This is a genomic window from Bartonella sp. HY328 (assembly GCF_025449335.1).
GTDB lineage: Bacteria > Pseudomonadota > Alphaproteobacteria > Rhizobiales > Rhizobiaceae > HY038.
In genome coordinates, this window is sequence record NZ_CP104884.1 from 115,343 (window position 1) to 173,013 (window position 57,671).

Consider the following 57,671-nt stretch of genomic DNA (forward strand, 5'->3'; position numbering starts at 1 on the left):
AAACAGCGACTTGTTCACCGCGGCCATTTTCCACATGGCGATCAACCGCATTATAACAAGCATTGGTTTTACCACCCGTAAACCAACGGCCATAAACGCCTTGATCCTTGTCAAAGACTTTGTCAAATGGCCTCGACCAATCAATAAGTTTAGAAACCTCTCCCCAAAATTGCTCAGGCTGTTGCTGCCATTCATTATAAATTTTGTCAAATGCTGACGTCATGGAATCCTCCCAGATTACAATCTCTCCAAATAAGAGTGTTGATGAATCTGTCCCAGCTGTCAAGCGACATATTGTCCCAAATTGCTGGTAATGCGACGAATAAAATCAACTATTACGTGATCGGGACACCATAATAAAAAAGGTAAATTTTTAAATCGTTTTAAATTCAGCCTATAACGAGAATTGTTTAAAATAGGCGGAATTTACCTTATTGATAAAGCAGATTATGATATTAAACTACAAAGCTACTATCTCAATATATAGCCTATTGACCTTTTTACTTTGTTTAAACAAAATGAATTGGTCAAAAGGGTAAGATGATGAAAAAACACATTTCAAAGCTCGTTTATATAGCAATTTTAAGTCTTGTAACAATAAGCCATAGCTATGGCCAAAATAGGCTTAATCGCGACAGTAGTTTTGAAGAATTTTATAAAGCGGCACAACAAGGTGAAGTCCGCGCGCAACTGGTGGTTGGCACCATGTATTCTGTTGGTAAAGGTGTCGCGCAAGATGTTGAACTTGCGGTTAGGTGGTATTGTTTGGCGGCTAGTCAAGGATATAAAGAAGCGCAATATAGCCTTGGTGTATCCTATTATGAAGGCTATGGAATAAAACAAGATAAGGCTGAAGCATTTAGATGGCTGAAATTAGCTGCTGAACAAGGTTTATCGCTCGCCCAATTTCATATTGCCATGATAAATTTTGACGGTGATGGCGTTGAAAAAACGTAACTGAGGCGGCCAATTGGTTTAAAGAGGCGGCGCTTCAAGGTGATGAGAGAGGCCAACTAAACCTTGGCATTTTGTATAATGACGGTATTTGCGTTGAAAGAAATCCAAAAGAAGCGATGAAATGGATAAAAATGGCGGCAGACCAAGGTAATGCAACCGCAAAAGACATAATAAAACGCTACAGCGCCAAACCTGCTCATTAACCAGCTCATTAAAAGTTATTTTACAATCAGATGCCCTTGCAGTGATTAGACTGCAAGGGAGCGGCTAATTTAGCTCTAAAAACGTGGAGGATGCCAATTTTTACCCGGAATGGAAGCTAATAATTGTTTGGTATAATCAGATTTTGGATTGCTATAAAGAGTGGCTGTTTCACCTTGCTCGGTAATTTGCCCCTTTTGCATAACAATAACGCGGTCGCATAATTGAGCAGCAACACGCAAATCATGGGTAACAAACACAATTGATAGCGACAATTCTTGACGCAAATGGATTAACAGCTTTAAAACCTGTTCTTGCACCGACACATCAAGGGCAGAAACTGGTTCATCAGCCACAATGATTTTTGGCTTTAATGCTAAAGCGCGCGCAATGCCAATGCGTTGGCGTTGGCCGCCTGAAAATTCATGCGGGAAACGCTCAAGGCTGCTTTGCGGCAATTCTACCAATTCAACAAGGCGGCGTGCTTCCTCATGGGCTTTTTGTTTTGCCACGCCATGAATAATTGGCCCTTGGGCAATAAGGTCAATCACCCTTTTGCGTGGATTAAGCGATGCCATTGGGTCTTGAAAAACCATCTGTATATCTTTGCGCAAGCGCCGTAATTGGCTGGCACTGGCGGTTAAAATATCTTGGCCATCAAAATGCACTTCGCCGCTATCGCTTGCTAATAGCCGCGTTATCAAGCGCGATACGGTGGATTTACCTGAACCACTTTCGCCAACAATGCCAAGGGTTTCACCATGATGCAATTGAAATGATAGATCCTTTACCGCATGGACTGCTTTACGCCCCTTTGAAAAAAAGCCCGCTTTTGCCTTATAGATTTTATTAAGCCCTATGGCATTTAACAAAACTGGCCTATCCATTGAGTTTTGCCGCTCTTCAGGGGGAACAAGCGATGGCACGGCATTAATGAGCTGTTTAACATAAGGATGTTGCGGGCGGTTTAGCACCTCATCAGCGCTGCCATGCTCGACCAATTCACCCAATTTTAAAACGGCAACAGTGTCGGCAATTTCTGCCACCACACCGAAATCATGGGTAATGAACAAAATGCCGGTTTTATGCTTGGTTTGCAATTCCTTAATAAGGTGCAAAATTTGCGCTTGTGTGGTGACATCAAGGGCGGTTGTCGGTTCATCGGCAATGATAAATTCTGGCTCTAAAATGAGCGCCATGGCAATCATCACCCTTTGCCTTTGCCCACCTGAAATTTGATGCGGATAGGCATAGTACACCGATTTTGGATCGGGGATATGCACCTCGGTTAAAATATCTATGACCTTTTGAAAGCGGTCTTTTTTGTTTAATTTGGTGTGCAAACGCAACACTTCATCAATTTGCCAGCCAACGCTTTTTTGCGGATTAAGCGCCGTCATCGGTTCTTGAAAAATCATCGCCATTTTATTACCGCTCAAGGCTTGCAGCGATTTTTCTGGCATTTTTAATAAATCTTCACCGTGATAAAGGATTTCGCCATTGCTCACTTTTACCGTGCGCGAAGGCAATAGCCCCATAATGGCGCTTGCAGTCAAGGATTTGCCTGAGCCGCTTTCGCCAACAAGGCAAGTGATTTCACCGGCATGGATTTTAAGCGATAAATCGGCCAAAGCAAAAACCCGCTCCTGCCCCTTTGGCAAGGTAATTTGCAAATGGTTAATTTCAATAATCGGTTGCTTGGTCATTTTTTCTGCCTAGGATTTAGAGCGTCATTAAGGCCTTCACCCAAAAGGGAAAATGAAAGAACCGTCATAAAAATTGCAATACCGGGAATAACCGCGCAATACCATTGGCTTTGCAGCACCGCCCTGCCCTGCCCGATCATATTGCCCCAGCTCGCATAATTTGCGTCACTTAAACCAAGAAAGGCAAGCGCCGCTTCCATCAACACCGAACTTGCCATGATAACCGACGCAAAGACGATAACGGGTGGCAAAGCACTTGGCAGGATTTCTTTAAAAATAATGGATAAATTGCTGCAACCAAGATTGCGCGCGGCTTCAACAAATTCGCGCTGCCTTAGCGACATATATTCAGCCCGCACCATGCGTGCAGGGGCAGTCCAAGAAACAATGCCAATGCAAAAAATAATATTTTCAATTGTCGAGCCAAAAATGGCCACCAAAGCCAACAGCAAAATAAAGCTTGGAATGGTTTGGAAGGCTTCAGTAATGCGCATTAAAACATCATCAATTAGGCCGCCAAAATAGCCAGCAATAGCACCAATAATAACGCCAATAATAATTGAAATTAAAGTGGCAACCACACCAATTAACAGCGATATACGTGCGCCATGAACAATGCCGGCTAAAATATCGCGGCCAAGCTGGTCGGTGCCAAGCGGGTTTGCGCTATTCATAAATGGAAAAACAAGTGCGTCACCAGCACGTCGCAGCGGGTCACCGGGCGCAATAAAACCAGCAAATAGCGCCATGCCAACAAGGATAATAAACAAAATAAGCCCAAGCACTGCCGCGCGGTTGCGGGCAAAGCGGCGCCAAAAGGCGTTAAGGCGTGATGGTTGTTTGATGTGCGGCAAAATGGTTTCAGCACTCATGATAGTTCAATCCTTGCGTCAAGGCGGGCATAAATAAGATCGGTGATAAAATTAACAATCACCACCAAAATTGAGCATAGCAATATAATGCCCATCAAAGAATTCATGTCGCGTTTGATAACCGATGTATAAGCAAGTTGCCCCAGCCCTGGAATGGAAAACATTTGCTCAATTACTACCGAGCCACCTAAAATGGTGGAAAATTGTAGGCCCAGCAAAGTGATAACCGGCAATAAAGCATTACGCATAATGTGGTGAAACATTAATCTTGCGCCGCTTGCGCCCTTGGCTTTTGCAGTGCGGATATAATCAAGATCCATAACTTCGAGCATTGAGGTACGCATTAAGCGCATATAAAAAGCAAGGTAAATTAAGGCAAGCGATGTTGCCGGCAAGATAAGATGAATAGCAATATCAAGCGCATTGCGCCAACCCGTATGAAAAGCAATAATATCCTTATAGCCGCCCGATGGTAGCCAGCCTAGTTTTAACGAAAAGACAATAATCATCAAAATCGCAAGGAAAAAGCTTGGCAATGCGTAAAAAACCAATCCAAGCGTTGAGATAACCGTATCGGTTGCCGAATAGGCTTTACGCGCGGCCAATGCACCAAGAGCAATGCCAAAAATAAAAGCGGCAAAAAGCGATGACACCATTAATAATAAGGTCGGCACCAAGCGATCCAGCAATACTTGCAAAACGGGCTGCTCATAAACATAAGACCAGCCAAAATCAAATTGCGCCAATTTAACCAAATAAAGCCATAGCTGCACATAGACGGGTTGGTCTAACCCATATTCAATACGCAAATTTTCAACAAATTTTGGATCTGCACCGCCCATATCACCGACAAGCGCATCAACCATATCGCCGGGGGCGAGATGCATAAGCAAGAAACTACCCACCATGATGAGAAGTATAACGGGAACCGCTTGTAAAATGCGGCGCAGCGCAAAGGTTAAAATGGCAGGCATGAAAACACCAAAATATTGTACATTGAACGAAAAGGCAGGGCAAAAGCCACTGCCTTTATGCTGATAAGAATAGTCGTTTAAAAAGAGTAGAAAACTGATCTATTGATCTAACCATAAATCATAATTGCTAGATGAATCCCAACGCGGTGTATTATGGTGGTTTTTCATCACCTTGCTGGTGGTTGCCACAAATGGATGCTCTATCGCGAAAATCACCGGCAAATCTTCCATTTCTAATTTTTGCATTTGATGATAAAGATCAGCGCGTTTTTTGGGGTCTATCTCAACTGCCGCTTGTTCAATAAGACTGTCCATTTTTTCCGATTTATAGCCATATTGATTGCTCCAAGGCGTGCCAGCTGGAATACCCGATTGCAGCCAAACAGTGGTGGAAACAGCTGGATCATTGCGGAATAAATGCCAGCCGCTTGCCGTGTCAAAGTCATGGTCACGATAAACGCCATTTAAAAAGCCGGGTGCATCATTGGCAACAAGTTCCACCTCAATGCCCACCTCTTTTAACGCTTGTGCATAATATTCTGCCCAAAGCTGGGTATATTCACCCCAAGGTGCTGGGCGATGACGCAATTTAAAGCGAATGCCATTGGCATCGGCTTTGTACCCAGCCTCGTCAAGCAATTGCTTGGCTTTTTCAACATCATAGGCATAGCTTGGCACATCATCGGTATAATTTGCGCCACCCGTGCTTGGAATTGGCCCATGCCCCGGCTTACCATAGCCACGCATAATATTTTTAATCGCAAAATCAATATCTAACGCATGATAAATTGCTTGGCGCACTTTTAAATTGGCAAGGATTGGATTGCGCAAATTAAATTCAACCGTGGTGTGGGCGATGTTATTTTCAAAACCTTTGGGGCCAATGTCAAATTTGCCGCTCGCGCCAAGGCGTTCCATATCCGACATAGAAATGCTGTTAAAGCCGCTTTCCATCAACTCACCTGATTGAAGTGCGGCAGCAGCTGCAGCCTTATCGGTGATAAAACGCCAAACCACACGGTCAAGATAGGGATAATTTTTGCCGCGCCAATAATCATCATTGCGTTCAGCTATAATATATTGACCGCGCTCATATTTAGAAAATTTAAATGGACCGGTACCAATTGGCGCAGCATTATATTTATTTCTTAAAATATCAGTGCCTTCATAAAGATGCTTGGGCACTGGGTGGCCAAGATCCGGCATAGCAGCTACCAACAGCTCAAGCGGCATTGGCTTTGCATAATTGAAAACTGCTTTATGCGGAGTTGGACAGTCAACCGACACCAAATTTTCTTGTAAGGTGGAGGAATAATTGAGCAAAGGTTTCCAAAGGTTCATGGCACTATAGGCAACATCATCACAGGTAAAATCAACCCCATCATGCCAGCGAACATTTTCGCGCAAATCAAAGGTAATGGTTTTACCATCTTCTGATGACGACCATTTGGTTGCTAAAACCGGCACATAACCTTCATAGGAGCGATCAATCAATGGTTCCATGATCTTGCCAGAAATCATATAAACACCAGTAGACGCCCGCAAGGCTGGATTTAAAACCCCTTGCTCTTGATTAAGGTGGAAAATGGCAGTGCCGCCCTTTTTAATTTTTTGTTCGCTTTGCGCCTCTTGAGCCATAGCAAAGCTACCGCTGCCCAAGGCCAATATAATACCAAGTCCCACTTTGAATAAATTCATAAAAATTTTCCCGTTTTATGCAACACGCCAGTTATTGGTTTTATATGTGCTACAAAACAATCTCATATCTAAATTTAAGTAAAAATAGAATTATTTTCTAAAACTATGAAGCGTTATAATTTTTAAAATCTGACCTTTATTAGAAAACTAATACTAAATTAACTATAATTTTTAGCATAAAATTCTTAAATGGAGAAATTTAAGCCACAAACCAGCCAAAGGCATCGCAAATTTTCAATTCATAGCCCACTCATTTTATAGGCTTAATTATCCATTATTTAGGCTTAATTATATTGCCACTTTGTTTTTAAACATATCTCAAAAGGTGCCTGCCAAATATTTTTATCACCTTCATAAATATTGGTTACTTCTGGATTGGGTGCCAAGTCGCTCAAATCAATTAGCTTTCCCTCAGCCCCAAATATTAAATCAAACTCATTTTTAAAAAATATCTTCTGAAAATCATCATCGTTTAATGGATATATTTTAATTTTTTCTGCATCTTTTTTTAAAATACTAATTTTTAATAAGCTTTCGTCCACATAGGGTAGGCTATATAGTGGTAAAAAATACTTCCAATTTTCTCTATCCATATATTTAAAAAAAATACCAAAACTATATAAATATTCCTGCCATTGAATATCCTTATCAATAGCCGTAAAACTTAATCGTATTGATGGTAGAACCTGCCGTTTTTCCTCATTATTAAATTCGCTTTCAACTAATTTATTGGTATTTTTCTCAACAATAATGGGCGCCGTCAGCGATAATTCGACTTTCATGCCATCAATAATCACTGAACTTTGACACAAATCCTTGCTAAGTGCTTCCGCCCCAAAAGACGGGCTTGCAAATGAAATAGCTGCTATGAATATAATAATTGAAAAAGCATTACTGACTTTAACCATTCATTCGCCTCACTAATTGCCGCCTCTGTGCTTATCATTGAGCTAATATTTTATAAATATATATTATGGGAGGCGGGTCCTTTTTAACGTTAAATATCTACGTCTTATCAAGCTGATAATAAAATAAAATATTGCTATGATTGTAATGCATAAAAATAGAACAAAATTGCCGCCAGCCACAGAAAAGTTATTTGGTAAAAATAAAAACCTCTTTATAGTGATTTCTTGATTATATTGGGAGGTATCATCATGGCGGAGACTTTTAATTATATTATTATTGGTGCAGGTACTGCTGGTTGCTTATTGGCCAATCGCTTATCAGAGAATCCAAATAATCGGGTTTTACTGTTGGAAGCAGGCAATCGCGATAATTATATATGGATTCATATTCCCGTCGGCTATCTTTATTGCATTAACAATCCGCGCACCGATTGGTGTTTTACAACCGAGCCGCAAAAAGGCTTGAATGGCCGCGCCCTAGCCTATCCTCGCGGTAAGGTGCTTGGTGGCTGCTCATCCATTAATGGTATGATTTATATGCGCGGCCAAGCGCAAGATTATGATCATTGGCGCCAATTAGGTAGCATTGGTTGGGCGTGGGATGATGTCTTGCCATTTTTTAAAAAATCTGAAGATTACTTTGGCAATGATAACGATTTTCACGGCAAAGGTGGCGAGTGGCGGGTTGAAAAACAGCGTTTGCATTGGGATATTCTTGATGCGTTTCGTGATGCTGCTCATGCCTATGGTATTCCTATTATCAATGATTTCAACCGTGGAGATAATGAAGGCATTTCTTATTTTAATGTCAACCAGAACCATGGTGTACGGCTTAATACCGCCAAAGCCTTTTTAAAGCCTGCCGCCCATCGCCCTAATTTGGTCGTGCGCACAAAGGCGCAAGTTAAGCGGCTAGAATTTTCAAAAACCAGTGAAGATGCAGGCTTGCGAGCAAGCGGCGTGGTTATTAATGGCCCAGAAGGTGATGAGACGATTTTTGCAGACCGCGAAATTATTCTTTGTGCGGGTGCCGTTGGGTCGCCGCAAATATTAGAGCTTTCCGGTATTGGTCGCGGTGATGTTTTAAAGGCCGCTAATATTGATCTTATCCGCGAGCGCAAGGAGGTTGGTGAAAACTTGCAAGACCATTTGCAATTGCGCTGCGCTTTCAAGGTGGAAAATATTGCTACTTTAAATGAAAAAGCATCAAGCCTTTGGGGTAAGATGATGATAGGCCTTGAATATTTGCTAAAACGCTCTGGCCCAATGGCAATGGCTCCAAGCCAGCTTGGTATTTTTACGCGCTCTCATGACAGTTTTACCACGCCCAATTTGCAATATCATGTACAGCCGTTAAGCCTTGGCAAATTTGGTGAGCCGGTACATAAATTTCCAGCCTTTACCGCAAGTGTTTGTAATTTACGCCCTGATAGCCGTGGCACTATTCATATTAAAAATAATGATTATAAAGAAGCGCCTGCTATTTCGCCCAATTATTTAAGCGCCGCCAGCGACCAAGCTGTTGCGGCGGATTCGATACGTATTACCCGCAAAATTGTCAAACAAGCACCTTTGCAAAAATATAATCCAGTGGAGTTTATGCCGGGCGGCAATTTTTTAAGTGAAGATGATTTAATCAAAGCTGCTGGCGACATTGGTACAACAATTTTTCATCCTGTTGGCACGTGCCGCATGGGCAGCGATGAAAACAGCATTGTTGATCCGCAGTTGAGGGTACGCGGCATACATGGTTTACGCATAGCCGATGCTTCTATCATGCCAAGAATAACGTCAGGCAATACCAATTCACCAACCTTGATGATTGCTGAAAAGGCGGCGGCTTTTATTTTAGCTGATGGTTGAATTTATCCTATAGGACACCAAATGGGCTAGCCCCGTGCCCTATTTTGCTCTCAAGATTATAGGCAATTAAAAAAATAAGGGCACGCACAAAATAATTGGCGTGCCCTAAAAATAGGTTATTTAAAAAAAGCTAATCAATTAAGCGGTCAATAATTTATCAATCATGGTGCGAAGGGCGGTTAAATCCTTAGCAAAACCACGAATACCTTCTGACAATTTTTCAGCTGCCATCACATCTTCATTCATCATCCAACGGAAGGTTTTTTCATCCATGTGGATCGGTGCTTCAGCAGTAACTGTTTCGGGTGATAATTGACGTGGCAATGCACCAGTGTCATTGGCCAATTCGTCCAAAAGCGCCGGGCTAATGGTTAGGCGGTCACAACCAGCAAGAGCTTCAATTTCACCAGCATTGCGGAAAGACGCTCCCATAACAATGGTTTTAATGCCATTAGCCTTGTAATAATTGTAAATCGAGCGAACGGATAAGACACCCGGATCAGTTTCAGCGGTGTAATCAAGACCAGTTGATTTTTTGTACCAATCAAGGATACGGCCTACAAATGGCGAAATAAGGAAAGCGCCAGCATCGGCACAGGCAATGGCTTGTGCTTTGCTAAAGAGCAAGGTCAAATTGCAATCAATGCCTTCTTTTTGCAAAATTTCAGCGGCACGGATACCTTCCCAAGTTGATGCAAGCTTGATCAAAATACGCTCACGCTCAATACCACGCTCTTTATAAGCGGCAATGATATTATGGGCTTTTTTAACCGAAGCTTCGGCATCAAAAGAAAGATCGGCATCAACTTCAGTTGAAACACGCCCCGGTACGATATTAACCAAAGCTGCACCAACCGAAATTGCAAGGCGATCCGCTATAGCGCTGATAATTGCTTCACGGCTACCATTTTGTCCCTTGCCCCAGCTAATGGCTTCACTCACCGCATCACTAAACATTGGTGTCCCCAATGCTTTTAAAACAATGGTAGGATTGGTGGTGCAATCAGTTGGCTTAAGGCGAATAACCGCATCAATATCGCCAGTATCGGCAACCACGGTCGTCATGGCACGCAATTGTTCCAATTTGCTGGTCATAGAAAACTCCAAATTCAAAATAAATGATCTATTGATTTGTTAAAATGCGCTAAAAACGACAATTTATCAATCTGAATTTTTTAAATATAGATCTGGCCTTGCCGAATTTGCAATAATTGACAACCCGTTTGGCAAATCATTTTCTTCAACCTTACGGGTAACTTCCTCTTCATCAACCCCTAAACTGCGCCATCTTTGTTGAAGTCTTTGGCGCAAATCGCTTAATTCAACCTCGACAAAAATTGTATAATCAAAAAGTGGTTTTAACCGCTGCCAAGGCGATTGAAGGGCAAGTAAATAATTGCCCTCGCAAATAATGATTTTGGTTGATTGGCTAATAAGCCTGCCGCCGGCGCGCGCAATTTCGATACTGCGGTCAAACACCGGAATGGCAATAGTATCATCTTCATTGGCTTTTAAACGTTGCACCATATGGCGTAAGCCATGGGCATCAAATGTATCAATCGCACCTTTAAAAGCGCGTCTGCCCATCTTATTCAAAACACTATCATCATAATGATAACCATCCATTGGCAACAGCGCTGCATAGCCAGTTTCGCCAGCGTTTAAAAGGTCAATAGCGTGTTCGCTAAGGGTAGATTTTCCAGATCCAGGTGCACCAGCAACAGCAATAAGCACCCTTTGGCCATTATTTTCTGCTAGCTTTTGGCGCGCAATATCAGCAATTTTTGCAGCATTTTTTGTAATTTTATCCATAAAAACCCCTATTTTCTATCGCGCAGCGAAATGGGCGCCGCTGTTAGGATAAGCACCTAAGCAACGCCCTTAGTGCATTTGGAAATTGAGGCACGCATTAAAATGCCGCCAATTTCATTGCAAAATATTATCGGCCAAGGACAAATCGCGAAAATGCCAAGGATTCTTTTGCATCTTCATCCATTTGTGCTTCATTTGCGCCATTGCTAAGATCACGCCAAACCTTAATATCAGAACCAATAGTGCCGCCGGTCTTGACAAATGGCTCCATCACGACGGCGCCTTGATAATTAATATCGCGCAAAGCAAGGCCAATTTCATGCCAAGGCAATTGTCCTTTGCCCGGTACACGCCGATTATTTTCGCCAGTATGGAAATGGCCAAGCAATGAACCAGCTGTGCGGATAGCTTCACCAAAACTATCTTCTTCAATATTCATATGGAATGTATCAAGCATGACCTTAACATTTGGTTTGCCAACATCTTGCACAAAAGCTACCCCTTCGGCGGCAGTATTAAGCACATGGTTTTCAAAGCGGTTAAGCACTTCAATGCACAAATTAATACCAAGATTATTGGCAAAATCGGCAATTGAGGTTATGCCTTCAACACCACGGGCACGATCGCCTTCCTTATCAACTGGCTTTGAATAATCAATCGGCCAATAAGAATGCAAAGCACCGCCAATAACCTTAATATCGAGCTTAGCAATATTGGTGAGGGTTTGTTCAAAAAATGCTTTACCAGCATCACGCACCGCTTTATCGGGCGAGGAAAGATTTTTATGGACCGATGGGCCAATACCAGCGGTAAGGCTAATATTATTAGCCTTAGCGATTGCAAGAATATTGGCAAGTTCAGCATCACTATAATCATTAATGTGATGGGCAGCAACTTCAATAATATCAAAACCAAGCCGCGCAACCTTTTCAACATAAGGCCCAAATTTTGCGCTCCATTCATGTTCCCAATAAGAGTAATAAATTCCGTGTTTCATAATTAATCCCTTTAAGTTGCTATTAGTGGTCTGGTAAAAGCCCCTAAAATTTGGGCTAATTGAAAAAAATCCAATAAGACTATTTTAGCTATTGCGGTAAAATGGTCTTTACTTACAATTTATGCTTTTTTAAAAACGCAGGTGCTTTAAAAACACAACCACGCATTGGGCTAAAGCCATCTTACCAGCAAGTATATCCGCCATCCACGGGCACCACAGCACCGGTCATCAAACTTGCCGCGTCAGATACAAGAAAATGCACAACACTTGCCACTTCATGCGCCTGTCCAAAGCGTCCCATCGGTGTGTCCTTACGCCAAAGATCGGCAAGACCACTTGCTTCAGCATGGGCAATGAGCGGCGTCTCAATATAGGTTGGTGCAACACTATTAACCCGCACGCCGCGATCTGCCCATTCTGCTGCGAGTGAATGGGTAAGATGATGAACACCTGCCTTGGAGGCATTATAGTGGGATTGTCCTTGCGGGCGATTAACAATAAGCCCCGACATTGAGCCAATATTAACAATAGCACCACTACCTTTGGCCAGCATATGGCGACCAAAAGCACGGTTACACCAAAATACGCCATTGAGATTGACATCATTGACACTTAGCCAATCATCATCGCTCATATTTTCAGCACCAACTGGTGGGCGGCCAATTCCTGCATTCGCTACCAAAATATCAGCAGCATCATTACGCGCTGCCATATCATCGGCAATTTTTTGCACCGCAGCAGAATTTGTCACATCAACAAGATGGGTTTCACAAGCATAACCCAAGGCTTTAAGAGCTGCGCTACCTTCGCCAAGGGCAGCTTCATCGCGATCTAGGATTGCAATGCGCGCGCCAGCTTCGGCCAAAGCATGTGCAATTGCAAGACCAATGCCCCGACTGCCACCAGTTATTGCGGCAAATTTTCCATCAAGTCTTAATTTTTGCATATACATAGTGATTATTCCTCCTAAATTTTTAACTATCAGCGCATTTATTGTTTAAAAACCAAATAAAAAACCGTGCTATATTTGACAATAAAACCCAAGCGCCTATTCATCTTCTGTGCTTGCTTTGGCTAAAAATGTGCTGGCAAGCAGCGCCATGCCGATTAGCGAGCCTATCAATTTTACTGTTCTCATCCCTGTTTCCTCCATGAATAAACGCTAAACTTGTGCAACCTTTGCATTATTAGATCGGTAAAATTTTAACTTGCATTCGTTATTGTGGTGTTTGGCCTTATTGTGGTGTTAGGTCTTTGGGCTTGGCAGTTGATGCTCTTATCACCAAATCACAGCATAATTGCTCGCGCGAGCTTGGCGCATCATTATCTTGTAAATGACGATATAAGCGCGTCCAAATAGCTTCTCCCATTTGCTTTACCGGTTGACGAATAGCCGTAATGGGCGGCGATATGGCATTCATCCATGAATAATCATCAAAACCTACCAGCGAAATATCATCGGGTACCGATAAGTGGTTTTGATTGGCGCAGCCCAAAATGGCAAGGGTGGCAAAATTGGTTAATGCGATAAAGGCAGTTGGCTGTTTTTTACTTGCCATAAAAGTGGCAAGTCGCATCAAAGCAGTTTCAAAATCCAGTCCAACCTCGATTAAGGTTGGCGCCGCAAGTCCAGCCTTTTGCAAAACATCAGCAATACCTGCACAGCGTTCACGGATATTTTGCAAGGCAAGGGTCGAGGCTGCAACCACAAAAGTTTGGTGGCCAAGATTTAATAAATGCTCGCAAGCCAACCTACCAGCATCAAAATTATCAATAATAACTGCATCACCGTCAAATGAGGATGGCAAGCGATCTACTACAACAAAAGGTATCTTAGCTTCATCAAACAAAGCTCTATTAGCAAATTCGTCATTACATGGAATAATCACTAACCCTGCAGGGCGCCATGCTAAGAGTGCAGCAATGCGCTTTGCCTCTTCTCCGCTTTCACCATGGGAACTTGCAACAATCATATCAAATCCATGGTCACGCAAATGGCTTTCAATAGCAGCAATAAGCGAAGTAAAAAATGGATTATCAAGATCTGGCACGATAGCGGCAACAATACGCGCTTTTTTAGTACGAAGCTGCGAAGCAGCGCGATCTGTTTGATAGCCCAATTCTAAAGCTGCATTGCGTACACGCTCAATTAACGCAGATTTAACTGCGCGGTTGCCACTAAAAACATTTGATACCGTGCCTGGCGATACGCCCGCTTTTTTGGCAACATCCTTGATTGAAACTGCCATATCCTCTCCTCATATCGTTTGACGATTCCTCCGCGTAAAACGATTTACGTAAAACGTTTTAACAATATTATTTTTCAAGAGCAAGACGTTTTATGTAGCACCAATAAAATTTTGGTAACGTTTATAAAAAGCTAATGTACTTTGATAGAATGCAGCTATGGCTGAACAAGTCCCCAAACCTTCATTTAGTATGACTGATGTAACGCACCTTAAGGCGGGTCGTATAGTAGCCAGCTTTTAAAGAGGCGATGTTTGCGGACGCGTTGACCGCAGCAAAGGCAGGCTGAAATTAAAACTCTAACCAGGAGTTGTCAAAGATCGAAAGCCAATATGCGCAACCTTGTCATGAGGTGAGTTGGGTGACGATCAAGATGCGGCTTTTTTGTTAGTAATACCGGCTGATGGAAAAGTAATCATTTCCAGTAAAAATGATGGCGCAGACTGCTTGAGGCAAATGGTGTTTAATAAAACACTACCCCACGTATTTTTCTGCAAAGGCGTAAAACGTTCACTATCTTCTTTGATAAAAACACTACAAATGACGTTTTTTAATAGAGAAATCATTGCAAAACCAATATTTACCGACATATCGTCACAAGATATATTGACGAGCGAAGCGGGCTTGTATCTTCATCACAGCAATCTGTATCGCAGCAGCATTGATCTTTCATCTTAGTTGATAAATCTAAGACGGGTGCATCACCTGTACCAATATATATGTTATTATAACTTTTTATAGCAACATATTACCAATTGCCTCTTGAGAAGGCTGTCTACATACATATAATTTATTCGTATTCATCATCACTGCCTTTAATTTCATTATACTCAGGATTTTCATGCGGAGTTTCTGGCGTTAAATTTTCCAATTTTTCTTTAAGTATCGCAAGTGCTTTTTTATGATGCTTTTGCTGGAAAATATTGACCGCTTCTATTAAAACGGCTTTGAATATACTAAAAGGAATTGTTATCATGTAATCAAGATAACTACCTATGTAAAGCAAAACCTTGTCTTTTGAACGGCTTAAGTTTAAGTCCGCATATTCAATAGAAAATATAGGCGGCTTGTACTCTACCGAAATACCGTATCCAATTTTTTTAATAAAACAAGAAATTGCGCCTATGAACTGTTTAATATTATAAGCGGCATCTAAATAATATTTAAGCGCCCAATAGGGATCAGACCTATCATAAGATTTACCGAACAAAGTTTCTACCAAATACACTTCAACAGGATATGCCAATAGATTTTTATCTATATTGTGGCGATCGCTTAAAAATATAGCTTTGCTTTGCTCGTTATTGGGCAAAAATTTGTCGCGGATATTAGCAAGACCTTCATGATAATGCTTTTGTTGATATGTATCAATTGCCTGAAGTGTTAATGTTTTATAAACATCGACCGGTACCAAAATGTCTTCTGCCGGTTCAAAATGTTGGTTAAAACCAAAAGTAAAATTTACAAAAGTGTTAAGCGGTTCATCATATTCGTCATGAAAGTAACAACTTGCACCTTCAAAGCTGTAAGCTAAATTTTGAGCTATAGTATAAATTACATTAAGAAATTGTCCGCTAGAATATGCAACATTATAAAACTCTTTAGCAGCAAGATATGGATCATCAATATTCCAATTTGTTATAAATAGTTTTTCCATTTAATTATCCGCCTTTTTCAAATATTATTAGTTTAATTTCTGTACCTTATGCTGGGCATTTCCTTCTCCCTAATCTGCTTTTATGCGAATTGCAGTAAGCGTTTTATTGCTATAAATAAAATTAATAATAAAAATTCTTGTAATGATAATAATAAATATACGCATAATATATGGTTGATTACTATTTTAGTTAAAAAATTGTTTATTTAAAGCATAATATAATAGATTATACAATGTTTTTAGGTTCTTAAAAATTGTAAACTACATTAATTATTATGCCCATATTATCGCGATGCCATAGTATTTAACCAGTTTTCTTGGTTATAGCGCCTTGGAGTGCGGAATCAAGGTTAAACATAGCACGATCAATCGCCAAAACTTATCTCTATAAATAATGAAATCTGGTGTGATTGCTTGCCTAATAATAACAAAAAACTCTTTAGTATTGGCGCCTTAAAAAAGCGAAGGGATTGAACTTTTCCCTTGTTTTTGAATAATCCGAGTAGTTTTTACGACCAGCTCCACGTCCTCTTTTGCCTTCACGCACACCACCAAAATAACTGTTATCAAGTTCAATTTCATCACACATAAGTTGAGGCGTTTGTTGTTCAAGTCGAGCGGTTATCTCCTCATACAACTTTCGGAAATAAAGCGTAGTTGTTTTGCTGTTTACGCTGGCAAAAACCGCAACAGCATGAGCCGTGTCGCCTTAAAAGAAATACTTAGATAGGGTCACTTATTTTACTTGTGGAAGGCGACTTTTGAGCCGTGACTTAGCCCTATGATACTAATTACTTTTTTAGATATCGATGCCAGCCTTTAAAATATTATTTACATAAGACGATAAAACGCCAAGCACTCTTTGATTAATGATGATGGAGCGGGTAGCGTAAAAGTGGTACATAGGCAAAAAGCCATAATATAAAAGCAGCGCTCCAAAACAGTGATGACATCATATATTGATAATGGACCAAGGGAAAACCATCAATAAGTTGCGGAAGCACACGCATAATACCGGCAAGACAAATTGCAAGAATGCTAAGTTTCGCTTGCCAAGGTATAATCGTCAAATCACGCCCTGAATGGCGCAAACCAGCAATAATAAGTACTGCCATAACGGCTAGTCCTAGGGTTAAAATTGTCAAAATATGCAAACCAAGATAGGGGGATATTGATGGATAGAAGCCCGATAAGCCAATTAACAACAATCCAAGACCTGCACTTAAATTGGCCATGAATAAGCATAGAATTTCTGTTTTAAACACTACCCGCCCTATAAACCACTCTGCCAACCGATCAAAAAAAGCTGCTGCGGCTGCAAATGCCAAGTAATATTGCATCATTGAATCGGGCAAGAAAAATGCAACCACACCATAAAAGGCCGTTAAAAAAGCAGCAAGATTTCGTCGTCCTGGATGCGGGCGATAGGGACTAGATTTACCACTTGGATCAAGAGCAAGATTAACAACAACAATATGAATACGCGAAAGCGACAAAGAAAACAAAATTACAAATACTAAAATTTCACTATTAAGCGCGCGGCTTGCAAGCAACACATCTTCATGCCACCAAGCCCATTTTAAACAAAATTCAACAATAATTAAAATAATCAACCAAATAGCAAATGAGACTGCTCGCGTTTGCCGTTTTTTTATGATTGGTTTTAGGATAAGAAACAATAAAAGTATTAAAAAAGAAAAATCAAAAAAACTTGCAACAATCATTAAATGATCAACACCAAACAGACCAATTAATCTCGCTGGCAACCAAAGAATAAAGAGTAAAAATAAGGTTTTACCATGAACAGGTTTAGTGTTTGTCCATTCGGCAACGGCGGAGGTTAAAAAACCTGAAAGGGCGGATGAAAAAAAGCCAAAAATCATTTCATGACCGTGCCATTGTTGTGGCACTATATAATCGCTAGCGGGAAAAGATAGCCCATAACCAACAACATAGATAAGCGGCATTAATGCTGCATAAATCGCACAAATCGGGAAAAAGAAAAAGACACCTTCGGAAAAAAATGGGCTTTTAAATAGTTTTGCTCTCATCTAAGCCTCCGTCTGCCCATTAAGCAATGCGCCAAAGGCAGGATCAACACGATAGGCTTCCATCATTTCAAAAATATCATGCTCACTGCGCTCACCTGCAATACCAGCAATATTGCGCTCGGTTATTATAGTGGCTGGCACATCACCAATTAATAAAAGCCGGTTAGCGATGCGCAAAGCTTCATGGAGATCATGGGTGATAAACAAGCCACAAAAACCAAGACCTTTTGCTTGTTGAATGATAATGTCTTGTAAATTGCGCCGCAGCCCAATATCAACAGCTGAAAAAGGTTCATCAAAATAGATTATATCAGGCTTAATGGCCAAAGCTCTTGCAACCGATACTCTTTGGCGCATACCGCCTGATAAAGCGGCGGGATATTTAAGCAAATCATCTTGGCTAAGGCCAACAGCTGCGGCCATTTTTACGACGATAGCGTGTTTTTCTTGGCGGGATAAATTATTTTTTATACCATAAGCGATATTATCAAAGGTAGTTTTCCAATTTAACAATCGCGGTTCTTGAAATACCACCGCCTGATGTTGATAATTGCGAATAATTTGACCCTTAGTTGGTTGATGAAGCCCTGCCCCCATCTGCATCAATGTTGTTTTGCCTATACCAGAGGGGCCAAGAACGGCAACAATTTCACCATCACATATCGAAAAATTTATATTTTCAACAATATTGCGGCCAAGATAGGCAAAAGCAACGTCTTCAAACAGAAGTTTCATGGCTTTAATCCTTCTTTATCGCTACAGTATCGTTTTCGCTTTTCTTTACACCCCATGGCTCGTCAGCATGGCGCCAGTTTTCCAATAATTCACGGATGGGATGAATAATGCCAAATTCTGTAATCAAAGCAAAAATAACCACCACCATTATAACAGCAGTTACCTTAGGAACATCAAATGAGGTGCGCGCTTGCGCAAGAATACCGCCCAAACCACCGCTATAACTTAGTAATTCTGCCATAACTGCTACTTTCCACGCACTACCAGCAGAAAGCGACCAAGCTGGCATGACATGAGCCACCATTTGCGGCAGGGAAATTGTTCGTAAACGCTTAAACCAACCAATGCCAAAAGCACGTGCCATAGCATCAAGATTACGATCACGCGTTGCAATTCCTTGTGCGCTACTCATAAAAATTAATGGAAAAGATGCAACGGCAATGGTCATAATCACCGATCCACCTGATGCTTCAAACCAAATAATTGCGAGTACAATCCAGCCAATTGGCGGCACACCAAGTAATATTGTGATAATAGGCCGCATAAGGCGCATGGCAGCAAAGGAATAACCGCATAATAAGCCACCCAAAGTTCCTACCAATGCGCAACATAAAAACCCGCAGACAGATCGCCACGCAGTTAACTGGACTGCTTCAATGAAACTATCTTGTTTAATTAATGCAAGTAAGCTTTTAAAGGTTTCCTGCGGCGAAGGCAGCACAAAACTGCCATAAAGCTCATGGGCCAATTGCCATAAAGCTAGAAAACAAAAAAGGCCAGCAAGGCCGGCAAAGCCTCCCCAAAAATAACGGATAAGCCAAGAGAGATGCGACATAATCCGATAGCGTATCATCCGGCAAAAAAACCATCATCTGGAAGTTGTCCACCCAAAATATCGGGATTTTTCTTCATTAATATGCCGAATAATTCTTTTAGAGATGATTGACTTTCGCGGCCACTACGAACAACTAGATTACTATATGGTAAGGCTTTAACTATGATATTGCTTGGAAAATCAAGATATTGAGCTGTTTTTTCAGCAGCATCTTGCGGATCTTTCAATATTTTGTCAGTTGCCACTTTGAAAATATCATTAAGGCGCTTAATTTTTTTATCGCCATCGTCACCTTCAAAGCCTTTTTTCACTAAAAGACCTGCTTGCGGTAAAATTCTATTACCCGTCACCTTTTGCCATAAATCTTGAACATTTAACGCACGCACGAGACCATTACGGGCAGTAGCGCTTATAGAAATAGCAGCACTCGCTACCGGCTCAACCAAGACAGCAGCATCAACGCGCCCCATCATCAACATAGGAATAGCCTCTGCATGGCTGCCAAGATAGCTTATCGTAATTTCACCTTCTGCAATATTGTGAGCCTCCAATATTGTTTGCGTAACAAGATCCGACATATCGTTTTTTAAGGGGACAGCAAGTTTTTTCCCCTTTAAATCAGCAAGTGATGTAATATTAGCATCCTTTTGCGCAACAATATATAATAATCCATCGGTTAAAATATTGGCAAGCCGCAGCTTAATACCTCTGTTATAAAGATTAGCGCCACTATAGCTTGGCATAATTGCCATATTAATTTTACCCGACGTCAATCCTGCCCGCATCTGATCAGGACTATTCCAAACTTTAAACTGACAATTGGGAATAAGTTCATCAAGCATACCATTCGCAATGGCGAAAGCTGGAACAACCGATGGTGCGGCTGGTGGCCCCCAAATAATATTGGCCGAGTTGTCATCATTTGTTTGCGCCCATGCTGAACCAGCATGGGGCAAATTTAAGGAACTTGCAGCAAAACCCAAAAGAAAACGGCGTCTGTTTGTTTTAAACATGATATTCTATTCTCCTTCGCGTTTAACTACTGCTAATTATTTAAAACGATGCTTTAATACCAGCGAAAAAACCCCGACCATCACCTGGAAGGAATACTGCTTGATCTGGCCTAATGCGATCTGTAACAATTGTAGAAGAAGCATAGGTCTTATCAAATAGATTTGTGATTTCGCCAAATATTTTTAAAGTTTTATTGATTTGATATTCGCTGCGCAAATCAACAATTGCATAGGCATCATTATAAAGTGTATTCATATTATCAACGGGCGTTTTGCTTGGCAGCCACCGAACATTAGTTTGAATAACCCATTCGTCCTTTGGTTGATATTGAACCATAGCATTGATAATATGCAGCGGTGCGCCAGCTAAATAATTATTGCCGCGTTGTGCATCATCATGAAAGCGAAAGTTTTGGTATGTATAAACCAAACGTCCAGACAACTGACTGGTAAATTGTGCACCAAGCCCAATATCTATACCAAAGTGGCGTGTATCCTTAGCATTAACAGCTGCAAGAGGCACTCCAGTAGGATCGCGAGAGTTTAATAATTCATTATCAACCCATGAATAATAGCTGGATAAATCGAAGGAGAAGCGATCAAACCGACCACGCCAACCAGCTTCTACCGTTGTTGCCTTTTGTGCATCAAGATCAGGTGTTGCAAAACTAGCATAGGATGCGAAAGGCGTTGCTGGGTTAGGTCGACCAGCACTCGAATTTGGCGTGCCATTAATAGTTGCGATAAGATCATCTTGGCTTGGTGGCTCAAAATTATGACTAACAGCTACATAAGCAGTTTGCTCATCAGAAATTTCGTAACTAAGGGCAAGAGCTGGACTCCAGCCAGAATAGCTATGCTTATAACTTGTATCGGTTGCATCAACGGCACCATTTGGTAAAAGCCGGTTTGGCATACGAGGATCATAAGCAATAGTTGGCCGTTTTAGCCCATCATAACGATCATCATTATTGCGAGTAGCATGCGCATAAGAGATAGATGGCGACAATGTCCATTTTTGCGCAATTGGCACATTTAAACCAGCAAACAATGATAAGGTTGTAGAATCTAAATCATTGGCACCAAATTTTGCACCTTTTTTGCCTGATTGATTAAGATAGTAATCGCGTTCCATAGAACCCGTTGCATAAAGCAATGACAACTCTAAAAGTGGTAAGGCTTTGGTTTCATCTGGATTATAGGAATAATGCGCAAGAGCGGTAAAATCACCGCTTTTCGATTGTCGCACCCCTCCGGTAATTGGATACCTGAAAGTATCATCACTATAGCTATAACTAAAAGCCACATCAAAAAGATGCGCGTCCATTTCAAAACTGGTACGATTACCAATAAGATATTGAGTTGCTTCGCGCTTTGGCCGATCACGCCAAACATTGGGGCCCGGATTAATGGCCCCATTTGGCGTTAAAGTAGGTCCAGCCCAGATTGCCTTGGGGCGGGTTTTAAGTGTAGCTTTATTGACTGGCCCAGCAACATCAAAATCAAGGTCGGTATAACCTGCGAAAAAACGAGTTGTTACTCTATCATTGATACGAAAACCAAAATTACCGCTAATGCTCGTTCGCTCTGAAGCATTATAATCACGAAACCCATCGCGCTTACTATGATCGGCTTGTATAAAGCCATCAAAATTATCTTTGGCAAAACCAAATTGGCCACCAAAATTATATTGACCAAAACTACCACCACTTGCGGTCAAGCTTGCGCCTTGCTGGCTTAAACCTGTCGGGGACACCATATTTATAGCACCGCCAAGTACTGTTGCACCGATGCGATTTGCCATATACCCGCGGTAAGCCTCGATAGATTGTGCTTGGCTAGGATTAGCAAGCCCAACAATATAAGATCCATCGGCGCGATTGAGCGGCAAGCCATTTTGCAGCATTAAAATACCGCGCTCCACTGGATTTTGTTGTAGGCCAGAGCCACGAATTTGAATACGTGGCTGGTCGTTACCACCAAAGAAATTTTGAATAACCACACCTGGCACCTGCTCTAATGCACGTGACAATGTAAGATTGGCTGATGTTGGCATATCATCTTGCGACACAAGATTAACGCCGCCTGGCATTGCTTGGAAACGACGTTCAACCTCAGCTTCACTACTATTGCTACCATCAATAACGATAGCATCAAGAATGATTGGTGCACCGGGACTAGCGGTTTGCGCCGTTGCTAAGCCTGTTGACAATAATAATACAGTTAAACTTGTGGCAAATAACGATTTTTGGCCAAAATGGGTTTTTGAGCCTTGCTTGATGAAATGAGGCACCCCTACTCTCCTTACCTACAAAACTATTTGCAAAAATGGAATGAATAAAATGGACATATTTCCAAATTAAACGAGGTAACACATCACTTACGCATCGACCGATTTTGCAAACTTTTACCGATAATGACATCAAACTTTCCCTCAAAAGCCCGTCGCGATTAGCGGCAAAATTTTAATTAAAACAATAATCTTAAACTCTATTTTGTCTTTTTATTAAAATAGTTGTATTTTTTTCTCAACAAATAATACAAGCTCTTAAACATAAAAAAATGTGCCAAAAAAGCGCATGTTATTAATTGTACACAAAATTAGACTATATTTTAACATGTGTATGCTTATGAATTGATTTATTTCAATTTTTAATAAATTAGTGTTTTTTGTTAGATATATAGTAGCGGATTTAGTGTCTAAAGCCCAGTATTTAGCTATTGTTAGCTTTTCAAACTCTCAATATATCATGTATTAATGAGTTTTTTATTTGTTACCCAAACTTCTTTTAGCTCAAGTCAATTTTTAAACTTGATGCTGCTTAATGGCCACTTATTATTTGCGTGGTCGTGCGCAAAGATTAATAGCTACCACTTCGGGCTATTGATCTTCTAAGCTACGAATGGTCGCTTTCAATGTAAATGTTTAAGCTTGGGTTCTACTATCCTAAGTGTGTAAAAAATATACTTATTGATGAATATCTTATCTTCAATTAATGAAAAAATTGGAATTTGAAAAGCAGCTAGAAAAGCTACTGCTTTATCTGTACCAATCTTTGCCAAGGGTACTAGAGCGTTTTCGAAAAGTGTGAAGCGGTTTTTGGACAAAAAACGCGTCGTAAACAATGCATTAGAGCGCCGATCTGATCCAATCAGATCGAAATGCGCTCTAAGGCGCAAAAAAGCTATCGATTTTAAAAGCCTCATCGTTTTTTTGTTTTGGCAAGTGTTGCAATATCCACTAAAAACTTTGAGGGTGGACTGAGCTATAATCGGCGGTTGAATAAAAATAGTATCAACCAATGAGCGTTATGTAACGATATTTTTAATATAACTTATTTTTTTTCCTTCAATTTCAAAAATACTAATCGAAGTTGAATAAAGTTTGGTTAGAATATCTTCGGTCATTACGTTTTGTGTAGTACCGTGACAGAGCATACAACCATCTTTAATCATTAGGACTTCATCGGCAATCTCAAATGCCTGGTCGGGATGGTGGGTTGTAAAAATGATGGTTTTACCTAGCTTTTTTAGTTTTGCTAATATGGCTATAACATGAAACTGATTATAAAAATCAAGGCTTGCTGTTGGCTCATCAAGAACGATAATATCAGCGTTTTGCATCAGAGCACGAGCAATGAGTACTAACTGTTTTTGTCCCCCACTTAAGTTAGCATATTCTTTTTGCCCAAGATGGGCTATATTGAGTTCATGAAGTATTGCATGGGCTTTTTCACAATCTTTGGCATTTGGTTGTGCAAATAAACCCAATTGTGCAGCTTTTCCCATAATTACCATTTGTAGAACACTGAAGGAAAACCCTGATTGTCCATGTTGAGGAACATAAGACAAACTATTAGCACGTTGTCTAAGACTCATCATGGTAATATTTTCACCAGCAATAAAAATATCACCATTTATTGCTTTTTGTAAGCCGAGCAGTGTTTTTAACAAAGTGCTTTTACCTTCACCATTGGCACCAAGTATACAAAGCACATTACCTTGTTTGAGTTGAAAATTAATATCTTTACAAATGATTTTATTATTATAGCCAACAATAAGATTTTTGACATCAATAAAATTATGCATTTATTTTCCCCTTATTAACAACCAAATAAATATTGGTGCGCCAATAATTGCAGTTAAAATACCAAGGGGAATTTCTGTTGATGCCAATGAACGAGCACAACTATCGACAATAAGCAAAAAAATAGCGCCAACAAAAGCTGAAGTCGGGCCAACCCTGCCAAAACTTGGGCCAACAATCATCCTACTGATATGAGGAACAACCAAACCAACCCAGCCAATAATGCCAGCAATAGAGACGGCGATAGAGGTCAGTAGTGTTGCACAGATAATTGTTATTAAACGAATTCGCCCAGTATGTATACCAAGTGTTTTGGCTTCCTCTTCGCCAATAGTCATCACATCAATACGAAATCGCAAGCTAACCAGCAATATTATACCAATAATAAAAAATGGCGATATAATCAAAATATTATCAAGTTGAACGCGGCTTAAGCTACCCAAAAGCCAAAAAGTTATTATCGGTAATTTTTCATAAGGGTCGCCGATAATTTTAAGTAATGATACCCCAGCACCAAAAAGGCTTCCCACAACAATCCCTGCCAAGACCAGTACTAAAGTTACGTCACGGCGCGGTACCATATGGGCAATGATTAATACAATGCAAACCGCACCAATACCGCCTAAAAATGCGCCCATTTGAATGGCAACAATGCTCATAGAGCCAATGATAGCAAGACAGGCACCAAAAGCCGCACCCGATGATACAGCTAAAATGTCCGGTGACACTAAAGGATTGCGAAAAATGCTTTGGTAAGCAGCCCCAGCACAAGAAAAAGCTGCACCAATTAAAATTGCAGCTAAAATACGGGGCGCCCGAATTTTTTCAATCACAAGAATGACAGCTTCATCAGGCTTTATAGTACCCAAAACGCGCCAGCTTATCCATTCCAAAAAATTAGTCATTGAAACTGGATAAGCGCCAATTTTCAAATTGGATAGCACAAGTAAAAATAAAATAATTGGTAATCCGATCCACTGGAACAAAGCAGAATTTAAAATTGAACTAGATGTCATTGTGAATTGCCATATCTAACCGATGTCTTGCCAAGCAACTCATCCAACTCATTATCTGATAGTTTAACATGGTAAAATAACTCGTAAAATTCAGTAGTCGTAGCTCTCATATCAATGTGGTAACTATCGCCATGAATAATATTTGCAAGCCACATGACACCAATAATACGATTGACTGAAGGAGGGACATCAATCCAACTATAAGGAAGTGAAGGCGCTAAATAAACATTTTGGTTTTTTACCGCCCGCAAATGTTGCCATAAAGGGTCACTCTTGATCGTTTGCATAAATTGTGGATTTGATGCAATAATAATATCTGGGTCCAATGCCAAGATATTGTCCATGGATAACTGCAAAATTCCTTGGCTTCCAACTTCAGAGCCAATAACATTTATGGCGCCGGCACGCTCGATAACTTCAGCGTGGATGGAGCCGCTACGTCCTGTTTCTTTTCCATCTGCTCCCCGCGCATAATAAATGCTTGGACGTTTACTTAAAGGTATAGAGTCAATAATTTTTTTAAGGCTATCCATATGGTCTTCTAACCATTGTGCGCGTTTTTCTCCTGCATCGCCTTGATTAATCGCATTGCCAATTAACCGATAAGCATTAGGTAAATTATCTAAATTGCCGTTTAATAAAACATATGGAATATTAGTGCGCGTGCGCATCATTTGCGCTAAATCAATATCCATTTTACCTATATTACCAATATCAATAACAAGATCAGGCTTTGCCAATAAAAAGCGCTCAATATTAGCCTCATTCCCAACTCGGCCCCCAAGTGAACCAATAACTGGTAGTTCACTTGCGGGCTTTCCAAGGAATTGGCGGCGTGCTTCGCCAATTTCACTTGGCCAGCCAATCATGAGTTCAGGAGCAAGAGTGTAAAGAAAAACACTTGCAGGTGGCCCTGCAGCCGCAATTTTTTCTATATTGTCTGGAACCTTGACCGTAAAACCTGTTGCATCTAACACCTCACCGCTTATTGCAAGCGTTGGCGCCACAAACAAAAATACCCATAAAAAACGCAAAATGCCCATAATAAAACTCTCGAAAAAAATATATTTACAGTGCTTCTAAAATACATTACGGTATATAGATAAACTACATAACGGTTTATAATTCAAGTAGCCATGAAGGTTTATTATAAAATTTAAAACTTTTGCCATGCGGATTTGGTCTGGGCAAAGGATGGATTTTTGCGACCTTTTTTAGCTGAATAGTGCACTTAATAGTATTTTTCCTGGAGGGGTCTTGGAAATGATAATTCAACAGAAAAAACTTTATAGGCCTGTCAAAGCTTTGCTTCTGACGGCTGTCTCGATTTTTGGTTTAACAAAAATAGCAATAGCGGCACCAGATGACAATGCATTGCAAAATGATCAACCAATATCGACAGTAAACCAAAAACAACATGTTGCTGATGACAGCAATGCTGGTATTTATACACTTGGCACAATTACTGTCTTTGGTGAGAGCAACAACGCGCAAACCAGTGGGCTTTCAATTTCTGAAAGTACGGTTACTTCTGAAGAAATACGTGTCTATAATCGCAATACGCTAGGAGATGCATTAAAGGTAACGCCTGGTGTTATTGTTCACAATTCTGGTGGACGGCGCAACGAAAGCCGATTTTACATTCGTGGTTTTGACATGAACCAAGCACCGCTCATGGTTGACGGTGTGCAGGTTTACCTCCCCTATGATAATGGACTTGATATTAATCGCTTTTTAACGCCCGATTTATCACAAATTCAGGTGCAAAAAGGTTATGTATCAGTATTAAATGGCCCCGGAGGAATGGGTGGTGCAGTTAATCTTGTAACACGCAAACCAGAAAAAGCTTTGGAAATAGAAGTGCGCCCAACTGTAGAGTTTGGTAATAAAGGCGGAGTTGCCAATTATACGACCTACGGATATATCGGCACCAAGCAAGATAGCTACTATCTACAGGCCAGCGGCGTTTACCGCGATAGCGATGGTTTTTTCCTTTCTCGCCATTTTGATCCTGTTGTAATTGGTAATAGTATCATTGAAAACGGTGGAAGGCGTGATTTTTCTTCAGCGCGCGACTGGCGTGGTAACTTTAAAATAGGCTTTACCCCTAATGCAACTGACGAATATTCAATCAATTATACAAAGCAAGAAGGACGCAAAGATTCGCCTTATTCTATTTTGGCACCGGTCGATGGATTAACCACCAAGCCACCTAAGGGACTTGGCTATCAGGTGAATTGGAATTGGCCAAAATGGGATGTTGAAACAACCGCTTTTTCTAGTCATACAGAATTTGGTAATGATAGTTATATTAATACGCGATTTTTTTATGCTCAATTTGACAATACTATAGCAAGTTACGACGATTACCATTTTAACAGCCAATTGAAAAATAAAGCTTTTCGTTCAAGCTATCATGATAAAAGTTATGGTATGAGTACCGAACTAGGCACCAAGATTTTAGAGCGCAATGATCTTAAAGGTGCGTTCCATTTCCGCCGAGATGAGCATCAAGAGCATAATATAAACCAGCCTTCAAAACCAACGTCAATTAAAGATCCTGTAACAGGGCAAGACGAAAATATTTTTTCTGTTGCGCTTGAAAATACCTTCCATGCAACAGACCAGATCGATTTTATTGGTGGCATAAGCTATGATTATCGGGACTTGAAAAACGCTGAATATCTTATCAAAGGTACAAGAGATATTGGTCATTTTCAATTGTCCCATGACGGTGCAGTCAATTGGCAATTGGCAGCAATTTACCGTCCTACTGTAACGGCAGAATGGCATGCTAGTGTTTCAAATCGCACGCGTTTTCCAACCATAAAAGAGCGGTTTTCTAGTCGTTTTGGTACAGCAGTACCCAATCCTTTTGTTAAAGCAGAGCGAGCTACAAATTATGAAATTGGTTGGTCTGACTTTATAACGCCAAATCTTGAGCTCAGCAGTGCTGTTTTTTATAATGATATTGATGACATGATAGATTCTGTCTATCTTGGCATAATCAATAGTGAGGGACGTGAATTAGCGCAAAGCCGTAATGTGGGCACAGCCAAATATTATGGTGTAGAGTTAAAGGCAGAATGGCAGATTACTGAAACTTTAATGCTAGGCGGCAATTATAGCTATCTTAAGGGTAAAATAAAATCGCCAAATGAAAACCAAACTTTAGTGACCGGTAAGCCACATCATCAAGCTTTTATTTATGGAAAGTGGCTGCCAATGGATAAGCTTTCTATTATGCCAAGTCTTGAAATAGCATCTTGGCGTTATTCACGCAGCACAATTCAAAATATTTATCGCAAAGCCGATGGCTATGTAATTGGAAATATTTCAGCTGAATATAACTTCAATGACCATACTAGCCTTTTGGGTGGAATAAGAAATATCAGCGATGAGAATTACGAAATTGAAGCGGGCTTTCCTGAAGCTGGTCGTACCTTCTTTTTAAGTGGCCGTTTCACATTTTAGTTTTTCACAGATTTACGTCATTTACCTTCTGCAAGTCTAAAAGCTATCGAGTAGTGGTTGTTTTTGAGAAATCCAAATGCACTTCGCAAACAAATTAGCATTTAATTTTCTTGTTTGGATGCGCCAATCATTGCGTTCTCGATTTAATGATAAGACTAATTATTTTATGGCACTTAACTTGCAGAAAGCTTTTTAAAAGGAAAAATACTAATGAAAAAAATTGCTTTTCTTTCTTTTGGACGCTGGAAACAGCATGAGCTTTCTAAAACATTGACGGCTCAACAATCCTATATGCAAGCTATTGAAATGGCAGTCAAAGCCGAAGAAATGGGAGCTGATGGTGCCTATTTTCGCGTTCATCATTTCACCGAACAATTTAGCGCCCCTTATCCGCTATTGGCAGCTCTAGGTGCTAGGACCAAACACATTGAAATTGGTACAAGTGTTGTCGATTTACGCTATGAACACCCACTTTCCATGTTGGAAAATGCTACGACCGCCGATATGATTTGCAATCAAAGGCTACAATTTGGCATTGGCCGCGGTGCACCTTTTGCCTCTATTAATGGCGGTGATTTTTTTGCTCCAAGCAGCAATAAGGAATTAACAGCACGCGAACTCACCCATCAACGAGCCTTATCATTTCTAGATCAATTACGCGGCGAACGAACTTTTGAACTTGAATATTCATTTAAAGATGCTGGTGAAAAACGGCGCATTGCACGCCTTGAACCCTATAGTGATACGCTGCGCCAACGTATATGGTGGGGATCTGGCACGATGGAATCGGCTATTTGGGCAGCCGAGCATGGAATGCATTTGCAATGTGCGACCCATCGTAATCCAGAAAATGGTCAATATGAATTTTCACAACAGGTAGAATATTTAAATGCCCATAAAAAAGCTTGGGAAAAAGCTGGCCATGATTATGCACCGCGTGCTGCCATTATTCGCGAAATTATACCTCTTTGCGACAAGAAAGACGAAGAATGGTTAGTGCAAGTTAATAATGACCTTAACCAATTATGGCCTAATAATGCGAAGGCACGTGATGTATTTCAAAGCATTTATTGCGGCAGCCCCAAGGATATTATTGCTAACCTTAAATGCGATGCAGCTGTAAAAGAGGCTGATACAATTTTTATTCCAGTCGAAAACACTATTGGAATTGAATTCAACCTTAAAATAATAGAAAATATTTTAACGAAAATTGCCCCAGAATTGGGCTGGAGATAAAATCTCAAAACTTGCGACTATGGTTGCCTATTTTAGGGAGCCATAGTGGCTCGTTGCAAAGCATCTTTACTAACAGGCCGATTAGACCCTACACAAAAGTGGTATGCAATTGCTAACATTGCGAAAAATTAAATTATCCAAGCAATATGTCAACAATACGGTTTTGATTTTATATCAGCAATGCCAACAACCCTTATGGTTTTGGTGATAATTATGATGCTTTGTCCAGCCATATTATGCCGGCAATAATACGTAAGGTCTATGGAGCCAAAAAAATTGTTTTTTGGGGAAGTGAAAATCCTTCATGTGAATTTATGCATGTGGATGATTGTGCTGCTGCTTGCATTTTTTTGCTAAAAAATTTCTCGCAATCGCAACATGTTAATGTCGGTACGAAACGAGAAATTTCTATCAAAGCCTTTGTTGTTTTAATTTGTAAGTTGCAAAATTTGATGGTGAAATTGGTTTTGACAGGATGCATTTTTGTGATTGCTAAATAGGAAATCCTTACTATCCTATAGTATTGGATGCCACGGCTATTTACATCCGCGATAGAGATTATTTCAAACAAGATTCTGATAAAAAGACGGGTTTTTGTAATTTTATATACTCAAACTCAAGATGACCCTACCCCAAAAGAGAAGATATTTTTCGTCTAATAAATAATTATAAGTATGTGGGTTCTAGCGGCGGAATGCTCAATAATGTAGACAATCATATTGAAGATAAGATCGACTGGTAAAGAAATTAAAAATTATTTTTTAAAACCTACGCATAGTGCGAAAAATATTTTATAAAATATTTGGGAAATTGTAGCAAATTAAAAGGTATAATTGAAGTCTATAAAGAAGATAATCTGCTTTCAAACAAAGAAACTTGTTATTTTACAAGAAAACATTGAAACGAACCTATTTAGGCTAAAAAAATCAATTCTTATACGATTTAGTTGGAGTTAATATTGATAAAAAAAGCTTAAGACGGGGAATTACAGCCAAAAATGATATTATCGTGGAGTTTGCTACAACCATTAATATAAGGTATATTATTCTAACCTCAGCTCGGTCCTTAAGGCTACGATTTAAAAAAATGTATAATTTCATATTATTTAATAAATCAAAAGAATTGCGTGATTTCTTTAAAAACATCATATTTAAGAAAACTTCTAACAAATTAGAAGTTAGAAATATTTTCAAGTTTATTGTCTATAAAAAAAACGGTTGCGTAAGAAAAAAGTATAAATATCTTTTTGAAAAAACATTTGATATCAAAGACAAAACAATTAACAAAGCTGTAAATTCTAAAGTTATTAAACTTGATAATATACCTTTTAGTTCAGATATACTATTCTATGTTGCATATAGCAGAGATGGAACTATTACCGATTTACAGCATAAACATATTCAAGCTTACTCAGATGCAGAATATGAAGTTGTTGTGATTATCAATTCAGATAATTTTGATAAAATAAATACTGTTTCTGACAATGCAGCAAAAGCAATTATACTAAGAGAAAATATCGGTTTTGATTTTGGAGCTTGGAAAGATGCCTTATCAATTATTGGCAATCTCGAGCGTGCTAACACTTTAACTTTTACAAATGATAGTATTTTTATCGTTGAAAAAAACAATTCCATTAAAAATCAAAAAAAAATTATTGAAAAAAATGACTTAGACATATCATTTTTAACAGAAAATAATGAAATAAAAAAACATTATCAGAGCTTCTTCTTTTCGATAAAAAGAAAAGCGATTGAAAACGATGCTCTTTCTATATTAAAAAGTATTCCATACTATAAAGACAAACAAGATCTTATTTATTCGGTTGAAATAGAGTTACATAATTTATTCAATCGAAAAAATCTAAATTGCGGACATATTTACAAAGACGATAGGGATTTTGCACGTAACCCTACCATTTGGCATTGGAAAGAATTAATTGATATTGGCTTTCCATTTGTTAAATCGCAAATTGCCTTTAAAATTATAGATGGTGTAGATTATAGTAATTTGGATAATTATTTACCAAAGAACGAACAGATTTTGATTAATGAGCATTATAAATCACGTTTTCCTCAAAAAATGGATAGTTAAATCATTATAGTAAATTTCTATAGGTGATATTTAATGAAAAATAAGCACATCTTATTTTTTAGATTGGCTTATTTAACAGTAAAGTATAATTATTCATTTAATTTGATGATATTTTTAATCGAGTACCGGGTTGGATGATGGTTATAAAGCCATTCACTCTTTTTCAAGTAAAGGTGAAAGTGCTGTTTTGGGGTATCATTAAAACCATGCCTATTTCGTTTGGCTGGATTCAAATTTTTCTATTCCAAAGATGTTGGTGCGACAAAAGCTACAAAATCTACCATTGTGTAATCCTTTTATTTACACATCATATTTATCAAATATAATAATTTTAACGATATAACTTCATATAATTATTTGTGATGCTAAAATTTGGGTTATTTAGCACAAACCCGCAAATTATAAAGTTTTAGGAACCTGGTTAGGGTCAAGATCTATTAATTTTCTCGTATCATTTCGTTCAAATCAAAGGGTTCCAGCCTAACTAAAAGCAAATTCAATAGTTTCAAAATAAATTTGGAATTAGTGTAATTAATGATATATGATCGCAATGCACAAAATTGATCAAGAACGTTAATTAAACTTTGCAAAAAGAGCAAATCAACTTTATAAAAAGGAAAGTAATTTGGACGATGAGAGCTTTCAATTAGATGAGCAAAACAGCGGCATTGCAAAGCGTTCAAACACAATTCAATCTGTTTCAATTGCTACGCATTTTTTAAATGTACTTTCAAATGCAGAAAGCGCTCTTGCTTTGGGCGAAGTTGCAAAACGAGCCGCAACAAGCGGGTCTAAAGCTCATCGCTATTTACAAAGCCTTATTAAAGAAGGACTTGCTAAACAAGATCCCATTAGTGGTCATTACAGCCTTGGTCCTACTGCATTAGCAATTGGTATTAGTGCATTAAAGCAGGTGGACGGTATTGAAATTGCTGCAAGCCACATGAAAAAATTAACCGATACAGCGGCAATGAGTGGCGGTGTCGCCATTTGGACAGATCGTGGTCCCACTCTGGTTCGTTGGTATCGAAGTGCTTATTTTTCGGTTAGCTCACTTGCGCTTGGCGATGTTTTACCCCTTGACAATACAGCTTGTGGGCTTGTTTTTCAGTCTTATCTTTCTAAAGAAAAAATAGATCAAGTTCGTAAAGTGCAACCTGCCCATTTTCGAGGTAAAAAGCCAGATGATAATCTTTTGCAACAAATTAAAAAAGATCGCTGGATGGAATTGAGCAATCATCTTTTAAGTGGTGTAACAGGCCAAGCTGCACCAGTTTTTGACGCACAGGGCGAAATTATTTGCGTTATGACAACTGTTGCAGACCTTGGAAAAATTGTTGATGCGGATAAGCGTCGACTTTTATATCATGAAGCAATAGACGTAAATCTGCAAACAAACGGTTATTAAACTAGGCTCTTATTACATTTAAGCTTAGCCAGCTTATACAATTTAATGATAATTTTTGCTTTCTCGAGTTGTTGTGATTTTAAAAATGAAGGCTACCCTCAGTTAAAGAGTAGCCTTTAGGTCAAGCATCACGATTTAAAACGTGCCTCTTATGCCAATACCGTAATTACGTGGCATGGTAACACTTGCATCGATACTATTTAAACTACTATTGGCAGCCTTATAGGTTGCAACGCGTTCGTCAAAAAGATTATTTACAAATCCGTAAATTTCAATAGCATCATTGAAATTATAACTCATGCGTAAATCAGAAATAGTATATGCATCAATGACATAACTTGGTGTATTAGCCACATCAGAATAATATTTATCTAAATGGCGCACATCGCCGGAAAACTTGAATTTTTCTGTGATATCCCAGCTAAAACCAGCATTGAGCATATAACCTGGAGATTTTGCAAATTCATTTCCTTGATAAGCAACGTTACTAGATATTTCATCAATTTCGGTGCGTAAAAGTCCTGCCCCTGCCCTTAGTTGCAAATTATCCAATATGGCATAATCAAAGCCAAGCTCTAATCCATAAGAATGAGCTTTTTCTGCGTTAATTGTATAGGATTGGGCAACCCCTGGTGAAATAACGACTGGAATATTATACTGATTATTTTTGAAATCCATATAGAAAATATTGCTGTTTAAAGTTAAGCGATTTTCCAATAAAGCAACACGCGTAAATAATTCATAATTCCACACTTTTTCAGGCTCAAAGCTCATCCATTGGCGTGAATTTAAATTAAGCGATACACCGCCAGGATTATAACCGCGGTTAATCAAGGCACCCACAGTCCAATCGGGATTAATTGCATAAGCGAGTGAGACTTTAGGCAAAAATGCTGAAAATGTTTCATCATAATTAAGTGGATTTGGCGTAAGGGACGAGCGACCAATTCGTGTCACTTGGTCATGTTGATAGCGTAAGCCACCAGTTAATGTCCATTGGTCGGTTAATTTATAGCTTGTTTCACCAAAAATACCAAAATTGCGCTTTTTATCGTCAAACTGAGTTGTACCAACAAACAATAGAAAATCGTCAGATTTTACTTGATTAAAAAACACACCAGCGACACCGCTTAATACGTCATCTTCATTGCCAAAGGTAAGACGGCTTTCATTGGAAATATTATTTTGTGTAATATCTGCGTCCCCCCTGATGGGAACACCCGTACGGCGTAATACGTTAAAGTGCGAATATTGAACAGTATTATATAATTTCATACCATTTTCGAACTCATAACTTACGTCAAAAATTCCTGTATCTGTCTTTTGTTTCCATCCCGGCATCATGTTGAAGTTATACTTCAAATCATCATAAGGGACTGATGCCATTTCTTGAGTTGGCTGATTATTATTGGTTCGTGAATAGGTTAACTTTGCTTCCAATCCGGGTATTTCTGCCGGCTGCCATAATAACTTAGCGCGGCCATTAAAATATCGAAAATCTAAATTAACATCACGACTTAAAAAATTGGGATTATTATAATCAATAAATGTGTCACGGCGTGAATAGTCAATTGCTATGCGCCCTGCCAATTCATTTTTATAAATTGGCCCTGATACCATAAATGAAGTGCGCCTTTGGCCATAATTGCCTATTTCTGCTTGATAGGCTGCTTCTTTTGTAAAGGTTGGGTCTTTGGTATTGATAACAACAGCACCGGCAATTGCATTCGCACCTTGCGATGTCGTCTGCGGGCCTTTAAAAACTTCAATACTGCTTACGTCCCAAAGCCCAGAAGAACCAAAAAACAATTCATAATAATTGGCATAGTGACCGTCAATATTGGTTGACGCGCGTGGTACTGTGCCACCCCAGAAAACATCGGCACGTGTATTGGGCCCTTGCGTATCTTGACCGCGTATGATCGGCGCCGAGACAGAGTCGGTATAAAGGACATTGGGCAGGCCATTTATCACATCGTGAACAGATTGATCGCTGAATTTATTATTCCAAATATCTTTTGCGGTGATAACGCTTACCGATGAAGCGGTATTGCGAATATCGCGATCTATTTTTTCACCGGTGATGACGATTGCTTCAAGCGTTGTTGAATTGCTATCAACGCTAGCCGTGTCTTGCGCAAAAACCGATATAACATTTGTAGCGAGCAAGGCAATTGCTGCAGTGCTTGTGATACAACTTCTTTTAAACCTGTTTTTCATGCCCTCTCCATAAATATGATAATTTAAGTCAAATTATCCCTATTCTTTTTGAAAGCGTTTCGCAATATGAAATTGATATTGTATTATGAAATTTTTTATCAGTGATATATAGGCGACATTTTGAAAAAAAAGCTTAAGGATTAAAATAAATGATTAAAAAAAGTTATTTTTAATCATTTATTGAATTTAAATCGGCGCGATTAAAATGTGCCTCTAATACCTATCCCATAATTTCTTGGCATTGTCATACTCGCCTCTGTTCCTCGATTATTTCGCAAATATGTGGGGGTTCGTTCATTAAAAACATTATTGACATAACCAAAAACCTGTAAAGCTTGATTAATGTCATAATTGATTTTGAAATTTGAAAGCGTATAGGCGTTGATCGAATAGGCCGGCGTATTGGCTATGTCTGAATAATATTTATCAACATGGCGAATATCGGCACCAAGATTAAGTTTTTCTGTCGCTTGCCAATTCAACCCTGCACTAAGCATAAAACCGGGTGATTTAGCAAACTCGTTTCCTTCATAGGCAATATTGCTTGATATTTTATCAATCCGCGTTTTTAATATGCCGGCACTGGTTTTTAATTGAAGATTATCTAAGATGATATAATCTAATCCCAATTCTAAACCATAGGAATGGGTCTTTTCGGCATTGATTGTATAGCTTTGTTCAAGTCCCGGGGATATAACAACAGGAATATTATATTGATTGTCTTTAAAATCCATATAAAAAATATTACTGTTTAAACTTAAACGGTTATCTAACAATGCAAGGCGCGAAAAAAGCTCATAATTCCAGACTTTTTCTTGCTTAAATGCTAGCCACTGACGAGAAGTCATATTAAGTGCAACACCACCAGGATTGTAACCTCGGCTTATTACAGCGCCTACAATCCAATCATCCCTGAGTGCGTAAGCCAAAGATATTTTTGGCAAAAGAGCCGAAAATGTTTCTTCATAATCAAGGGGAAGTGCGGCAAAAACGGATCTGCCTTTTCGGTTAACGAGATCATTTTGATAGCGCAATCCGCCTTCAATCGTCCAGCGGTCGGTTAGCCTATATCTTACTTCGCCAAAAACTCCTAAATTTCGCTTTTTATCGTCAAAAACTGTATCACCTGCAAGCGACATAAACTCATCAGACGTAACATAATTATAAAATAAACCAACCAATCCACTCACTTTATCATCTTGTTGGCCAAATAATAGTCTGCTTTCATTAGACGTATTGTTTTGCGTAACATCAACATAACCATTTGTATATATGCCGGTATTTCTTTCGACATTAAAATGAGAATATTGAACTTTATTAAGTAATGTTATTCCGTTTTCAAATTCATAGCGAATATCAATAATTGCAGTATCAGAATTTTGTTGACTGGACGGCATCATATTCGTGCGGTGTTTTAGTTCAAAAAATGGCTCTGATGCGGCTTCTTGAGCCGGTCTATTGCTTTGAATCCGTGAATAGGTAAGTTTAACATCCAAGCCCGGCAATTCAGCCGGTTGCCATAATAATTTGCCGCGCCCATTGAAATAGCGGAAATTTTGGTTGGTTCCTTCGGTCAAAAACAGTGGGTTGACATAATCAATAAACGTATCGCGCCTAGAATAATCCAAGGCAATACGGCCCGCCAATTCGTTTTTATAAATCGGCCCAGAGGCCATAAGAGATGTATGCTGTTGACTATAATTACCAATTAGACTTTGATAGGCAGCTTCTCGGTTAAAGGTTGGGTCTTTGGTATTAACAATAATTGCCCCACCAATAGCATTTGCACCTTGTGAGGTCGTTTGCGGCCCCTTAAAGACTTCAACGCTTTCAACATCCCATATCCCCATGCTACCAGAAGTTAATTCATGATAATTAGCATAGTGACCATCAATGTTCATGGAGGCGCGTGGTATGGTTCCACCAAAAAAGGCATTGCCGCCAACATTGGGACCTTGCGAGTCTTGACCACGTATAATCGGTGCTGCAACTGTATCTGTCGTTATCACATTTGCAAGGCCATCTATGCTGTCGTGAATGCTATCTTTGTTAAAGCCAGATTTCCAAATATCTTTTGCGGTGATAACACTTACTGATGATGCGGTATTACGTATATCGCGATCTATTTTTTCACCAGTGATAATGATTGCATCAAGCGTTGTTGAATTACTATCAACGCTGACCGTGTCTTGCGCAAAAGCCGATATGTGACTTGTTGATAAAAGCGCAACAATGGCGCAGCCAAGGTTACCCCCCTTAAGTAATTTATATTTCATGGCCCTCTCCATAAATATGACAAATAAAATCAAGTTAAATCTATTGGATTTATAATTATTCCGCAATATGAAATTCATATTTCATTGCGAAATATCAAGGACTAAATACTAGTTTAACGCGATTGATATTTTAATAGCCAGATAAGATAGGTTGCCCCCAAAAGGCCAGTAACCAAACCTATTGGTAATTTAAAGTTTAACGCTAAGCGTAAAGTTAAAAGATCGGCGCCAGCAACTAAAATCGCCCCCATTAATGCACTTGCCAGCAATACAAGATTAGGCGATTGAATAATGCGTTTGGCTAATTGTGGCGCCGCTAAAGCAACAAATGCAATTGGGCCAGCAACCGCTGTTGCGCTTGCTGTTAAGATAATTGCCGCAATAATTGCTATAAGGCGTGTTCGTTTAAGGTTTACACCTAATTGTTTAGCAAGGTCATCACCTAGCTCCATAAGGCTAAGTTTTTTAGCCACACTAAAAACAACTGGCATGATAATAAGAAAGACCGATGCTATTAATAAAGCATGCTGTAAAGTCCGGATATTTAAAGACCCAGAAAGCCAAAGCTGAGCGCTAGCAGCTTGATCAAGGTCGCCCATGACTAACAAAATAGTATTAATGCCTGATAATATTGCACCAACGCCAATACCTATCAAAATAAGCCGCGTAATTGAAAGGGGTTGCTGTCGTCTATAGGCAAGTAAAAAAATAATAAGTGAAGTGGTAAGACCGCAAGCTATGGCTGCCAAAATGGTTTGCCATGGGCCTGCATTTATGAGAATAATTTGTAAAATTGCGCCGGTCGCAGCACCAGTCGTAAAGCCTAAAATATCAGGGGAACCAAGGGGATTGCGCGATAGGGATTGAAAAACAGCGCCAGCAACGCCTAAAGCGCCGCCGACAAAAATTGCTGTGATAATGCGTGGCATGCGTAAGCGCCATACAATGCGATCCACAGTCTCGTTTTCACCAAAATTAATGATACTATGCCAAATTTGAGAATAATTTAAAGAATAGCTACCACTTTTAAGATGTGATAGGCTGATAAGTAACAAAAAAATAGTTAATATCAAGCAAGCAAAAAAATTGCGCTTATAAATAACAAGAGACCAAGACCCAGTGCGCAAAATGAAATTTTTCTTCATGACAGGCCTTTGTGAAACTTAATGACAGCATAAACAAAAAATGGCCCACCAATAAGCAAAGCCAAAATGCCTGCCGCAACTTCATTTGGCGCAATAATTATACGGCCGACAATGTCAGCAATTAACAAAAGTAAACCAGCAAGCAAAGCTGATGCTGGCAAAAGCCAGCGATAGTCATAGCCAAATAGAAAGCGTGCTAAATGCGGGGCAACAAGACCAATAAAGCTGATCGGCCCGATAGCTGCCGTCGCACTACCAGACAAAATAATAATTGCCAAAAAGGCCAATAGCCAAATTTTTTTTAAATTTAATCCTAATGATTGGGCAATGTCGTCTCCTAGCATGACAATATTAAATTGTTTGGCAAGAAACCAGCATATGACCAAACCAATACTGACACAAATCAGCAATATCACCAATGCGTCATAACCGCGGCCTTCAACACTGCCAGCCGACCAATGACGGAACTTATCTAGAATAATGGGCGAACTATTAATCAATAATAAGCCACTTGCCGATGATAGGCCGATTGTTACCCCAACCCCAGATAAAATAAGGTGTAGAGGATTATTAAAGCGGCCCTTATGTTTACTTAACAGCAAAACACAAAAACCTGCACAGCCAGCACCAATAAATCCAAACCAAATATAATGCAAAATCGAATTTATATGAAAGATTGATACGGCAAAAAGGACAGCGAAACCGGCCCCCGCATTAATACCGATAATCCCTGGATCAGCTAGCGGATTGCGGGTTAATGCCTGCATGATCATTCCAGATAAACCAAGCGCACAACCAGCTAAAACGGCGATAAAGCTGCGTGGCAGCCTTAGTTCAAGAATAACCAAATGGTCATTATTGCTCCTATCTGGAGAAAATATCGCCGCCATAGTTTGCTGCATAGAAATGTCTTTTGAGCCTATAAAAAGCGCAATAAAGCAAAATGCGATAGTTAAGCTCAATAGGCTAATGAGGCCTAAAGCTTTCCAATGACGGAAAGCTCTGTTTTTATGATCTGTATTGAAAAATGCGGCCATCAGTTTTGATAAGTCTTTAAAATTTCATTGACCATTTCTAGCCCTGAATAATAATCAATACGAAATGACGAAATGCCAAGCGGATAGACCTGATGATTTTTAACAGCTGTTAGATTTCTTAAAATCGGGTCAGTCAAAAATGCTGATACATCCTTATCATCGCCGCGCAATAAAAAAACCACATCACCTCTAATGGCACTCGCTAAATTTTCATGAGAAATAAAGTCAAAATCGGCACTTCGCGAGGTACTATTTTTCAACTCATCAGGTAGAGGTAACACTTTAAAGCCAAGACCGGTTAAAATATCTGCCTGCGGGCTATTATTTTTACTAACGGAAAAAGTAGCACCAATATTATAGCCTATAATAGAAATAGTTTGACCATCAGCTCTTATTTTCTTGGCGGCATCTTGTATTTTTATATTAAAATCTTCAGCGGCATTTAAAGCATCTTGTTCATTTCCAGTTGCATATGCTAGCTTTGCCGCAAGATCTTGCCAACTTGTATTGCCATAATTAACAAGCATAGTTGGAATGCCTTGTGCCTCCAACTCGTCATAATAATCAATTATGCTATCGCCGCCGACAGTTGAACCAATAACCAAATCTGGTTGCAGACCGATAATGGCTTCAAGGTCAAAATTTAAGTTGCCATATAATACTTCCACACCGCGCTCATCAGCAATTTTTGCCCATTGGGTAAAAAAGCCTTTATCATCGGTTAAAGCACTTGGCGTTGTGGCGGCACTTGCCAATAAGTTGGTGTTATTGGCTAATAATATTCCGGTCACACTTGGTGAAGTTGATATAATGCGCAAAGGTTTGTGTTTTAATTCCAAAAGCCCTTTTTCATGCTTAATAATACGCGGCCAATCTTGCTCAGCTGCATAAGTGCTTATGGACAACAACACACTTAAAATAAGAGAAAAGACAATTACCAATGCATTTTTATTAGCTTTTATCATTTAAAAATCCTTTGGAAAATATCTATTAAATTGGCAAATCAAATTCATCAAATTCTTTAAGTCCGTTTCCTTGCGATACGACTTTAGTATAATATTCTAAGCGGGCGGCATCAATTTGTGTGCTGCTTGTGCCGTGTCGCCAATAACCAATTGCTTTGATTTTATCTTTTGGAAGTGCGCAAACACTCATGAAATGTTTACGAATTTTACGTGTTTCCTCGCGTTCACATGCTACCCAAATTTGATAATTATCCGCCTCAAGAAAGCTATTCGCACTTTTGACAAGATAACCGGTTTTTCCTGCCACTTCATTTTCTTTGCGAATATAAACAAAGTGCTCAACACCATCAATTTTGGGCAGTTCGTCAATCGCCGCGCCGTTACCACATTCTATATAAAGCTTTGCTTTTGCGCCTTTCGGCCATTGTTGTAATATGGAATAAATTGCTGGAATTGCCGTTTCATCGGCAAAGAAAAGTGTTGGAAAATCACAATTTTCATCGGGAGTAAAATGCGGTCTTGGTCCAACCATAAAAGTAGAACTGCCAATTTTTGCGCCCTTAAGCCAACGCATTGCTAAGCCATCATCATGAATGACAAAATCAATTTCAACCATTTGAGTTTTTGGGTCAAAACTGCGAATAGTATAAACGCGCGATGTAGGGCGTTTTCCCGCTATTGTTTCAACATCAATGCGCACCGCTATATTAGGCTTTTGCCACATCTCTATGTCCGTTGGATTTATATGGCCTTTCACCCGTACCAGATTTGCAAATGGCTGCCACATATCGACAATTCGCAATTCAATTTTTTCCATACCGCCCATATGGTCTGCTTCATCAAGTATGGCAAAAGGATCCTTGGTCATGATTATTTTCCTTTTCAATATCGAAAATAAGGTAATTTTTGTGGCTATTTTATTGATGCAAAGAAAATTATATGACTATAATGGTCATATTTTAATGTTTTTTATTGCAGAATGTGTTTCACAATGCAATATAAAATAAATTTATTTTTGCTGTGGACATAATATGAATAATTCGCGATTAAACGCAAAAAATCTCAGTGTTGGATATTCTGATCATTTTATATTAAATGATTTATCACTCGCCATTCCAAATGGTAGTTTTACAGCAATTATTGGGCCAAATGGCTGTGGCAAATCCACCTTGCTACGAACGCTGTGCCGATTATTATCTCCCAAATTCGGCGAGGTTTTGCTTGATCAAAAACCTATTTCAACTTACCCAACCGCTGAAGTTGCAAAAATAATAGCCTTTTTGCCACAACGTGCCTTACCACCAGAGGGAATAAGTGTTGAGGAATTGGTAGCGCGTGGTCGTTTTCCTCATCAAGGTTTTTTAAAACAATGGTCAAGCGCTGATGAAATGGCTGTGTTACAAGCTTTAACAGATGTTAAAATGTTAGATTTTGCTGCAAAACCTTTAAGCCAACTTTCAGGTGGACAGTGCCAGCGTGTTTGGTTAGCAATGGCACTTGCACAAGAAACGCCCATCATGCTATTGGACGAACCCACAACATTTCTTGATATTGCCCATCAAATTGATCTCATGGAACTGCTAGGTGAGCTCAACAAAAAAGGCCGTACCATTGTTGCTGTTCTACATGATCTTAATCATGCCAGCCGCTATGCCAGCAACATTATTGCCATGAAAAACGGTAAAATCATCTCAAGCGGAAAACCCTGTGATATTTTAACTAATGAGCTTATTAAGACAATTTTTGACCTTAATGCAATTATTATAAAAGACCCATTTTCCGGAAATCCGTTTATTATCCCCGGCCAATAAAAAATTGGGAATAATTTAGATTTTAACCATCAAAACCAATCACTAAATCAAACCCTTGTTTGATACGTTCCGTTTGTATGTTTAATTGAAAGGCCGCTTTAAAGGCGGATGAATGAAACACATTTTCACTTGATGCATTTGCAACTATTTTACCCTTATCGAGTAATATTAATTGATCACAAAATCGCAAAGCAAGATCTAGATCATGTATGACAATAAATATTAATGCGTGTTGGGAATATTTTTTTAGTCGCACCATTAATGCAAGGCGTTGTTTGATATCTAAAGATGCTCCTGGCTCATCGGCTAAAATTAAAGATGGCTGTTTTGCTAATGTTGCAGCAAACATAGTTCTTGCGCGTTCCCCGCCAGAAAGCTCACTCCACCTTCTATTTTCAAGGCCAATCAAACCATAATCATTGATTATCTGTTCTAATTGTTGCGTTTTAAGGCGATAAAGATTCATACCAAGTGCAATTATTTCAGCAACAGAATAATCCCAACTTGGTATAAAATTTTGCGGACAATAGCCACAAATAGCACTGCGTTTCTTAACGTGCCATTTGCTTAGCTCTTCATCATTCCACAAAACACTGCCTTGATTTGGCTGTATATAACCCGAAATGATACGAAGAAACGTCGATTTACCAGCACCATTTGGTCCAATTATGCCAACAAGTTTAGGCGATTCAATAACAAAATTAACATCGGAAATAAGCTTTTTCTTTCCAACCACGAGACCAATATTTCGTGCTTCCAACCGTATCATGATTTTGGCCTTTGAGATAGTAAGAGTAAAAAGAAAGGCCCGCCAATTATCGCAGTAATGAGCCCTAATGGAACTTCGGCAGGCGGCAATATTGACCGCGCCATAGCATCGCAAATGGTCACTAATATAGCGCCAATTAACGCACTTGCTAACAAAACTATGTGATGACGAACACCAACAAGCCATCTTGCAATATGGGGGGAAATAAGCCCGATAAATCCAACAAGCCCCCCAAAAGATACCGCAATAGCAATAACCGCTGCTGCAATCAAAATGGCATATTTAATAAAATTGTGAGAGTTTAAGCCAAAGGCAAAAGCTTGCTCCTCTCCCAGCCCGAGAAGATCTAGGCCACGAGCTAAGAATTGCGTTATTCCAAGACAAATTATAACCAGCAGAAAGAGCAATATTACGCCCTGAAAATCGGTTGTTTGTATGCCACCCAGTGTCCAGCTTAATACAACTTGAAGATTGACACTATCATCTGAAAGAGCCAACATTAAAAATGATCTGACGGCGCCTAAAATGGCAGCAAGCGCGATACCTGCCAGCAAAAGATTTGCAACATTATTGTTGCTATTTAAGCCTGCAATCAACAAAACCAGCCAAGTTGAACCAAGAGCTCCTAAAAAAGAAAATAATGCCAAAGCTGAACCGGAAGGCATTCCAAGAGGAACCAATAATGCAATTGTAGCACCAATAGCAGCACCGCCCGATGCACCAAGCAAATAGGGTTCAGCAAGGGGATTACGAAATACTCCTTGGAAGATCGCTCCGCTTAAACCCAATAAAGCGCCAACCAATGCCGCAGTCAACACACGCGGCAACCGCCAAACCAATAATAATTGGCTTTCAAGATCATTTGGTTGGAACAAGGCATGCAGCACATAATTGGGCGATACAAAATAATGGCCACTCATTAAAGCCAAAATAATGACACCGAAAAGCAAAAGACAAAGAAAAATCAAGCGAGAGATCAACGATCATACCTTTCCAGCACTGTGGCAAGCTTTTCAATGCCATCAATAATACGAGGGCCAAGAATTAAAAATTCTGCACGCGAAACATTATAACAATTTCCTTTACGCACCGCCTTTGCTAATTGCCAAGCTGGATGGGCGATGAGCTTATCTAATCCATCCCTTTCGCCTGCATAAAGTATAATATCAGGATTAGCTGCAATTATAGCTTCTGGGGAAATTTGAGAAATAATCGTTTGGTTAATGGCGTGGCTACCACCAGCTTTGATAATTGCGTCACCTGTATAACTATCTGTGCGGGCAATTAAAACAAGGCCATTGCCGACCAGGCCAGTAATCATTACGATGCGAGGTGGTTGCGGCGGCCTAATATTTGCAATAACACTAAGACGCTTTTCTAAATTGGCCACAACCTCCTCTCCATAATTACCAAGATAACTTGCACGAGCAATGAGACGTAAATTATCAAATATTTCATTAATATCCCGTGCCAATAACACAATAACCGGAATATTTAGCCGCGTCATCGGCTCAATAAGTTGATGTACAGCCCCTCGTGCCGGTGTCAAAATGATAAGATCGGGCTGCAGCGCAACAATTGCATCAACCGAAAAGCCAAGACGCCCGCCAATTATTGGCTTTTTTAGCATTTCGGGAGGGAAACGTGTATAAGCTTCCACCCCAACTATGCGCTCGGCAAGTCCAAGAGCGGCGACAAGCTCTACATTAGAGGCAAATATTGGGATTATACGCTGTGGTGGCCTTTCTATTTTTACACGCCGTCCCATTGCATCGCTCAGGATAATAGCTTTGCTATTTGCCTGAGCTTGTGCGCCAAAACCGCCCATCATTGATATAAATGGCAGTGCCTGAATTAAAAAGGTACGACGATCCATTTTACTAACTTTTATCAAAGCTGCGCTTATATAAGACAACCGTATAAGGCGCCCATATAAAACATTGGCTCTAGTTTAGGTATAGATTTGCAAAAACGCTATTTATCAAGAATATTAAAATTTTGCTTGCAAACCAATTTGAAATTCCAATCCCGGCATTGACGTCCCCCTCCCCCCATTGGTAAATCGTCGATCTAATTTATAGGGTGCTTCATCAAGACCGATAAGGACAGGATGATTGTTTTGATTAAATAAATTATTGACCTGAGAAAAAAGTGATAGTCCCTTTGAAATCTCAACTTCGCCGCGCATGTTTACGATCCAAAAGGAATTTTTGCGATGTATCCAATTACGATTTGGCTCGGCAAAAGGTATTAATAGATTTTCTTCCGTATTATACCACATTGGGCCCCGTAAAATGCCCGTAACTTGCAATGACCATGGGTATCGCGCTTCTTTTTCACCAAACCTAGTGCCAATTGCCGTTTGATATTTATATATACGCTGTGGATTGCGTGTATTTGAAGACGCTGATGCGCCCTTATCTACCATATGAAAATTATATGCCCCATTACTAAAAAGGCTCCAATGCCAATTTTCTTCATGCGGCCTAATAAGTGGTAAAACATCAAGATGAAATTGCAGCTCGCTTCCATCAATAACAATATCAGCAGAATTATTCACATAATCTGATGTATTACTATTATCACTACGAAGGCGTGTTTGAATACGATCACTGATAGTATTTTTAAAAACGGCAAGATCTATATGCCAATTTTTCCCATAATAGCTAGCACCTGTTTCGATTTGCTTACTGCTTTCAGCTTTAAGGGCAGAATTACCAAAAATGCGCCCACCGCCTAAAGTGGTAAAATCTGCCGCTAATTCGGTAGCTGTAGGCGCCCTAAAGCCCGTTGAATAGCCAATGCGTAAGCTTAACCTTTCACTTGCTTTAAAGGTTGCACCTGCTGACCATGTTGTTGCGTCATAATGAGCGCTATTGGGTATTTGATAGGTTAAATTTGGTGTATAATCGAGATTAGTTTTGCCATAGGTACCACGAATACCTGCTCGCAGCGTTAGACGGTCAGAAAACAGCTTTTGCGAATCCTCGATATAAATAGCATTAACCGTCTCCGACTGGTTATTATCTTGAGGTGCAACTTGCGCAAGATTATTACCATTTACGCCAACACGCTCGCGACTTGAACGCAAGCGACTATGCTCAAAATCCCAACCAATGAGCAGATCATTGCCCTCCCACAGCGCAAAACGTGGTTGAAAACGGGTTCCCATAATATCCAGTTGACGACGATTATGGTCTGATTGCGTGCCAAGGGCAGGAACCCCATTACCGGCGCGGATAATCGGCGACGCCCAATTAAAATCATCAACATCACGTACCCCATAAGCTTGTAACATCCAGCTTATTTTTTTATTGGGTAATTGCCCAAAATAGCTCATATCTATCGAACGATTATAACGGTCATCTTGACTATAAATATTAGCACTCGATCCCCTAAATCCTGCATCATAAATTCCATCGCTACGCAATGTTACTTCAAAGCGATTGTCTTCATTCAATTCATAGCCCAAGGCTCCCGTTACCCCAAAGCGTTTCCAACTCGTATTGCGCATTTTTGAGCCGCCACGACCTGAATGATAGTCATCGCGTGCGCCGCCTGAAATACCAAAAAACCAATCAATATTTTCATATACTCCGCCGGTTTGAAAATTGCCTTTTCGCAATCCCCAAGAGCCTGTAACGGCGTTGAGCTTTGTACCTTGCGCGCTAAGCCCAGTTTTTAAAATAATATTGATGATGCCACCAATATTTTGGCTACCATAAACAACCGATGATGGGCCACGAATAATTTCTATACGCTCAACATCTGCTAAGGATAATTTAGATAAATTTGCACTACCAGCACGATGTCCATTCATTAAAACAAGAATTTGACTGCGAAAATCCTTACCCTGTCCATCACTAGCCCCGCCGCGAATATTGATTGACGTTTGCCCCGGTGTCCATTCACTAAAAAAGCCAACGGCATTTTCGGCAAGTAAATCGGTTATAGATTGAGCTGATGAGCGTTCGATTTCTTGCGCATTTATAACCTGTATAGTTCCGGCAATATTACTGGCAGGTTCTGCACGTCCTGTCGCAGTTATAACAATAGGATCAAGAATGGTAGTATCATCTGCTAAAGCAGTCGAGGACAAAAATAAACTACTAAGTCCAAAACTTAGCCAAAGCTTTTTAGATAGTAAATCCAACATTAAATACTCCAAACAAGAATAGCAGAACGGCGATGACATGAAAGGCTAAAGCCATTTGAAGTAGTGACTGCTTGCTGCTTGAGATGGTGATAAATTTCAGCTCTTCTTGGATCATCTTTTGCCCACTTCAAACGATCTGCTTGAAAATTTGCAAAGATTTGAAGATCATCAATTTCAAGCGTAAAAGTCCAATCAACCATTTGCATCTGATGTGGCTTGTGGTTTTCCAACTGCGGTAGAACAATATCAATTCCAGGTGTTGTATTTTCAAGGTGCCAGTTTGCCGGTAAACATGCAGCCAGAATTAAACCCTTTGGCGCGGCTTGGGCGGCAACAACCCAAATAATTTGTCGCTTTGCCCATTTTTTACAAGTTTCTAAAAAGCCAACAGCATCATCAAAATAAGCTGGCATGGTTGCTGCTAATACCGTATCGGCAGCGATATCATCAATTGTTTCGTCTTGCCAGTTTTTAGCAATAATTTGCGGTGGATTTACAAATTGCGCAAGGCGACTTTGCATGAAAGGAGATGGCTCTATTGCCGTCCAAGCACACTTTAAGCCACGTAAAGCATTGCCCAATTGCCCAGCACCTGCTCCTATATCAATCAAGCTGCCAATATTAGGAGCAAGGTTGTTAACCACTGGAGCAACCTGACTGATATAATTTGACGTATCAATCGCACTTGCATATAAAGCAAGGGGATCAGTCACTTGCTGTTTACTGTGGGAACTAGAATACATTATAAGATTAAATCCTGTTTGATTTTTCGTTCATCAATTTAAGCAAATTAGCGCAGAGTTAAATTAATAAAGAAACTAAGGTAAAAGATAGGGGGAGTAATCATAATATCACTTTTAAACCTATGAAAAGAAGATATATATAATCCACATCACTTTTTTAATCATTGCTATATATATTCTAAACTGCAAGCTCTTGTCTGATGATTTGTGCGCCTGCGCTTAAAGCATTGAGTTTACCATGGGCTATTTCTCGCGGTAGTGGAGCCATTCCACAATTCGTACATGGATAAAGCTTATCGGCATCAACGAATTCAAGCGCTTTGCGCAAAGTATTGGCAACCTCCTGCGGTGTTTCAATATTATGAGTTGCCACATCAATAGCACCCACCATCACCTTTTTTCCGCGAAGAAGTTCAATCAAGTCTATCGGAACATGAGAATTATGGCATTCCAATGAGATTAGATCGATGTTGGATTTTTGTAATTTAGGAAAGGAATTTTCATATTGTCGCCACTTCGATCCCAAAGTCTTTTTCCAATCCGTATTAGCCTTAATACCATAACCATAACAAATATGGACAGCGGTTTCACACTTGATACCCTCAATTGCTTTTTCCAGCGTAGCAATGCCCCAATCATTGACTTCATCAAAAAATACATTAAATGCGGGCTCATCAAACTGGATAATGTCAACACCTACAGCCTCTAGTTCTTTAGCCTCTTCATTTAAAACCTTTGCAAACTCCCATGCTAATTTTTCGCGGCTTTTATAGTGGGCATCATAAAGTGTATCAATCATGGTCATAGGGCCAGGAAGCGCCCATTTTATTGGCTTGCTGGTTTGCTGGCGTAAAAATTTAGCATCTTCAACAAAGCACGACTTTGGGCGCGATATAGCATCGACCACTGTTGGAACACTCGCATCATAGCGATTGCGAATTTTGACAGTTTCCCGCTTCTCAAAATCAACGCCGCTAAGATGTTCAATAAATGTCGTAACAAAATGCTGGCGCGTCTGCTCCCCATCACTGACAATATCAATCCTTGCTCGTTGTTGGGCTTCCAAGGCCAAAAGCAGGGCATCTTGTTTACCTTCAATAAGTTCCTCTCCCTGTAATTTCCATGGTGACCAAAGTTTTTCTGGTTCTGCAAGCCACGAGGGTTTGGGCAGACTACCAGCAGTTGAAGTAGGCAATAATTTATTCATAATAAGCGACCCTATTTATCGGTGTTTTAAAGGCTATCGTTGGAAAAGCATTGTTCAACAACGACTTGATAGCGCTTGATAAAATGCTCTTCAGCGAATTTTCCTTGCTCAACAGCAAGCCTACTTCTCTCTTCGCGGTCGTAAATAATTCGAGTTTGCGAATAATCTTGGTGTTCAAGACTTGGATTATAATAGGCACCTGCAGGGGAATTGGCGTTATAAATCTCTGGTCTATAAATCTTTTGAAAAGTTTCCATTGTGCTGATCATACTGATAAGTTCAAGGTTCGTATAATCATTCAATAGATCACCAATGAAATAAAAGGCAAAGGGCGCAACGCTATTGCGAGGCATGAAGAAGCGAACCTGTAAACCCATTTTTTGAAAATATTGATCGGTCAAAGATAGTTCATTTTGTTGATACTCATTGCCTAATATAGGGTGAAAATTACTCGTGCGACTATATGATTTGCTGGTAGAGGCACTCAAACAGATGACTGGTAACTTTTGAAAATGCTCTAGATAAATCTCCGAGTTAAGAAAATATCTGAACAATTTTCCATGCAGATTTCCAAAATCATCAGGAATACTGAAAGTGGAACGATTTTTATTATGAGCTGGTAAAACAATACTAAAGTCGTAATCGCGGATATAGGAAGAAAAATTATTTCCGACAATGCCTTCAATGCGTTCTCCCGATTTTTGATCAATAATATTCGTTTTCAATATTTCAATCAGCGGGAAAGCATCATTATGACATTGCGCATTAATCGTCATCTCTACTGAAATAATTTCTAGTTCAACGCTATAACGGTTACTTTCAGGGTTATCCCAATGTGCAAGCGTATTAAAACGGTTATTAATCATCCTCAAACTATTGTGGAGGTTCTCTTGACGGTTTTCTCCTCTGGCTAAATTGGCAAAATTCGTTGTGAGCCGAGTATTGTCGGCAGGACAATAATTTTCATCAAAAGGCTGGCTTTTGAGAGCGAAAGTAAAGGCATGATGACCTATATTTCGCTGATGATCACTAGACTGTTGGTCTGTTGCGATGAATGGTAGTGTTATTCGAGACATGATTGACCTCCATAAGTTAAAGAGGCATGGTTCAGCGCACGCATAACAATAAAGACCGTCATATGGCCTTTGTTATAGCACACCAGGACACCCCGCCCGTGGACAATATTCGTCGGGGCAGGTCTCCTGGCTTACGGGTCAACGTCTTTATTTTACCTTCCCAGAATTAAATCCAGTGGTTGTACATAAATAAAGGCTCAACGTTCACAGTTGCGGGGGCAGCTTCGGAACCGAAAATATCTTCACCGAATTCCCTCTTAGCTCTATTTTTTTAAAAATAGAGAACCACGACGATAATTTTCTGGCATAAATAAATGAAGCAGTCAATAGCATATAAAGGAATATTTATATCTCTATGTGCTATGCTCGTTAAGTTGCTTTCCTTGTTAAAATTTAGGTACCATGTTAACTTAAACATTTTGTTTATGAAGTATTATTGCGTAAAAAATTATTGTCTTTATCAAGAGCATTTTTTTAAAAAAAGATTTTTACAAGTTAGTATAAAATTATTCATCATAAGATTACGATAAGGCTTAAAAAAGCTATTATATCCCTGTTCAAAGCCTTAATTGAATTATTGTGACATTGGCGATTTTTTAAACCTACAACATCAGCTTTTTGTTAGGCCTCAGCTCAGTATATTCCATGATTAATATCGCAATTTTGGTAAAAAATTGGTACTTGAAACTTAAATCTTTTAGTATGTTAGTTATAAATATATTAAGTTTGATATTCTGTCTGTTGATCGGACTCAGGCTTATTGCTCTAAATATCGAAATCTGCTTTAGAGTTTTTAAAACTATCTGCAAATTGTAAAAGCTGTTGTGCAAGTTTTGGATTGTCATTAAAATCCAAGGCGATCTGTTCATGATAAGAAAGGGCATCAAACATTGCTTGTTGTTGGTGTTTTCGCGCAATTTGTTCATCGCTTAAATGTTGGCAAAGTGGTGCATTATCAATAACTAAATGGGCGCATTTTTCTGGCAAATTCAAGCAATAGGCATTGCTGGCTTGTTTTAAGCTCGGACCGTCGGCGCTATCATTATGACTATAGCGGCGTACCCAATTTATAAAACCGTGGTTTTGCAAGGCTTTTAATGCACGCACCACACTATCGCGAGAGCGGCGGATTTTGCGCATAATTGTGGCAATGGCTGGTTCAAGTCGCCCAGTTTTATAATCGATAATATTGATAAAATATTCAAGCACTTCAAGTGCAATTGTCCCAAGTGGGCCGCAGCGTTGCCCCTTTTGACGTTTTTGTAAATCAAACCGTTTTGCGGCAAGCAAAAGCCTTTTTAAAGAGCGCCGATCAGTCTTTTTAAAAATCTTTTTTTCAATGGCACCCAAAAGATATGATTTGCGCCGAAACGGTTTTGGCTTTGATATTTCATCAATGGTGCTCATTTGATGAGCAGGCTTTATGCATGCGGAGCTTTGTTGTTTAAAAAATGCTTTTTTAAGCAAGGCATTTTGCAAAAGGCTTTGGCCAAGTGTTTCCATGTTTTTTAACAATGCAAAAGACAATAAATCATTATTCGCAAATTTACCTATGCAAATTCGCGTTATAAACAGACAAAATTTTGCGCCAATAATGGCCTAAGGATCTGATTATATTAAATTATTATTTTGCATCGTTCCTTTCATCTTTTAAAGCGTTATACGGGCATGCCGTTTTTTAAAAAACGGCGGTTTAAAACGGATTTTATTGGTGGGGAGAAAAAAGGCTGGATAAAATGCCTTTGCAAACCTGGTTGCTGCCAAACATTATTTGAATTATTTTGCTTGGATATTTGAGCAAAAAACATCGTTCACAAAAGTTAGAAAACTTATGCGTTGAATGTTTATGCTCATTTAAGCATGATAATAATCTAAGTAATGAATGGTTTTGGATTGCGTGCCAGCAAGATTTTTTAAAGTTTTAACCAATTATCGCAGATTTTACACGGAAGGTGATGGCATGGATTAAACGGCCAATTGCCATGTGATATTGTTTAAACGACATGATAAATTTAAACAAACAACCTCAAGCCTTATAAATGCTGATGATTGAGGCCTTTAGCAATGGTGCTAAAAAAAGGCAAAACAATATCATGCACTAAAAAGCGCGTAAAAATACTTGACAGTTTTGTGCGGAAATGCGATTCTCAAACTGCTACATATTGAGAAGAGGCTTCCACAGCGTTGAATTGGGGTAAAACCTTAATTTAAATCTGGCGGGGCCTTTTTTTGCCTATTGATCTCCTTGTTTTTTGGTTTTCGCAGCTTGCTGATAGGCGCTATAAAGCGCATCTAACCGGCTACTTAAAAAATCTGCAAAGCCATTAAAAGCTGCCTCACCCTCATTTTGTGAGGTTTGACCTGTTGTCGCGCTGTTGAAAGACGAGCTATCTGTCATCAAGCTATTTTGCGCGCCAATATCAAAATTGTTGTTATCCAATACATTATTGGCTTTTGGGCTTTCGCTTTTAGGCTTTAAGGTAAAAATCGCATTGCCATGGCTTTTTTGCACGGTGATTTCAATTGCTTGGTCAGGGCTTTGCCATTTGCTTTTATTGACTGTTACCTTATTGGTTTTAAATTTACTTTTGCTTGTTGCAGGCGCCGCATCTCTAGTGCCAAAATTTGTGGCGAGATTTGCAAAAATAACCGCAAATTTAGCATCTGATGATAAGGCATGAAAATCTTGGCCACCACTATTTTCAGCGATTTCGCATTGAGCAATCAACATGGGCAATTGATGGTCAAAATCATCGTTTGGCATGTTTTTTAATAATGTGGCTAATTCCTCCCACCTACCACGGCCTATACTTGGAGCTTTGCCGATTATTTCTAAAAGGGGCAGTGGTAATTGCCGCGCTAGTTTGATCATTTCAGATATGTGCGATTTGCCAGTGCTTAGGGAGGCACAAATAATCTCGCGCTTAAAGCCGGCATCTTCTTGGGCTTTGGCAAATAGACATTTTTCAATGAAGGATAAATCATTGCGGGCGGTGTTTTCCTCACCTTGAAAAACAATTGCTTCCTCGTCGCTTAAAGCGCGAATGGCAGCTTTAAAGGCAATGCCAAGGCGTTTGGCAACCGCTAGACGGCGGCGACCATAAACAATTTCAAATTCGTCAACCTTACCGGCAATTGGCCGCACGAGACCTGGCACAATTTGCCCTCTTTCGCGCATTGAGGTTTCAAGCTCGCCAATAGTTGCATCATCATAATCGCTGTCCAAACGATCTTTGATTAAGGATTGTTTGATTTTTAAAGGATCAATTTCTACAATTTGACTGCCAGTGCGCAAAACTTCATCGGCAAGCTTTGAGCGTGCCTGCATTTCTTTAACGCCAGCTGCAACTTTCATTAAATGTGGACTGCTAGAACGCGCCAGCTGTTGAACATCGCTCACATCGTCTTTTTCTTCATCTAATTTGGATAAAACGGCGGCAAATAGACCTTTTGAGGTTTTGGCTTTCATTATTCACGCCCCCATGCTTGCACAATTAGGCTTTCAATCTCGCCATTAGCGGCATTTAACGATTCCATCGCCCGATCATAGGTTTTAGGTGCTGAAAAGCGCGACCTTTGCACCTCATAAAGGCTTTGCTTCCATGTTAGGGCATCAGCAATAGCCGTGGATTTGGCAACGCTATTTAACAAAAGATCTTCACCAAAGACTTGCCGCATCAAAGCCTGCATATTGGCTTGTGGCATGTCATTGGCTTCAAATTTGGTAATGAGGAATTTAGCAAAATCCCATTGACTGCTAGCCCCTGCATCGTCAAGAATTTGCATATAAGAGGCGGCCAATTCTAAAAATTTACCGGTTGAATCAACATCAAGCATATGGGCAGGTACCGGAATTAAAACGCCCGTTGCTGCGGTCAGTGATGAAAGGGTTAAAAAGTTTAACGATGGCGCACAATCAAGCAAAATAATATCATAATTATCACTCACTTGTTCAAGCGCTTGCGAAACGCGCAACAAAAATCCTGTGCCGCCCTTTTGGCGCATTTCAAGCGCCACAGCGGTTTCAAATTCGGTGAGTTCAAGCCCTGCACAAATAACATCAAAGCCGCTAATATGCGTTTTGTGAACAATGTCCACTGTTGGTACGGGAGTTTCAAAGCGAATGGCAGAATAAAGCGTGTCGCCATTGCGGTAATCAAAACCGGGCAAGGCACCATGCAGGCTGGTTAAGGATGCCTGCGGATCCATGTCCACCGCTAAAACGCGATATCCGCGCAATGCAAGATAATGACCAAGGTGAATGGTGGTTGAGGTTTTTGAGGAGCCGCCCTTAAAATTACTAACGGCAATAATCTGGCAGTCCTCGCCTTTTATACGGCGCGGATTGATCCATTTTTTGCGGCCATTTTCAGCCAAATAGAAACGCAGTTCTAAAACTTGTTCCAAAGTATAAAGCCGTTTGCCATTATTGGTGGTTTCCGGCATTGGCCCCTGCTCTTTTAAAGATAATTGGCGAATATAGGCTTCAGAAACACCAAGCAGATTGGCAACCTCGGTTGATGAGAATTTGCGCATGGCGCGTTCTGCATCAGGGGGAAATTGCATCATGGTCAAATTATTAAGCGCCTTTTCCAACTTTGCGGAAAAGCTGTTCATAAAATGCAAACTGCTTAAATGACGCGGCAAGTGCTTTCTCCTCATTATTGGTTCAATAAACCTATTGGCTTGACCTATTGCCTTAATTCAATAAGCCGGTTTAATTTGACACTTCGCTAATTGCCTTTATTGATATAACACGTCGAGTGATGAACAAAGCTGCGATCATACAAGCTATAGAACATCGTGATTATCGCTTTAGGCAGTTAAAAGATACGTGTGGTTGGTTAATAAGCGGTTTACATTTTTAAAATACGCCAAATAAACGAAATACGAAAAAATAGCGTTACAAAAATATGTCAGATTCGGATTTGCATTGCAAAAACTAATTGCGCTTTTGATGAAAAAAAATTAACCATAGTTTTTATGGATTTGTTCTTGCTTTGTTCTGTATTCTATTTGGCAACTAAAAAAGATAATGTGAGGAGATGTGAAAACCTATTTCGGCATTTTGACCATAAAAGGTATTTAATCTAATTTTGGTTTACATGCAAGAAAAATCCGATTTTTATAAGATAAGCTACTGGTTTTAAATTGAAAAATAATATTTCAATAATTGTCAAAAATTCATAATTTTAAAGGTACTTTAGTGAAAGTTCCCAGCTGGGAACTATGGCATTGTCTCTCTTTTTATCGGGGTTTATATCTGGAGCGCTATTGGTGGGCTACATCATGGTTCCCTGCTGGGAACTTTTGGTCAATAAAATGGCCAATAAGGACGATTGCCATTTTTTATATAAACATTATATAATTTGCTTTAACCGAAATAAATTTAATGAGACCTTAAAAATATTCTGCTCTACCTTGTTTTAAAATAAAATTAACAACCCATATTCACATAAGTTTTTTCAACGCTGCAAGGAAAGGGTAGTGAATGTCAAAACGTCATAGCAGCCCTTTTAAAAAATCTGTTCTCGCAAGTCTTGTCATTGTTAGCTGCCTAGCTGCCTTTATTGAAATTGCCGATACGCCGCACAAATTGCATGTGTCCCCTACGGATTTGGAGCGTGATCCAAAGCCAATATCAAAGCCGCATCGCTTTGCAGATATTACTGAGCTTGAAGAATTAGCTATGCGAACCAATGATCCTTGGGCGCAATATAATATTGGTGAACGCTATTTGGTGGGCTGGGACGTGGCTAAAAATTATGCCAAAGCCATTGAGTGGCTAACTTTAGCAGCCCATCAAGGCTATGCGCCGGCGCAATATCGCTTGGGAGCCATTTATTTTTATGGCGATGTCGTTAATCAAAATTACCGTCAAGCCTTAAAATGGTTGACCCTTGCCGGCGAGCAAAATTATGCGCAGGCGCAATATCAGCTTGGCCTCTTATATTATTTTGGCATTTATCAATATGACACTCATTATTATGGCAAAATTTATGAGGTTGATAAAAAAGCCGCGTTTAAGTGGTTTAGCCGAGCTGCTGAACAACAATTGGCACCTGCCCTATTTTATGTTGGTTTAATGCAATATAATGGTGATAGTACAACACGAAACCTATTTGAAGCCTATAAGAACATCAAACAGGCGGCAGATCGCGGCAATGATCAGGCGCAATATCATTTAGCTATTATGTATATGACCGGTGTCGGTGCTAAATTTGATTATAGCGCTGCAATGCAATGGTTTAAAAAATCAGCAGAGCAGAATAATAGTTATGCAATGCTGGAAATTGCCAATTTTTATTTAAATGGGTGGAGCGTGCCAAAAGACGAAAACCAAGCGCAAATCTGGCTGCTCAAAGCCGCTTCTTTTGGCAATAAACAAGCCGAAAAACTATTATTACCGGGCGCTGATTAATCGGCCT

The 57,671-nt window shown here is 39.6% G+C and carries 46 protein-coding genes, 1 pseudogene and 1 riboswitch (1 of these 48 cut by a window edge); of the genes and pseudogenes, 11 read left to right on the forward strand and 36 right to left on the reverse strand.

All coding sequences use genetic code 11. The annotated features are described in order from the left end of the window. Positions 1-223 carry the start of an AMP-binding protein gene (locus tag N5852_RS13975; protein WP_262099992.1) on the reverse strand. 1,703 nt of this gene lie to the left of the window's left edge, so 223 of the gene's 1,926 nt are visible here — the first part of the coding sequence; the start codon lies at positions 221-223; its stop codon lies off the left edge, out of view. 320 nt (positions 224-543) lie between these two features. Here N5852_RS13975 and N5852_RS13980 point away from each other — a divergent pair, with 320 nt between their 5' ends. Beyond that, positions 544-957, forward strand: a complete 414-nt coding sequence (locus N5852_RS13980) for a tetratricopeptide repeat protein (RefSeq protein WP_262099993.1) — start codon at positions 544-546, stop codon at positions 955-957. A gap of 62 nt (positions 958-1,019) precedes the next feature. Beyond that, positions 1,020-1,160: pseudogene (locus N5852_RS14760) on the forward strand (hypothetical protein); the annotation flags it as partial. A 75-nt stretch (positions 1,161-1,235) separates the two neighbouring features. On the opposite strand, the gene N5852_RS13985 reads toward N5852_RS14760, so the two are convergent. The 5 genes from N5852_RS13985 to N5852_RS14005 form a co-directional block, all read right to left on the reverse strand. Further along, positions 1,236-2,864, reverse strand: coding sequence for an ABC transporter ATP-binding protein (locus N5852_RS13985; protein WP_262099994.1), 1,629 nt, complete (start codon positions 2,862-2,864; stop codon positions 1,236-1,238). After that, complete coding sequence (locus N5852_RS13990; protein ID WP_262099995.1) at positions 2,861-3,736, reverse strand: ABC transporter permease; 876 nt, start codon at positions 3,734-3,736, stop codon at positions 2,861-2,863. The genes N5852_RS13985 and N5852_RS13990 overlap by 4 nt, the downstream gene beginning before the upstream one ends. Continuing rightward, positions 3,733-4,710 carry an ABC transporter permease gene (locus N5852_RS13995; RefSeq protein WP_262099996.1) on the reverse strand — a complete coding sequence of 326 codons (978 nt, stop codon included), beginning with the start codon at positions 4,708-4,710 and terminating at the stop codon, positions 3,733-3,735. Before N5852_RS13995 ends, N5852_RS13990 begins: the two co-directional genes overlap by 4 nt. Positions 4,711-4,809: 99 nt before the next feature. After that, positions 4,810-6,408 (reverse strand): ABC transporter substrate-binding protein, encoded by a 1,599-nt coding sequence (locus N5852_RS14000; RefSeq protein ID WP_262099997.1) that lies wholly within the window; start codon positions 6,406-6,408, stop codon positions 4,810-4,812. Between the two features lie 284 nt (positions 6,409-6,692). Continuing rightward, complete coding sequence (locus N5852_RS14005; RefSeq protein WP_262099998.1) at positions 6,693-7,316, reverse strand: hypothetical protein; 624 nt, start codon at positions 7,314-7,316, stop codon at positions 6,693-6,695. A 249-nt stretch (positions 7,317-7,565) separates the two neighbouring features. Here N5852_RS14005 and N5852_RS14010 point away from each other — a divergent pair, with 249 nt between their 5' ends. Beyond that, positions 7,566-9,179: a GMC family oxidoreductase gene (locus N5852_RS14010; RefSeq protein ID WP_262099999.1), complete on the forward strand. Its 1,614-nt coding sequence runs from the start codon at positions 7,566-7,568 to the stop codon at positions 9,177-9,179. Positions 9,180-9,317: 138 nt separating this feature from the next. Here the strand turns inward: N5852_RS14010 and tal are convergent, their stop codons facing one another. From tal to N5852_RS14035, 5 genes are all read right to left on the reverse strand, one after another. Then, positions 9,318-10,274, reverse strand: coding sequence for a transaldolase (tal, locus tag N5852_RS14015; RefSeq protein ID WP_262100000.1), 957 nt, complete (start codon positions 10,272-10,274; stop codon positions 9,318-9,320). Between the two features lie 66 nt (positions 10,275-10,340). Next, on the reverse strand, positions 10,341-10,991 hold the full coding sequence (locus N5852_RS14020; protein ID WP_262100001.1) for a nucleoside/nucleotide kinase family protein: 651 nt from the start codon (positions 10,989-10,991) through the stop codon (positions 10,341-10,343). 127 nt (positions 10,992-11,118) lie between these two features. Continuing rightward, a complete protein-coding gene (locus N5852_RS14025; RefSeq protein ID WP_262100002.1) occupies positions 11,119-11,988 on the reverse strand; it encodes a D-psicose 3-epimerase in 870 nt (289 codons plus the stop codon). Between the two features lie 181 nt (positions 11,989-12,169). Further along, complete coding sequence (locus tag N5852_RS14030; RefSeq protein WP_262100003.1) at positions 12,170-12,940, reverse strand: SDR family NAD(P)-dependent oxidoreductase; 771 nt, start codon at positions 12,938-12,940, stop codon at positions 12,170-12,172. 283 nt (positions 12,941-13,223) lie between these two features. After that, a complete protein-coding gene (locus N5852_RS14035; protein ID WP_262100004.1) occupies positions 13,224-14,237 on the reverse strand; it encodes a LacI family DNA-binding transcriptional regulator in 1,014 nt (337 codons plus the stop codon). A gap of 355 nt (positions 14,238-14,592) precedes the next feature. Between N5852_RS14035 and N5852_RS14040 the strand changes: the two genes are divergently transcribed. Next, entirely contained in the window at positions 14,593-14,913 is a 321-nt protein-coding gene (locus tag N5852_RS14040) for a hypothetical protein (protein ID WP_262100005.1), read from the forward strand. Positions 14,914-15,025: 112 nt separating this feature from the next. On the opposite strand, the gene N5852_RS14045 is transcribed toward N5852_RS14040, so the two are convergent. The 9 genes from N5852_RS14045 to N5852_RS14090 form a co-directional block, all read right to left on the reverse strand. Then, the gene (locus N5852_RS14045; protein WP_262100006.1) at positions 15,026-15,892 is read right to left on the reverse strand and encodes a hypothetical protein; all 867 of its coding nucleotides are present in this window, start codon (positions 15,890-15,892) and stop codon (positions 15,026-15,028) included. A gap of 866 nt (positions 15,893-16,758) precedes the next feature. Further along, entirely contained in the window at positions 16,759-17,943 is a 1,185-nt protein-coding gene (locus N5852_RS14055) for an NnrS family protein (protein WP_262100007.1), read from the reverse strand. Further along, on the reverse strand, positions 17,944-18,678 hold the full coding sequence (locus N5852_RS14060; protein WP_262100008.1) for an ATP-binding cassette domain-containing protein: 735 nt from the start codon (positions 18,676-18,678) through the stop codon (positions 17,944-17,946). A 4-nt stretch (positions 18,679-18,682) separates the two neighbouring features. Then, positions 18,683-19,531, reverse strand: a complete 849-nt coding sequence (locus N5852_RS14065) for an ABC transporter permease (protein WP_262100009.1) — start codon at positions 19,529-19,531, stop codon at positions 18,683-18,685. Continuing rightward, positions 19,528-20,526 carry an ABC transporter substrate-binding protein gene (locus N5852_RS14070; RefSeq protein ID WP_262100010.1) on the reverse strand — a complete coding sequence of 333 codons (999 nt, stop codon included), beginning with the start codon at positions 20,524-20,526 and terminating at the stop codon, positions 19,528-19,530. Before N5852_RS14070 ends, N5852_RS14065 begins: the two co-directional genes overlap by 4 nt. 40 nt (positions 20,527-20,566) lie before the next feature. Further along, complete coding sequence (locus N5852_RS14075) at positions 20,567-22,819, reverse strand: TonB-dependent receptor family protein (protein WP_262100011.1); 2,253 nt, start codon at positions 22,817-22,819, stop codon at positions 20,567-20,569. Positions 22,820-23,835: 1,016 nt separating this feature from the next. Beyond that, positions 23,836-24,615 carry an ABC transporter ATP-binding protein gene (locus N5852_RS14080; protein ID WP_262100012.1) on the reverse strand — a complete coding sequence of 260 codons (780 nt, stop codon included), beginning with the start codon at positions 24,613-24,615 and terminating at the stop codon, positions 23,836-23,838. Then, entirely contained in the window at positions 24,616-25,629 is a 1,014-nt protein-coding gene (locus N5852_RS14085; RefSeq protein ID WP_262100013.1) for a FecCD family ABC transporter permease, read from the reverse strand. It lies immediately after the preceding gene. Continuing rightward, a complete protein-coding gene (locus N5852_RS14090; RefSeq protein ID WP_262100014.1) occupies positions 25,626-26,672 on the reverse strand; it encodes an ABC transporter substrate-binding protein in 1,047 nt (348 codons plus the stop codon). Before N5852_RS14090 ends, N5852_RS14085 begins: the two co-directional genes overlap by 4 nt. A gap of 220 nt (positions 26,673-26,892) precedes the next feature. Between N5852_RS14090 and N5852_RS14095 the strand changes: the two genes are divergently transcribed. From N5852_RS14095 to N5852_RS14115, 5 genes are all read left to right on the forward strand, one after another. Then, positions 26,893-29,103 carry a TonB-dependent receptor plug domain-containing protein gene (locus N5852_RS14095; RefSeq protein WP_262099799.1) on the forward strand — a complete coding sequence of 737 codons (2,211 nt, stop codon included), beginning with the start codon at positions 26,893-26,895 and terminating at the stop codon, positions 29,101-29,103. A gap of 210 nt (positions 29,104-29,313) precedes the next feature. Then, positions 29,314-30,339, forward strand: coding sequence for an LLM class flavin-dependent oxidoreductase (locus tag N5852_RS14100; protein ID WP_262099800.1), 1,026 nt, complete (start codon positions 29,314-29,316; stop codon positions 30,337-30,339). 173 nt (positions 30,340-30,512) lie between these two features. Then, the gene (locus N5852_RS14765) at positions 30,513-30,839 is read left to right on the forward strand and encodes an NAD-dependent epimerase/dehydratase family protein (RefSeq protein WP_410004277.1); all 327 of its coding nucleotides are present in this window, start codon (positions 30,513-30,515) and stop codon (positions 30,837-30,839) included. A gap of 586 nt (positions 30,840-31,425) precedes the next feature. Then, on the forward strand, positions 31,426-32,430 hold the full coding sequence (locus N5852_RS14105; RefSeq protein ID WP_262099801.1) for a rhamnan synthesis F family protein: 1,005 nt from the start codon (positions 31,426-31,428) through the stop codon (positions 32,428-32,430). 625 nt (positions 32,431-33,055) lie between these two features. Further along, positions 33,056-33,838 (forward strand): IclR family transcriptional regulator, encoded by a 783-nt coding sequence (locus N5852_RS14115; RefSeq protein ID WP_262099802.1) that lies wholly within the window; start codon positions 33,056-33,058, stop codon positions 33,836-33,838. 135 nt (positions 33,839-33,973) lie between these two features. Here N5852_RS14115 and N5852_RS14120 read toward each other — a convergent pair whose 3' ends face one another. The 6 genes from N5852_RS14120 to N5852_RS14145 form a co-directional block, all read right to left on the reverse strand. Continuing rightward, a complete protein-coding gene (locus tag N5852_RS14120; protein WP_262099803.1) occupies positions 33,974-36,058 on the reverse strand; it encodes a TonB-dependent receptor in 2,085 nt (694 codons plus the stop codon). Between the two features lie 200 nt (positions 36,059-36,258). After that, positions 36,259-38,334 (reverse strand): TonB-dependent receptor, encoded by a 2,076-nt coding sequence (locus N5852_RS14125; protein ID WP_262099804.1) that lies wholly within the window; start codon positions 38,332-38,334, stop codon positions 36,259-36,261. 113 nt (positions 38,335-38,447) lie between these two features. Then, positions 38,448-39,461, reverse strand: a complete 1,014-nt coding sequence (locus tag N5852_RS14130) for a FecCD family ABC transporter permease (protein WP_262100023.1) — start codon at positions 39,459-39,461, stop codon at positions 38,448-38,450. A 14-nt stretch (positions 39,462-39,475) separates the two neighbouring features. Further along, entirely contained in the window at positions 39,476-40,516 is a 1,041-nt protein-coding gene (locus N5852_RS14135; protein ID WP_262099805.1) for a FecCD family ABC transporter permease, read from the reverse strand. Then, the gene (gene fepB / locus N5852_RS14140) at positions 40,516-41,481 is read right to left on the reverse strand and encodes a Fe2+-enterobactin ABC transporter substrate-binding protein (protein ID WP_262099806.1); all 966 of its coding nucleotides are present in this window, start codon (positions 41,479-41,481) and stop codon (positions 40,516-40,518) included. Before fepB ends, N5852_RS14135 begins: the two co-directional genes overlap by 1 nt. Positions 41,482-41,506: 25 nt before the next feature. Continuing rightward, the gene (locus tag N5852_RS14145) at positions 41,507-42,349 is read right to left on the reverse strand and encodes a siderophore-interacting protein (protein WP_262099807.1); all 843 of its coding nucleotides are present in this window, start codon (positions 42,347-42,349) and stop codon (positions 41,507-41,509) included. A 163-nt stretch (positions 42,350-42,512) separates the two neighbouring features. Between N5852_RS14145 and N5852_RS14150 the strand changes: the two genes are divergently transcribed. After that, positions 42,513-43,292, forward strand: a complete 780-nt coding sequence (locus N5852_RS14150; RefSeq protein WP_262099808.1) for an ABC transporter ATP-binding protein — start codon at positions 42,513-42,515, stop codon at positions 43,290-43,292. A gap of 22 nt (positions 43,293-43,314) precedes the next feature. Here N5852_RS14150 and N5852_RS14155 read toward each other — a convergent pair whose 3' ends face one another. The 10 genes from N5852_RS14155 to repA form a co-directional block, all read right to left on the reverse strand. After that, complete coding sequence (locus N5852_RS14155; protein ID WP_262099809.1) at positions 43,315-44,061, reverse strand: ABC transporter ATP-binding protein; 747 nt, start codon at positions 44,059-44,061, stop codon at positions 43,315-43,317. Further along, the gene (locus N5852_RS14160) at positions 44,058-45,038 is read right to left on the reverse strand and encodes a FecCD family ABC transporter permease (RefSeq protein WP_262100024.1); all 981 of its coding nucleotides are present in this window, start codon (positions 45,036-45,038) and stop codon (positions 44,058-44,060) included. Before N5852_RS14160 ends, N5852_RS14155 begins: the two co-directional genes overlap by 4 nt. Next, the gene (locus N5852_RS14165; protein WP_262099810.1) at positions 45,038-45,937 is read right to left on the reverse strand and encodes an ABC transporter substrate-binding protein; all 900 of its coding nucleotides are present in this window, start codon (positions 45,935-45,937) and stop codon (positions 45,038-45,040) included. Before N5852_RS14165 ends, N5852_RS14160 begins: the two co-directional genes overlap by 1 nt. Before the next feature lie 114 nt (positions 45,938-46,051). After that, positions 46,052-48,217 carry a TonB-dependent receptor gene (locus N5852_RS14170; RefSeq protein WP_262099811.1) on the reverse strand — a complete coding sequence of 722 codons (2,166 nt, stop codon included), beginning with the start codon at positions 48,215-48,217 and terminating at the stop codon, positions 46,052-46,054. Beyond that, positions 48,217-48,960, reverse strand: coding sequence for a class I SAM-dependent methyltransferase (locus N5852_RS14175; protein ID WP_262099812.1), 744 nt, complete (start codon positions 48,958-48,960; stop codon positions 48,217-48,219). Before N5852_RS14175 ends, N5852_RS14170 begins: the two co-directional genes overlap by 1 nt. Before the next feature lie 178 nt (positions 48,961-49,138). Continuing rightward, entirely contained in the window at positions 49,139-50,167 is a 1,029-nt protein-coding gene (locus N5852_RS14180) for a methionine synthase (RefSeq protein WP_262099813.1), read from the reverse strand. A gap of 26 nt (positions 50,168-50,193) precedes the next feature. Further along, entirely contained in the window at positions 50,194-51,243 is a 1,050-nt protein-coding gene (locus N5852_RS14185; RefSeq protein ID WP_262099814.1) for a DUF1852 domain-containing protein, read from the reverse strand. A gap of 98 nt (positions 51,244-51,341) precedes the next feature. Beyond that, positions 51,342-51,548, reverse strand: a riboswitch (cobalamin riboswitch). A 460-nt stretch (positions 51,549-52,008) separates the two neighbouring features. Further along, positions 52,009-52,650 carry a helix-turn-helix domain-containing protein gene (locus N5852_RS14190; RefSeq protein ID WP_262099815.1) on the reverse strand — a complete coding sequence of 214 codons (642 nt, stop codon included), beginning with the start codon at positions 52,648-52,650 and terminating at the stop codon, positions 52,009-52,011. An 826-nt stretch (positions 52,651-53,476) separates the two neighbouring features. Further along, complete coding sequence (repB, locus tag N5852_RS14195) at positions 53,477-54,712, reverse strand: plasmid partitioning protein RepB (protein ID WP_262099816.1); 1,236 nt, start codon at positions 54,710-54,712, stop codon at positions 53,477-53,479. Further along, positions 54,712-55,890 carry a plasmid partitioning protein RepA gene (repA, locus tag N5852_RS14200; protein ID WP_262099817.1) on the reverse strand — a complete coding sequence of 393 codons (1,179 nt, stop codon included), beginning with the start codon at positions 55,888-55,890 and terminating at the stop codon, positions 54,712-54,714. Before repA ends, repB begins: the two co-directional genes overlap by 1 nt. A gap of 844 nt (positions 55,891-56,734) precedes the next feature. Here repA and N5852_RS14205 point away from each other — a divergent pair. After that, positions 56,735-57,664 carry a tetratricopeptide repeat protein gene (locus N5852_RS14205; protein ID WP_262099819.1) on the forward strand — a complete coding sequence of 310 codons (930 nt, stop codon included), beginning with the start codon at positions 56,735-56,737 and terminating at the stop codon, positions 57,662-57,664. Positions 57,665-57,671 lie beyond the last annotated feature (7 nt).

What these genes read in the sequence shown, in the direction of transcription:
- N5852_RS14180 (WP_262099813.1), bottom strand. Translation starts at nt 50,167, where the DNA reads ATGAATAAATTATTGCCTACTTCAACTGCTGGTAGTCTGCCCAAACCC.
- N5852_RS14070 (WP_262100010.1), bottom strand. Translation starts at nt 20,526, where the DNA reads ATGTTTAAAACAAACAGACGCCGTTTTCTTTTGGGTTTTGCTGCAAGT.
- N5852_RS14095 (WP_262099799.1), top strand. Translation starts at nt 26,893, where the DNA reads ATGATAATTCAACAGAAAAAACTTTATAGGCCTGTCAAAGCTTTGCTT.
- N5852_RS14090 (WP_262100014.1), bottom strand. Translation starts at nt 26,672, where the DNA reads ATGGGCATTTTGCGTTTTTTATGGGTATTTTTGTTTGTGGCGCCAACG.
- N5852_RS14060 (WP_262100008.1), bottom strand. Translation starts at nt 18,678, where the DNA reads ATGAAACTTCTGTTTGAAGACGTTGCTTTTGCCTATCTTGGCCGCAAT.
- N5852_RS14000 (WP_262099997.1), bottom strand. Translation starts at nt 6,408, where the DNA reads ATGAATTTATTCAAAGTGGGACTTGGTATTATATTGGCCTTGGGCAGC.
- N5852_RS14150 (WP_262099808.1), top strand. Translation starts at nt 42,513, where the DNA reads ATGAATAATTCGCGATTAAACGCAAAAAATCTCAGTGTTGGATATTCT.
- N5852_RS14155 (WP_262099809.1), bottom strand. Translation starts at nt 44,061, where the DNA reads ATGATACGGTTGGAAGCACGAAATATTGGTCTCGTGGTTGGAAAGAAA.
- N5852_RS14100 (WP_262099800.1), top strand. Translation starts at nt 29,314, where the DNA reads ATGAAAAAAATTGCTTTTCTTTCTTTTGGACGCTGGAAACAGCATGAG.
- N5852_RS14055 (WP_262100007.1), bottom strand. Translation starts at nt 17,943, where the DNA reads ATGAGAGCAAAACTATTTAAAAGCCCATTTTTTTCCGAAGGTGTCTTT.
- N5852_RS13980 (WP_262099993.1), top strand. Translation starts at nt 544, where the DNA reads ATGAAAAAACACATTTCAAAGCTCGTTTATATAGCAATTTTAAGTCTT.
- N5852_RS13985 (WP_262099994.1), bottom strand. Translation starts at nt 2,864, where the DNA reads ATGACCAAGCAACCGATTATTGAAATTAACCATTTGCAAATTACCTTG.
- N5852_RS14135 (WP_262099805.1), bottom strand. Translation starts at nt 40,516, where the DNA reads ATGGCCGCATTTTTCAATACAGATCATAAAAACAGAGCTTTCCGTCAT.
- N5852_RS14205 (WP_262099819.1), top strand. Translation starts at nt 56,735, where the DNA reads ATGTCAAAACGTCATAGCAGCCCTTTTAAAAAATCTGTTCTCGCAAGT.
- N5852_RS14085 (WP_262100013.1), bottom strand. Translation starts at nt 25,629, where the DNA reads ATGACATCTAGTTCAATTTTAAATTCTGCTTTGTTCCAGTGGATCGGA.
- N5852_RS14010 (WP_262099999.1), top strand. Translation starts at nt 7,566, where the DNA reads ATGGCGGAGACTTTTAATTATATTATTATTGGTGCAGGTACTGCTGGT.
- N5852_RS14125 (WP_262099804.1), bottom strand. Translation starts at nt 38,334, where the DNA reads ATGAAATATAAATTACTTAAGGGGGGTAACCTTGGCTGCGCCATTGTT.
- N5852_RS14035 (WP_262100004.1), bottom strand. Translation starts at nt 14,237, where the DNA reads ATGGCAGTTTCAATCAAGGATGTTGCCAAAAAAGCGGGCGTATCGCCA.
- N5852_RS13995 (WP_262099996.1), bottom strand. Translation starts at nt 4,710, where the DNA reads ATGCCTGCCATTTTAACCTTTGCGCTGCGCCGCATTTTACAAGCGGTT.
- tal (WP_262100000.1), bottom strand. Translation starts at nt 10,274, where the DNA reads ATGACCAGCAAATTGGAACAATTGCGTGCCATGACGACCGTGGTTGCC.
- N5852_RS14005 (WP_262099998.1), bottom strand. Translation starts at nt 7,316, where the DNA reads ATGGTTAAAGTCAGTAATGCTTTTTCAATTATTATATTCATAGCAGCT.
- N5852_RS14030 (WP_262100003.1), bottom strand. Translation starts at nt 12,940, where the DNA reads ATGTATATGCAAAAATTAAGACTTGATGGAAAATTTGCCGCAATAACT.
- N5852_RS14080 (WP_262100012.1), bottom strand. Translation starts at nt 24,615, where the DNA reads ATGCATAATTTTATTGATGTCAAAAATCTTATTGTTGGCTATAATAAT.
- N5852_RS14185 (WP_262099814.1), bottom strand. Translation starts at nt 51,243, where the DNA reads ATGTCTCGAATAACACTACCATTCATCGCAACAGACCAACAGTCTAGT.
- N5852_RS14165 (WP_262099810.1), bottom strand. Translation starts at nt 45,937, where the DNA reads ATGGATCGTCGTACCTTTTTAATTCAGGCACTGCCATTTATATCAATG.
- N5852_RS14190 (WP_262099815.1), bottom strand. Translation starts at nt 52,650, where the DNA reads ATGAGCACCATTGATGAAATATCAAAGCCAAAACCGTTTCGGCGCAAA.
- N5852_RS14045 (WP_262100006.1), bottom strand. Translation starts at nt 15,892, where the DNA reads ATGGAAAAACTATTTATAACAAATTGGAATATTGATGATCCATATCTT.
- N5852_RS14025 (WP_262100002.1), bottom strand. Translation starts at nt 11,988, where the DNA reads ATGAAACACGGAATTTATTACTCTTATTGGGAACATGAATGGAGCGCA.
- N5852_RS13990 (WP_262099995.1), bottom strand. Translation starts at nt 3,736, where the DNA reads ATGAGTGCTGAAACCATTTTGCCGCACATCAAACAACCATCACGCCTT.
- N5852_RS14120 (WP_262099803.1), bottom strand. Translation starts at nt 36,058, where the DNA reads ATGAAAAACAGGTTTAAAAGAAGTTGTATCACAAGCACTGCAGCAATT.
- N5852_RS14145 (WP_262099807.1), bottom strand. Translation starts at nt 42,349, where the DNA reads ATGACCAAGGATCCTTTTGCCATACTTGATGAAGCAGACCATATGGGC.
- N5852_RS14175 (WP_262099812.1), bottom strand. Translation starts at nt 48,960, where the DNA reads ATGTATTCTAGTTCCCACAGTAAACAGCAAGTGACTGATCCCCTTGCT.
- N5852_RS14170 (WP_262099811.1), bottom strand. Translation starts at nt 48,217, where the DNA reads ATGTTGGATTTACTATCTAAAAAGCTTTGGCTAAGTTTTGGACTTAGT.
- N5852_RS14065 (WP_262100009.1), bottom strand. Translation starts at nt 19,531, where the DNA reads ATGATACGCTATCGGATTATGTCGCATCTCTCTTGGCTTATCCGTTAT.
- repB (WP_262099816.1), bottom strand. Translation starts at nt 54,712, where the DNA reads ATGAAAGCCAAAACCTCAAAAGGTCTATTTGCCGCCGTTTTATCCAAA.
- N5852_RS14020 (WP_262100001.1), bottom strand. Translation starts at nt 10,991, where the DNA reads ATGGATAAAATTACAAAAAATGCTGCAAAAATTGCTGATATTGCGCGC.
- fepB (WP_262099806.1), bottom strand. Translation starts at nt 41,481, where the DNA reads ATGATAAAAGCTAATAAAAATGCATTGGTAATTGTCTTTTCTCTTATT.
- N5852_RS14105 (WP_262099801.1), top strand. Translation starts at nt 31,426, where the DNA reads ATGTATAATTTCATATTATTTAATAAATCAAAAGAATTGCGTGATTTC.